We start from the raw sequence: 41633 nt of genomic DNA on the forward strand, positions 1-41633 counted from the left end.
CACTTGAACGCCGAAAGTAGTTGGGGGCTTCCCCCTGTGAGGATAGGACGTTGCCAGGCACTTGACCGATCTGCAGATTGCAGGTCGGTCTTTTTGTGTAATCATTTTAGAGGAAAAGGAGTTTTTTCATGAAACACGAACTTCCTATTGTACATGCACTTCAACGTCATTTAGATCGATCGCCCATCTCATGGCATGTTCCTGGTCATAAGAATGGGACATTGACGCCTCTTCCTGACTTCTTTAAATGGGACGTCACAGAATTACCTGGTCTAGATGATTTTCATCATCCGGAAGAGGCTATTGCTGACGCGATAGCTTTGTTGCAAAAAGTCTACGGTGCAAAAGCGAGTCATTTCCTTGTGAATGGTTCGACCGTTGGAAACTGGGCGATGCTTGCCGCTACAGCAGCAAGAGGAGAGCGTGTTTATGTACAGCGTAATTCGCATAAATCCGTGTTTAATGCACTAGAATGGTTAGGAATCGAACCGATCTTTCTTGAACCAGACATCCATAAGGAAACGGGAATCAGTGGACATGTTTCACGTGAAACATTAAAGGAAGCGTTTACGAAATATCCAGGAGGAGTCGGCGTGTTTATCACTTCACCGACCTATTACGGGGAAGCAGCTGATATCACGTCACTCGTTCAGCTCACAGCGTCGCACGAACTCCCTTTATTAGTGGATGAAGCACATGGCGCACACTTCGGTGAAGCATTTGGTGTACGCTCTGCATTTGAATTAGGAGCAACCGCTGTTGTTCAGTCTGCCCATAAAACACTTCCAGCACTGACAATGGGAGCATGGATGCATGAGCGATTTTCAGAAAAGATGAGAAGGAAGTTACAGCGAGCGCTTCAAGCGTTTCAGACTTCGAGTCCTTCATATTTACTCCTGGCTTCATTAGATTACGCCCGTTCCTATCGTGAACAATGGACAGTTAGAGGTATGTCAGAAGTGCAAGCTAGTCATGATGCATTCATCGAAGCACTTCAACGGTTCGATCATATGACGGTTCTGCGATTCGATGATTGGTCGCGGATGACATTAACGTATGAGGGATATTCAGGAGATGCGTTGCTACACGCGTTACGAGCTGTTCAACTCGATGCGGAATTTGCTCTAGGAGATCACGTCGTCTGTATTTTGCCACTTCGTCCGCTCACAAAGTCTGAGCAGAATGACTGGGTCCACCGTGTCGAACGAGCCATTCAAATGATGAAATCAGAAGGAATTCCTTTGAAAAGGTATATCGAGCAACCAATTATGGGTAAAATACAGGTATCTGCTTTAGCTTGTTCTTATGAACAGTTAGAACAAGCAACAGGTATGTTCCGTCAGCTGGATGAGTGTATCGGTCATGTTTCACTCGAAACGATTATTCCATACCCGCCAGGCATTCCGTTGATCGTCAGAGGCGAACGCATTACGGCGGAACAGGTACTACGTTTACGATATTATCAAACCGTAGCCGTTCATTTGCAAGGAGGCGAACAATTGCAACGAGGAGCGTTACGCGTCATAGAGGAAGGGTTTGAAGAATGAAAGGTACGTTCATTACTGTCGAAGGACCGGATGGTGCCGGTAAAACGACACAACTACAATTGCTTAGTGATGTGTTAAAAGAAAAAGGTTATAACGTCATGACGACCCGCGAGCCAGGTGGCACACGCGTTGGGAACAAAATTCGTTCGTTGATTTTGAATCCTGATTTTGAAGAGATGAAAGAGATGACAGAAATTCTGTTGTATGCAGCGTCTCGTGCCCAGCATGTCGAGGAATTGATTCGACCGGCGTTAGAGGCAGGCACAATCGTCTTATGTGACCGATTCGTTGATGCGTCACTTGCGTATCAAGGATATGGTCTTGGACATCCGATTGATCTCGTGCGTCAAATCAATGATTCTGCAACAGGTGGGTTGGCGCCAGACCGAACGTATTTATTTGATTTAACGGTAACGGATTCTAAAAAACGAATGATGGACCGGGGAGCACTTGATCGAATCGAGCAGCGAGATGATGCGTTTCGTGCCCGCGTCTATGAAGGTTTCCAACAGATTGCAGTATCGGATCCGGAACGGGTGCAGATCGTACAAGCCAATCGATCGATTGAAGCGATTCATCAGGACTTAGTGGAAGATGTCATTACCTATTTAGAAGAAAAGGAGAGATTCTCATGAAAATGGTCATTACGATCGTTCAAGATAAAGATAGCTTACGTTTGGCGGAAGCACTTGTCGAGCATGATTTCCGAGCAACGAAACTAGCAACGACAGGTGGTTTTCTTAAAGAAGGAAACACGACGTTCATGATTGGTGTACAGAGTGAGCGTCTCGATGATTTGTTGCGATTGATCAAAAAGAACTGTTCAAGCCGCGAACAGATGGTTTCTCCAATCTCACCAATGGGTGGTCATGCCGATTCGTATATCCCGTACCCTGTTGAAGTCCAGGTAGGCGGGGCAACGGTCTTCGTCTTACCAATCGAAGGGTTTCATCAATTCTGATGCAGACGTTTCATGAATTGGAACAGACACAATCGGTCATTTCGACGATTCTTCAAAATTCGTTACGAAACGATCGAATCAATCACGCTTATATCTTCACCGGAGACTATGAGCCGCTTCTACTTGAAGCGGCTCACTTGTTCGCGAAAAGCCTTTTTTGTGAGGACCCGGTTGATGTAGAGCCGTGTGGTGTCTGTCGTAGCTGTCGGCGGATGGAAAGTGGCAACTTGGTCGATTATTATGAAATCGAACCAGATGGCGCGACCATCAAAAAAGAACAGATTCAACAATTGATGCATGATCTCTCACTCCGAGGACTTGAAGGTGATCGTCAGATTTATGTCATTACCCAGTCCCATAAGATGACTCCCCAAGCAGCAAACAGTTTGCTGAAGTTCTTTGAGGAACCAGGAGAAGGAAAAGTGGCTTTATTGTTGACGAATCAACCCCAGCTCCTTTTACCGACGATTCGATCGCGGGGACAGTTATTAAGTTTTCGTCCGGCGGATCGTCAAATGATTGGCGAGGTTTTATCTGAAAAAACGGGACGGGACCACGAGTTGACGCAATTGGCAGCGCGTGTCTATCCAAAAGTCGAGGATGCAGAAGAAGCATTACTCGAAGACTGGTTTGTAAATGCGCGAGCGTCAGTGTTACAATTGATGGAGGAATTAGCGAATCGTCCGGCTGATTTACCACTGTTCGTACAAGAGAAATGGATGGGACAATTCAAAAACCGTCAGGATGTCCGAATCGGTCTTGAACTCGTCACTTGTTTCTTCGAGGATGTCTTACGTCTGAAACTGAATCCGGCGTGGGAAGGTATGACCTATACGAATAGTAAACCCCAACTTGAACAGATGGGGTCCAAGAGCCAGACGACGATCACCCGCTGGTTGCAAGCTGTGCTTGCCGCAGTAAGACGGGTCGAAGCGAATGTTAATCCCCAATTAACAGTTGAGCGTCTCATGTTTGACTTACAGAAAGGGTAGAGCGACATGCTAGAAGTAGTAGGCGTTCGCTTTAAAGAAGCGGGCAAAATTTATTATTTTGCACCTGGACAAGAGTCATTATCACGAGGACAAGCAGTCATCGTTGAGACGGTACGGGGCATTGAATATGGCGAAGTGGTCATCGCCGATAAACAAATGGACGAAGAAGATGTGGTGTTGCCACTGAAATCCATTCTTCGGATTGCTGACGATAAGGATGCAATGATCGTCCGCGAAAATAAAGTCGCAGCGCTTGATGCGCATGCGGTATGTGTCGAAAAAATCCGTGAACATAAACTCGATATGAAATTGGTCGATGTCGAGTACACGTTTGATCGCAATAAGGTCATCTTCTACTTCACGGCAGAAGGACGTGTTGACTTCCGTGAGCTCGTCAAAGATTTAGCGGCGGTCTTCCGGACGCGTATCGAACTCCGTCAAATCGGTGTTCGGGATGAAGCGAAGTTACTAGGAGGCATCGGTCCGTGTGGTCGTGTCTTATGTTGTTCATCTTTCCTCGGTGAGTTCGAACCGGTTTCGATCAAGATGGCAAAAGATCAAAACCTGTCGTTGAATCCGACGAAGATTTCAGGAGTATGTGGTCGTTTGATGTGCTGCCTGAAATACGAGAACGATACGTATGAAGAAATGCGCCGTGATTTGCCGGACTACGGAAAACGTTTGACAGTACCTGAAGGCGAAGGACGCGTCGTTGGTTTGAACATCCTCGATCAAGTCGTTCAAATCGAACTGAAGGATCGTTCCCGCGTCTTGACGTATTCAATGGAAGAACTATTATCCGTTGGTGCCGTAAAACCAAAACGACCAAAAGAATAACGGGGTGCATACGCGTGGAGAGAGTCGATAAAAAAGAAATCATTACGCGTGTCGATGCGATTGAGCAACAGATTCATTTGCTGACTGAGCATCTGAGCGTGTTAAAGGATCAGCTGGCTTACATGATGGAAGAGAACCAACATCTGTACCTGGAGAATCATCATCTTCGAGAAAAAGTCGAACGCGATGAACAACAGCCGGTCACGGAAGCGGAAGAAGCGGAAGCAGGCGTCGGTGCGGGCTACGATAATCTCGGGCGATTGTACCAGGAAGGGTTCCACATCTGTAACTTGCATTATGGACAAGTACGAAAAGACGGCGATTGTCTCTTTTGCTTATCCATGTTAACGAAACATTGAGAGGCTGACTTCTACATGAGTCAGTCTTTTTTTCGGAAAGGAAGGCACGACATGTTTGAACTATTACCAGACGAACGACTTGATTATCTCTTAGGACAGGAAGGGAAAATCATTCAAAGTCCATCCGTCTTCTCGTATTCACTTGACGCGGCACTGCTCGCACGATTTGCGTGGGTCCCGATTCAACAGGGACGGATTGCCGATCTCTGTTCAGGAAACGGTGCAATTCCACTCTTTTTATCCTACCGGACGAAAGGGCAGATCACGGGTCTTGAAATCCAGCCACGACTAGCGGAGATGGCACGACGGAGCGTCACCTTGAATGAACTGAACGACCGGATTGAGATGATTGAAGGGGACGTCAAAGAGGCGGGAGCGCGTCTTGGATACGGCATCTATGATGCTGTCACCTGCAATCCGCCATATTTTTTAGCAAATGAGACATCGAACCAAAACCAAAGTGAACATTATACGATTGCAAGGCACGAAGTCCTCTGTACCCTTGAAGACTGTATTCGAGGTGCATCTGATTTGTTGAAACAAGGCGGAAAAGCAGCGTTCGTTCATCGACCGGAACGACTGCTCGATATCGTCACCTTGATGCGGACGTATCGCTTGGAACCGAAACGGATGCAGCTGATTTATCCGAAAGCAGGGAAGGAAGCAAACATGCTGTTGATCGAGGGGATCAAGGATGCAAAACCTGGACTGAAGGTGCTTCCCCCATTCATCGTCTATGAAGCGGACAACTCGTATGCGGCTCAGATGAAAGAACTGTTCGATGTCTGAGCATGCAGTCTATATCGTTCGGTGCCAAGATGATACGTATTATACGGGTTACGCCGTAGACGTCACACAACGCATTGCGACACATAACGCAGGTAAGGGTGCGAAGTATACACGTGCCCGTCTGCCGGTCGTCCTCGTTCATCAGGAAGTTTTCGCGACGAAGTCAGAGGCAATGAAGCGGGAATATGCGATTAAACAATTAACCCGTTCACAAAAAGAACGGTTGATTCAAGGAGGAACCTCATGAAAGCGACGAGTAGCTATCAACAGCAAGGAGCCGGTCTCTATATCGTCCCGACACCAATCGGCAATTTAGAAGACATGACGTATCGGGCCGTACGGATTTTACAGGAATCCGATATCGTCGCAGCAGAAGATACGCGGCAGACGATGAAACTGTTTCGACACTTTTCGATTGAGTCGAAGCTTGTCAGTTACCATGAACACAATAAACAAACAAGCGGCGAACGACTCCTCGCTGATTTAGAGGCAGGAAAACAAATTGCCCTCGTCTCTGACGCCGGTATGCCTGGCATCTCGGACCCGGGAAGCGACTTGATCCGCCAAGCGATTGTAGCAGACATCCCTGTCATCGTTCTTCCGGGTGCGAACGCTGCGTTGACCGCTCTTGTCGCGTCCGGATTATCGACGGAACGCTTTTTATATTACGGCTTTTTGCCACGGAAGAAAAAAGAACGTCGCGAAGCGTTGGAGCAATTGAAATACGAAACCGGAACGCTCGTCTTTTATGAAGCACCACATCGTTTGAAAGAGATGTTGCAAGGGATCGAGGAAGTACTCGGTGATCGCCAGGTGACGTTAGCCCGGGAATTAACGAAACGGTACGAGGAGTACATTCGGGGAAGCGTGAGTGAATTACGTGCTTGGGCAGCAGAAGACGTTCGAGGTGAGTTCGTCGTTCTTGTCGAAGGGTCAAATGAAGAACGACCTGATGCGGTCATTCAAGACAGTGATCCACTCGAGCAAATCCGTCGGTATATCGAAGAAGGAGAAAAGCCGAATGCAGCGTTGAAGCGTGTCGCCAAGGAACGGGGACTGGATCGTCAGGAGCTGTATCTTGCGTTTCACGAAGCAGATTAAAAAAAGGAAGCCCCGTCAGGAGCTTCCTTTTTTGTTTACTCGTTGCTTGCGTAATGACGATCGAGGAAATCTTTTAATTCAACGAGAACGCGTTGTGCGCCATCTGGTGAAAGAATCAATTTACCATCAGCCAATTTGAAGTTATCTTCTGATACTTCTCCTGTTACTTGGCAAGTCATGTTTGGTTTATATTTTTTAAGGATGATCTGTTCGTTGTCGACATAGATCTCGAGGGCATCCTTTTCTGCAATTTGAAGTGTACGGCGTAATTCGATTGGAATTACGACACGACCGAGCTCGTCTACCTTACGTACAATACCTGTTGATTTCATTTTGTTGTTCCTCCTTTGATGTCATGAATCTCTTTTTCTTTTGAAAAATCGTCAAAATTCGACATCGTTTCTATAGAATGTAGAATACTAGACTTTCCAAAAGTAGTCAACCAATCTGAATAGCTTGAAATCAAAATGTCATTTATTTCTCAAAAACACCATATTTGAAACGATTTATTAATACTTTTTCCCTTTTTAAAGGAAATGAAACTATAGAGTGTGTTTTTTTGTAATTTGATGTCTGATGTCAAAAAATGTTTTGATTCGACAAAAAGTGAGTTTCGACATCAGTCCCGTAACAGCGTATAATAGCCTATAATGAAGATGGAAATTAGAGAACGGAGGAATAACATGGCAAAGACATTTTATATCACGACCCCGATTTATTATCCAAGTGCAAAACTACATATCGGTCACGCGTACACGACGGTGGCTGGAGATGCGATGGCACGATACAAACGACTTCAAGGATTTGATGTCCGGTATTTGACAGGTAGCGATGAGCACGGTCAAAAGATCCAGGAAAAAGCAGCAGAAGCAGGGATTTCGGAACAGGCATTCGTCGACGGTGTCGTCGAACAGATTAAAGTCTTATGGGATCGTCTCGACATTTCGTACGACGATTATATCCGGACGACAGAACCACGTCACAAGAAAGTCGTCGAAAAAGTGTTCGAGACACTTCTTGAATCAGGCGATATCTATTTAGGTGAATACGAAGGTTGGTATTCGATTCCGGATGAGACGTACTACACGGAATCACAACTCGTCGACGGGAAGAGCCCTGACAGTGGACACCCGGTCGAACTCGTTCGCGAAGAATGTTACTTCTTCCGGATCAGCAAGTACGCGGACCGTCTGCTTGAGTACTTTGAAGCGAATCCGTCATTCATCTTGCCAGAATCACGTAAACACGAAATGATCAATAACTTCATTAAACCAGGTCTTCAAGACTTAGCGGTCTCACGGACGACATTCAACTGGGGTGTACAAGTCCCGTCGAATCCAAAACACGTCGTCTACGTCTGGATCGATGCGTTGACGAACTACATCTCGTCACTCGGTTACGGTACGGACGATCACGGTAACTTCGATAAGTACTGGCCAGCAGATGTCCATCTCGTCGGAAAAGAAATCGTTCGTTTCCACACGATCATTTGGCCGGCACTCTTGATGGCGCTTGACCTCCCATTACCGAAGAAAGTCTTCGCACATGGTTGGTTGTTGATGAAAGACGGAAAAATGTCGAAATCAAAAGGAAACGTCGTCGATCCGATTCCATTGACGGATCGCTACGGTCTCGACGCTCTTCGTTATTACCTCTTACGGGAAGTGCCATTCGGTTCGGACGGTATGTTCACACCTGAAGCATTCGTTGAGCGGATGAACTATGATTTAGCGAACGATCTCGGGAACTTACTCAACCGGACGATCGCGATGGTCACGAAATACTTTGATGGTGAGATCCCAGCCTATACAGGTAACGTGACACCGTTTGATGCGACATTGTCGGATCTTGCAAAAGAAACGGTCACGAAAGTCGAAGCATCGATGGAACACATGGAATTCTCTGTCGTACTGTCGAATATTTGGCAATTGATCAGCCGTGCCAATAAATACATTGATGAGACACAACCATGGGTGCTTGCAAAAGACGAATCCAAAACGGCGGAACTCGGTTCTGTCATGGTGCACCTCGTTGGCGTCTTGCGTCACGTGGCGATCATGTTGCAACCGTTCATGACGCGTTCACCAAAAGAGATCTTCGCGCAACTGGGTCTCTCTGGACAAGCGATGGACTGGGCAGCGCTCGAGAAATTCGCAGACATCGCACCAGGAACGAAAGTCGGTACAGCGACACCAATCTTCCCACGTCTCGACGTCAAAGAAGAAGTCGAAGCAATCGTCGACATGATGCGCCAAGCTTCTGCAGCACGTGTTGAGGAAGAGGAAGTTGAAGAAGAAGACGAAGATATTCGTCCAGAAACGACAATCGATGTCTTTGACCAAATCGAACTCCGTGTCGGTGAAGTCGTGACGGCTGAAAAGATCAAAAAGGCGAAAAAACTATTGAAGTTACAAGTCGATATGGGCAAAGAAACACGCCAAATCGTCTCTGGTATCGCTCAGTGGTATGAGCCGGAAGATTTAGTCGGACGAAAAGTCATCGTCGTGGCGAACTTGAAACCGGTCACGTTACGTGGCGAACTCTCACAAGGAATGGTCCTTGCTGCTGAAAAAGCAGGAAAACTTGAACTGGCGACGGTTCCGTCAACGATGGCGAACGGCGCAAGCGTAAAATAAAACCGATGCCTGTGGACTCCATGTCACAGGCATTTTTTTAAAGAAGGAGTCGAACAGCTATGTTAATCGATACACACACTCACTTAAATGCAGACCAATTCGCGGACGACGTCCACGAGACGATTGAGCGGGCACGCGCGAACGGTGTCTCACCGATGATCGTCGTCGGATTTGATCATAAGACGATTGATCGTGCGATGGAACTCGTCGAAGCGTACGATGATCTTTATGCGGTCATCGGGTGGCATCCCGTCGACTCGATTGATTTTGATGAGGAGGCGTACCAAAAGGTCGAACGGTTGATGGATCACGAAAAAGTCGTTGCGCTTGGAGAAATTGGGCTCGACTATCACTGGGATACGTCACCGAAAGATGTGCAGCAGGAAGCTTTTCGTAAACAAATCCGGCTTGCGAAGCAGAAAAAGAAGCCGATCGTCATCCATAATCGGGAAGCGACAGAAGATACATTACGGATTCTTGAAGAAGAAGATGCGAAAGAAGTCGGTGGGATTCTGCATAGCTACAGCATGAGTGCGGAATTATTACCACGCTGCCTGGCGATGAACTTCTATATTTCACTCGGAGGTCCCGTCACGTTCAAGAATGCGAAGATGCCGAAGCGTGTTGCGCAGGAAGTCCCGCTCGATCGTCTACTCGTCGAGACGGATTGTCCGTATCTGACACCGACGCCACACCGCGGGAAACGCAACGAACCCGCTTACGTCCGGTTCGTCGCTGAAGAGATTGCGCAGCTCCGTGGCATGATGTATGCCGACGTCGAAGCAGCAACGACCGAAAATGCCAAACGGGTCTTCCGCTTGCCATGATGCGTTCGTTGACATTTACTACGATTGGATTCAGTCTTTTACTTGTTGCTGCACTCATCTATGGAATGATGGATCATCCGCAAACCGTGACCGTCTTGATTGATGGACAAGAGCAGCAAATTGAAACGACAGCCGATTCCGTTTATGGCGTACTTAAAGAAGCAGGCATCACGACGCGAACGAATGACATCATCGAACCAGCGCTCAGTGCTGATTTACCAGAAAAACGGTTGATCGTCATTCAGCGTGCGAAAGAGATCACACTGATCATGGGCTATGGTGAATCCCGTCGTGTTCGGACGCAGGCGCGCCAAGTGAAGGATTTGCTGGCAGAACGTGGTATCAAGAAAGCGGAGACGGATGATATCTATCCGTCCTCTGACGCTGTTCTGAAGAGTGGCATGACGGTGCGATACCGAGAAGCTTTTCCTGTTGATCTTGTCGTCGGTGGAAAAGCCCGACAACTCTACACATATGAGACGTCGGTCCGGGAATTGTTAGCGCGAGAAGGAATTCGCTTGCAAAAAGAAGATCGGGTCGCTCCAGATCCCGACACCCGCGTGACGGAAGGGACGTTGATTACGGTCAACACGACACGTCGTGCAACGTTGACGCAGGAACAGCTCGTTCCGTTTGAAATCGAAGAAGTCGAGGACCCAACTTTACCGGAAGGCGAACAACTCGTGACGGCATCTGGTCGTCCAGGTGTCCGAACGAAAAAGTATCAATTGACGCTTGCTAACGGTTTGAGCAAAGAGAAAAAACTGATTGGTGATCAAGTGACGCAGACACCCGTCAAACAAGTCGTCAAAGTCGGAACCAAACCGGTCGAGACACCCGTCGAAGCGCCTGTCTTCAACGAAGAACAGGCGACGAATCCGTTAGCTGAAACACCGAAGGCCGATACGGATCTTGATTTTGCGAGTGCGAAGAGCTTGATGGTCGAAGCGACAGCGTATACGAACGATCCAGCTTCAAACGGCAGTCGTTTGTATAACGGTCGCGCCTTGACCGCGACCGGGTATGACGTGACAGATACGATCACCTATCAAGGGATGCCGATTATCGCGGTTGATCCGAAGGTCATTCCGCTTGGTACGAAGGTCTACGTCGAAGGAGTGGGGCTTGCGATCGCCCTCGATACCGGTGGCGCCATCAAAGGCAATAAGATTGATGTCTTGGTCGACGGAGAACAAACAGCGAAGACGTTCGGTCGAAAACAACTGCAAGTCTGGGTCATTCCTAGTGCAACGGAAGCGGACACGTGACGCTTCCTTGTTTTTTTCGTGGAAACAGGTACAATTACGAGAGTGTTTGAAGAAGGTGGAGAGATCATGCGGAAACGCTTAAAAGAAGTCATCGTCGTCGAAGGACGGGATGATACGACACGATTACAAGAAGTCTTTGATGTCGATACAATTGAAACGAACGGCTCAGCCGTCAACGAACAAACGATGCAACGCATCGAGAAGGCGCTGGAACGGCGCGGTGTCATCATTTTCACGGATCCTGATTTTCCAGGAGATCGTATCCGTGCTCGAATCAATGAACGCGTACCAGGCTGTAAACATGCTTATCTTCCGCGTGCTCAAGCAAAAGACAAGCGAGGCAAAATCGGTGTGGAGCATGCCTCACCTGCCGCAATCGAAGAAGCGCTCGCTGCTGTCTATGAGACGGAAGAAGCACCGGTTGCTGAAGTGACACGTGAGATGATTCTGGCAGCTGATTTGATTGGTGGACCAGCAGCCTCGATCCGCCGTCGTCGTCTCGGTCAGATTCTTGCGATTGGTGAACCGAATGCCAAACAACTCGTCAAACGCGTCGCATCAATCCGGATCACGCGGGCAGAATGGGAAGCGGCTTTGAAACAATTAGAGGAGGAAGAAGTTTGAAAGACATTGCTACATTGCATCGGACGAAAGAAATTTTAGCGAAACATGGCTTTTCGTTTAAAAAATCGTTGGGACAAAACTTTTTAATCGATTTAAACGTATTAGGAAACATCGTCGGGGCAGCTGGATTAACGCCTGAGAGCGGCGTACTCGAGATCGGACCAGGAATCGGCTCATTGACGGAACAATCGGCGAAACAGGCGAAAAAAGTCGTCGCTCTTGAAATCGATCAGCGGTTGCTACCGATTCTTGACGATACACTTTCACCGTATCCTCATACGAAGGTCATTCACGGCGATGCTCTTGAACTTGATCTTTCGACGATCGTCGCAGAAGAGTTCACGCAAGAAGGCATCACTGACATTGCCGTCGTCGCGAACCTCCCGTATTACGTCACGACACCGATCATCATGCGGATTCTCGAAGCGAAAGCACCGTTTCGGACGCTCGTCATGATGATTCAAAAGGAAGTCGCTGAACGAATCGGTGCAAAACCGGGCACGAAAGCATACGGTTCTCTATCGATCGCGATTCAGTATTATGCGGAAGCTGAAGTCTGCTTCACGGTTCCAAAACAAGTCTTCATTCCGGCACCAAATGTCGATTCAGCAGTCATCCGTTTGAACATTCGAAAAGAGCCGGCGGTACAGACACAGGATGAGGCATTATTCTTCGAAATCGTCCGAGCAAGTTTTGCACAACGCCGGAAAACGATTTTGAACAACTTGACGACACACTTCGGGAAGACGGAAAAGGCGGCGGTCGAAGCGGCATTGTTGGAAGCTGGAATCGAACCACGTCGTCGCGGAGAAACGCTCAGCCTGCAGGAATTCGCACAGTTAGCGGATGCACTTTTGCCAATTAAAAAACGTTGACGGATACGATTAGAACAGATATAATATTTCCCCTTTCTAATATTTATTTAATATGCTATAATAAATATTAGTGAGGTGAAGCGTATGCCAAAGACGTTGAACGAAATCAGACATGTTTTCGAAACACATGTTGGTGAAAGACTGACGCTAAAAGCAAGCGGCGGTCGTAAAAAGGTCGTAACCCGAATCGGAACGCTCGTTGAGACGTATCCTTCGGTGTTTGTAGTCAAGCTAGACGCAGAGCGCCACAATGTCGAGCGAGTTTCTTATAGCTACGCCGACGTGCTAACAGACTCCGTACAAATCGAATTTGCGAATTCGTAAACTTACCTTCCGAAGCGGACAAAATGTTCGCTTCTTTTTTTGTGGAAAGGTTGATACAATTCCTACAGGAAACGAACTAGAGGAGGAACGGCACGATGACGATTATTGTAAAGGCTCCGGCCAAGATCAACCTAGTCCTGGATGCGACGGCAAAGCGCCCGGACGGCTATCACGATGTACATATGGTGATGACGACAGTCGATTTGGCAGACCGTCTAGAATTGACGGAGCTGCCGTCAGGAGAAATTCGCATGAATGCCCAGCATGCTTACGTTCCAAACGACGAACGTAATCTTGCGTATAAAGCAGCAGCGATCTTAAAAGAAAAATACGACGTCAAGACGGGGGTCGAAATCTTTTTAGAGAAACACATCCCGGTCGCAGCGGGACTTGCTGGTGGTTCCAGTGACGCGGCAGCGACGTTACGCGGTTTGAATGAGTTATGGCAACTCGACTTGACGCTTGAAGAGTTGGCGGAAGTTGGCGCAGCGGTTGGATCTGATGTTCCGTTTTGTGTCATGGGTGGAACAGCGATTGCAACAGGTCGCGGAGAGAAGCTAGAAAAACTTGTCTCACCACCACCATGCTGGGTCGTTCTTGCCAAACCGACGATTGGTGTCTCGACGGCTGACGTCTATGGTGCCCTCGACTTGAACACGGCAAAACGTCCGAACGTCGAAGCGATGATCGATGCGGTGAAGGCGCAAGATTTCCAAGGCATTTGCCAGTCACTCGGGAACGTTCTCGAATCGGTCACGTTGCCGATGCACCCGGAAGTCGAGCAGATCAAGGAATTCATGGCGAGTTGTGGCGCAGAAGGCGTCTTGATGAGCGGAAGTGGTCCGACAGTCTTTGCGTTGACGGAACACGAGAATCGGGCACAACGTCTCTATAATGGATTACGTGGCTTTTGTAACGAAGTCTACGTCGTTCGTCTTTTAGGCGAAAACCATTGATAATATCCGTATGAAAATGATATATTCACTATTGAATATTCGGAATTACGGAGAGGTGGAACAAAACAAATGAAAATTCGGAGAAGTGGTCGATTGGTCGACATGACGCGGTACTTGCTTGACCATCCCCATCATCTCGTCTCATTGACGATTTTTGCAGAACGCTACAAATCGGCGAAATCGTCGATCAGTGAAGATTTAGATATCGTCAGCGAGATGTTAGAACATGAGGGAACGGGTCGTCTCGTCACGGTACCAGGTGCTGCGGGTGGCGTCATGTTCATCCCGACGTGGAGCAGTAAGAAGGCGTTACCGTTCATCGATGATCTATGTGAACGTGTCGCACGTCCAGATCGACTGTTACCGGGGGGATATCTCTATTTGACGGACTTACTCGGGGATCCGAAGATGGTCAAACAAATGGGGCAAGTGTTTGCATCTGTCTTTAGCCAAAAGAAAGTTGATGTCGTCATGACGATCGCGACGAAAGGGATTCCGCTTGCTTATGCGGTCGCTGAGCAACTGGGTGTGCCGTTCGTCATCGTGCGTTCAGATAGTCGTGTCACGGAAGGATCTACGGTCAGCATCAACTATGTTTCAGGGTCTTCAAAAGCGATCCGGACGATGGCACTTGCGCGTCGGAGCTTGCCACGTGGAGCGAACGTCTTATTGATCGATGACTTCATGAAAGCTGGCGGAACGATTCGTGGAATGATGAGTCTCTTGAGCGAGTTCGAAGCAAAGGTTGCAGGTGTTGGGGTCTTGATCGAGGCAGAGGGTGCTGAGAAGAAGATGGTCAACGAATACGTCAGCTTAATGAAATTAGCGGACGTCGACGTCGATCTCGGTCAAATCCAAGTCAAGCGTGGAAACGTCGATCACTATTTCTCGGAAGCCGAGACTACCTGAAATTGACAGCCGCATGGATTGTAACTATACTGTAATTATCAAACTTTTGGAAATTATGCGTAAAAAGATTGGGAAAGACTAAACCTTTATTTGTTTTAAGCCGTAAGTAGAAGTAGACAACGAAGAGTTGTGACAACGGTTAAAGGGGTGCGGACAAAATGAACGTTACGGACGTTAAAATTCGTCGCGTCGTGGCAGAGGGTCGAATGAAAGCACTTGCCTCTATTACGCTCGACCACGAATTCGTGGTACATGATTTGCGTGTCATCGAAGGGAATAGTGGTCTCTTCGTCGCCATGCCAAGCAAACGAACGCAAGAAGGTATCTTCCGGGATGTCGCTCATCCAATCAATGCATTAATGCGAAAAAAGGTCGAAGATTCAGTACTCGAAGCTTATGCGGCACGTGAGGAACAAGAAGAAGGCATCGGTTACGAAGTCGCTTCTGTTCAAACGACAGATCAAGTATAAGGAAAAAGACAGCTTTTCTCTTCTTGGGAAAAGCTGTCTTTTTTCTCGTTTTTTCCTCGATTCCGCTTCGTCCCATCATTGAATAACGGTGCCGTTTTCGTTATAGTTGGAACGAGTGTACTATTTCAGAACGAAATCAACACTAATTTACGTGGAGGAGCGACAAGGATGAATCATTTCGCGGTAATTCTAGCAGCGGGTAAAGGAACTCGGATGAAATCGAAGCTTTACAAAGTACTTCACCCAGTCGCTGGGAAACCTATGGTACAGCACGTCGTCGATCAATTAGCGACGCTCGGCGTCAAGCGACAGGTCGTCATCGTCGGTCACGGTGCGGAATCCGTCAAAGAAGTGCTTGGCACATCGGTGGAATACGCACTTCAAAGTGAGCAGCTTGGCACAGGACATGCTGTTCAAATGGCAGAACCCGTACTTGGGAACGAACAGGGAGCGACACTCGTCGTCTGCGGCGATACACCGCTCTTGACGAGCGAGACATTAGCTTCATTGTTACAACATCATACGGAGACGAACGCAAAAGTGACTGTCTTGACGGCACTCGCTGACGATCCGACTGGTTACGGACGAATCGTACGCGGTGAAGACGGAAACGTCTCGAAAATCGTCGAGCATAAGGATGCGAATGCAGAAGAACTCGCGATTCGTGAAATCAATACTGGTACGTATGTCTTTGATAATGAGATGTTGTTCGCGACGCTGAAGCAGGTCAAGAACGATAACGCGCAAGGTGAGTATTACTTACCAGACGTGATTGAGATTGCAAAGGCAGCAGGCGAAACAATCGCAGCGTATGCGGCACCTACGTTCGAAGAGACAATTGGTGTCAACGATCGCGTCGCACTTGCGCAAGCGGAAACATCGATGCGCAAGCGGACGAACGAGTACTGGATGCGTCAAGGTGTCACGTTCGTTGATCCGTCTTCGACGTATATCGGACCGGATGTCACGATTGGTTCAGATACTGTTCTTTATCCGGGAACGCAATTACTCGGTCAGACGGTCATTGGTTCAGAATGTACGATTGGTCCGAACTCGGATATCCGTAACAGTGAAGTGGCAGATGGTGCCATTGTTCGTCAATCCGTCGTCACGGACAGCAAAATTGGTCCAGCAGCGCAAGTCGGTCCATTCGCGCATTTACGTCAACAAGCAGTTCTCGGGGCGAACACACGCGTCGGAAACTTCGTTGAGATCAAGAAATCAACATTCGGTGAAGGTAGCAAATCAGCCCACCTGAGCTATGTCGGAGATGCGACGATCGGAGAGAACGTCAATCTCGGTTGTGGATCGATCACGGTCAACTACGATGGAAAAAATAAATTCCAGACGATCATTGAGGACGATGCCTTCATCGGCTGTAACGTCAACTTGATCGCACCGGTCACGGTCGGAAAGAACGCCCTTGTTGCTGCCGGATCAACCGTCACGGATGATGTGCCGGAAAACGGTCTCGCGATCGCACGGGAACGTCAAACGACGAAACCCGATTATCGTTAATTCATTACTTGTCGCTCTACTCGTCTAAACCCAAACAAATGGAGGCCACCTACACATGTCTACTGTCTTAGAACATGAAATTCGTATTTTCGCACTCAACTCGAACAAACCACTGGCAGAGGAAATCGCTAAAGTCATCGGAATCCCGGTCAGCGAAAGTTCAGTCAAACACTTCAGTGATGGCGAAATTTCGATGAACATCGAAGAAAGTGTCCGAGGGGATGATATTTACATCATTCAATCGACAAGCCAACCAGTCAACGAAAACCTGATGGAACTTCTCATCATGATCGATGCACTGAAACGGGCGTCTGCACGGACAATCAACGTCGTCATTCCGTATTACGGTTATGCGCGTCAAGACCGCAAAGCACGTTCACGTGAGCCAATCACGGCGAAACTCGTTGCGAACTTGCTTGAAGTAGCAGGGGCGACACGCGTCGTGACGATGGATCTCCATGCAGCACAAATCCAAGGGTTCTTCGATATTCCAGTAGATCAATTGATGGGTGTACCGCTTCTCGCTTCATACTTCGAGAAAAAGAACATCGATCCAAACGAACTCGTCATCGTTTCTCCAGACCATGGCGGTGTCACACGGGCACGTAAATTAGCAGAACAATTAAAAGCACCGATCGCGATCATCGACAAACGCCGTCCGAAACCGAACGTCGCAGAAGTCATGAACATCGTTGGTCAAGTCGACGGTAAGATTGCCATCATCATTGATGACATCATCGATACAGCGGGTACGATCACACTTGCAGCGAACGCTTTGATCGAAAACGGAGCGAAACAAGTCTATGCATGTTGTACACACCCTGTTCTTTCAGGTCCAGCAATGGAACGGATCGAGAACTCAGCGATCGAAGAACTCGTTGTCTTGAACACAATCGATTTAACACAACGCGAATGTGCAAGCAAAATCAAACAAATCTCTGTGGCACGCTTGCTTGCAGAAGCAATCATCCGTGTACACGAACAGAAATCAATCAGCCCGCTCTTCAGCTGATTGCTTGATGCATACGAACGACGTGGTCCGGTTTATTGAAATCGGACCCTTGTTCGTTTACTTTTTTAAATAGAAATGAGGAATCGATATGAAATGTATCGTCGGATTAGGGAATCCTGGAGCGAAGTATGCGAATACGCGCCACAACATCGGTTTTCTTGCGATTGATGCCTTAGCGGAGAAGCACGGGATCAAGCTTTCAGAATCGAAGTTTAAAGCCCTCTTCGGAACGGGAATGATAAACGGAGAACGTGTCGTGCTCGTCAAGCCATTGACGTATATGAACTTATCAGGTGAAGCGGTGCGACCGTTACTTGATTTCTATAAAATTGCGGTCGAAGATGTGCTCGTCATCTATGACGATCTGGACTTGCCGCTTGAGAAACTACGGTTGCGTTCAAAAGGCAGTGCAGGCGGTCATAACGGCGTCAAGTCGTTGATCCAGCACCTCGGTACGCAGGAGATCAAGCGTCTTAAGCTCGGCGTCGGTCGACCACCGGCACCCATCCAAGTCATTGACTGGGTGTTAATGAATTTTTCGAAGGCAGAACAAGGAAGTTTGCAACACGTACTCAATGCGTCTGTCGATGTAGCGACAGACTTCATAGACACACCGTTTCTCGCTTTGATGAATCGGTATAACTGAACGCAACGCTTTGGGGTTCCAAAGCGTTTTTGCTGTCGTGTTTTAGGAGGAAGAAGATGAAACAATTACAAGAACTCTTACTAGCGATTCCTGAAATCAAGACGGTTCGGGAACGCTTCCGGGACGGTGTCAACGCTCAGTTGATCACCGGTCTGATGAACAGTGGGAAAGCATTGTTCGTCGCCGGGATTTATCAGGAGACGAAACGTCGATTCGTACTCGTGACACATAATATGTTCCAAGCACAAAAACTGTACGATGATTTGATTGAACTTGTACCGGAAGAAGACGTCATGCTCTATCCGGTCGATGAGACGTTAGCAGCAGAACTTTCTTATGGCGCAAGTCCAGAACTGCGGGCGACGCGGATCGAGACCCGTCATCGTTTACTGACGACGGACGACGGAATTTTGATCATTCCGCTCGTCGGTTTACGCCGATATGTTCCGGATGCACAGACGTTCCTGTCACACGTCAAACAAGTGAAGCCGGGCGACATCTTATCGATTCCGGACTTCGTCCAAGATTTAGTCGATGCGGGGTACGAACGGACAGCGACCGTGACGACACCTGGTGAGTTTGCTGTTCGCGGAAGTATCATCGATATTTATCCGCTCACGGTCGAACGCCCATACCGGCTCGATCTATTCGACGAGGAAGTCGACTCGATCTATACATTCGATGCGGAGACACAACGCTCACTCGGTGTCGTCGCAGAAGCATGTTTGATGCCAGCGGCGGAACATTTCGCGACGAAGGATCAGTTGAAGGACGCGGGTGAAAAAGTCCGTCGTCTTTATGAGGCGACGAAAGAGCGCGTCCAAAGTACGGAAGTCCTCGCGGCACTTGAAGAGGGAATTGCTTATGACGTCGAGTTGCTAGAAAACGGCGATCGTCCGAAACAGTTCGCGAAGTATGCACCGATCCTCTACACGTCGACGTTACGTCAAGACGTGACGGGAAGCGTCTTGATCGTCGATGAAGTCGCACGGGTCGAAGAAGCGGCGGAAGTCCAGGATGCAGAGGAAGCAGAATGGATGGCGTCTCTCATTGAACGCGGACAAAGCGTCAGTGATTACGTCCTGTCCGTTCCGATGGCACATGTCTTTGAAGGACAACCATTGTTGTATCTCTCGCTCCTACCGACTCGTCGGAGCGGGGTACCGGAAAGTGCGGCAATCCATTTCAGCATCAAACCGATTGCACCGTTCCATGGTCAGATGGAACGCCTGAAGCAAGAAGTCGAGCGATATCGTCGCGCTGACATGTGGATGGTTTTCTTAGCGAGTAACAGAGAACGTGCCGAGCGGATGCGTCAGACGTTATCTGACTATGGGGTCGAAGCCTCGATCGTAACGAAAGAAGGCATCACTCGTGGTCAACCAGCAATCCTGATTGGCGGAATTCATGGTGGATTCGAGATGACGAATGCGCGTCTCGTCGTCATCACGGAAGAAGAAGTCTTCAAGCAACCAGCGCGTCGCCGGAAGCAAACGACGAAGCTGACGAACGCTGAACGGATTAAGAGCTACCAAGAATTGAAGACAGGCGATTACGTCGTTCATATTCATCATGGGATTGGTCGGTACCACGGCATCAAGACGATTGATGTAGCCGGTAATCATCAGGACTATCTCCATCTCGTTTACGCGGGAGAGGACTCGTTGTATGTTCCTGTCGATCAGATCGACTTGATTCAAAAGTATGTCGGGGCTGAAGGAAAAGAGCCGAAGATTTATAAACTCGGTGGAACGGAATGGAAAAAGGTCAAAGCGAAGGTTCAAAAATCGGTCGAAGATATTGCTGATGAGTTGATCAAGCTCTATGCGGCTCGCGAGGCTGCCGTCGGTTTTGCGTTCCCAGAGGACGACGATAACATGCAAGCATTCGAGGCTTCGTTCCCGTATGAGGAAACGGTCGATCAATTACGATCGATTGCCGAGATCAAGAAGGATATGGAACGTCCGCGTCCGATGGATCGTCTATTATGTGGCGACGTTGGATACGGGAAAACGGAAGTTGCGATTCGAGCAGCGTTCAAAGCGGTCATGTCTGGAAAACAAGTCGCGTTACTCGTACCAACGACCGTCCTTGCACAACAACACTACGAAACGATGCTTGAGCGATTTAGTGAATGGCCGATTCGTGTGTCGGTCATGAGCCGGTTCCGTTCGCCAGCAGAATTAAAGGCGACGAAACAAGGTCTAAAAGAGGGAACGATCGATGTCGTCGTCGGGACACACCGTGTGCTGTCGAAAGACGTCCAGTTTGCTGATATCGGATTATTGATCATTGATGAAGAGCAACGATTCGGTGTGAAACACAAAGAACGTCTGAAACAGTTGAAGACGAACGTTGACGTCTTGACGTTGACAGCGACACCGATTCCGCGGACATTGCACATGTCGATGATCGGGATCCGTGATCTCTCGGTCCTTGAGACACCGCCGGAAAACCGGTATCCGGTTCAGACATACGTCATGGAATACGACGGAATCGTCATGCGCGAAGCGCTCGAACGAGAACTCGGCCGTGGTGGACAAGCGTTCTTCCTGTATAACCGGGTCGAAGGTATCGAGCGAAAGGCAGAAGAAATTCGCGCGCTCGTACCGGAAGCGAGGATCGTCACGGCGCACGGTCGGATGACGGAAACCGAACTCGAAAGTCAGTTGATCGCGTTCTTCGAAGGGGATGCAGATGTTCTTGTGAGTACGACGATCATCGAGACAGGAATCGATATTCCAAATGTCAATACGTTGATCGTTCATGACGCGGATCAAATGGGACTATCCCAACTGTATCAATTGCGCGGTCGTGTCGGTCGTTCAAGTCGCGTCGCCTATTCGTACTTTACGTACCGTCCGCAAAAACGATTGACGGAAGTTGCAGAAAGTCGACTGCAAGCGATCAAGGAATTCACGGAGCTCGGTAGCGGCTTTAAAATTGCGATGCGTGACTTATCGATTCGTGGCGCCGGGAACTTACTCGGTTCCCAACAATCGGGCTTCATCGACTCTGTTGGTTTCGATCTTTATTCGCAGATGCTGGCAGAAGCGGTTGAAGAACGCAAAGAACGGATGAAGGGCAAAAAACGCGTCCAGAAATTCGTACCTGAGTTCACGTTCAGTCTTGATGCGTATATTCCATCGCACTACATGACGGACTCCGAGCTGAAAATCGAATTTTATAAACGCTTGAAATATGTCGATACCGTCGATAGTCTCGAACAACTTGAAACAGAGATGCTCGAACGATTCGGTGAGTTCCCGGATGAGGTTGCTCGTTTGATCCAATTGACACGGATGCGGATTTTTGCTGAACGAGCGCGTGTCGAGCGCGTCAAACAAACCGATCCGAAAATCGAGATCGTCTTGTCACTTCAATCAACACAGCAGCTGGATGTGGCGGATTTCGTCAAATGGACCGTTCCGCTTGGACGTGGTCTAGGGATGGGGCAACAAGAACAGAAACTCGTCTTGACGCTCAACCGCAACAAGCAGTCGACGCAACAGATGACGATGCAAGCAGAACAGTTGCTAGCAGAGCTTGATCGTCGGCTCGTCGCACGATGAATAGACGAACGATTGCGCAAGGCGCAGCACTGCTTGCGATCTCTAGTTATATCTCGAAACTGCTCAGCTTCTTTTACCGGATTCCGTATCAGAACCTTGCAGGTGACTTCGGACTGTACGTCTATCAGACGGTCTATCCCTTATTCGCGATAGCGGCAGCGCTAGGTATTTATGCGCTGCCCGTCATCGTGGCGAAGTTGACGCTCCATCATCCAGATGAAAAACGAGAAGTTTTATGGTCGATTTTGTACGTCTTACTTGCGATGACGGTCTTCTTTGGTCTGTTCGGATGGTGGATTGCCCCGACACTGGCGGGTTGGTTTGGAGACGATAAACTCGTTGTTCCGTTGCGAGCCGTCACGTGTACGTTTTATTTACTACCTGTGATTGCCGTTCTTAGAGGCATGTTTCAAGCAGATCTCGAGATGCGACCGACGGCTGTATCCCAAGTCTCTGAAAATGCCGTCCGTGTCGGACTCTTGTTGCTCGTGACCTATATCGGCGTCTCGATGCAGGCGGACCCTTACTGGATTGGTGCCAGTGCCCATCTGACAGCGATTGGCGGCAGCATCGTTTCGTTATTCGTCCTGTTGCGTTTTGCGAAAGGGAAGATTGGTCGTCCTGTGTTTTCAGGTATTCATGTACGGCGGGTCGGGAAGGTGCTCGTGACAAGCGGGGTGGCGGTCAGTATCGCCTCACTTGCCTTGTTACTGATGCAATTGATCGATGGATTGACGTTCGTCAATCTACTTGGCAATACGACAGAGACGAAAATTGAAAAAGGGGTGCTCGACCGTGGGTATCCGTTACTGCAATTCGCGATTCTCTTTGCGACGTCGATGAGTCTTGCGAGTGTTCCATCCTTATCAACCGCATATCGAAAGCATGATCCGCAGATGATGCGTCAACAACTCGAGACATTACTCCGTTCCGGTCTATTGATTGCCGCTGCAGCGACAATCGGACTAATGGGTGTGATGCGTCCGCTCAATATTGCGTTGTATCAAGATGACCAGGGAACAACAGGGTTGATTTGGCTCGCGGCGACGGCATTTGCCGCTTCGATTGCGATGATGATCATCTCTTGTCTCCAGTCGGTCGATGCTGAAAAATATGCGCTCGTTGGTGTTCTTGTCGGATTAGGGGCGAAGCTCGTTCTGAATCTCTATTTCATTCCCCGATATGGTATGATCGGGGCGGGTATGGCGACATTTAGCGGTTTTGCCGTCATGGCGACAGCACAATGGATTTTATTGAACCGGAAGTTCGGTCGCGTATCGGCAGGAAACGCGTTCTACCGACGACTGGTCTTACCTGTGCTCGCCATGAGTGTGTTTCTGTACCTGATCGAAACGTTCTTCCGGCTGTTTGAGCTTGAGACACGAATCGGTGCGGCACTCGAAGTCGGCGTCCTTGTCGTCGGTGGTGCCATCATTTATGGCAGTATGGCATTACGCGTTCGTGCATTAACAGCACAAGAGTGGGCGCTATTGCCTTTAGGAGATAAGTTATATCAGATGTACCAACGTAGGAGGAGTATATGACACACCGAATCACGATCGTCGGCCTTGGCGTCGGCGAACTCGAACAATTGCCGTTTGGCATCTATCGATTATTAAAAAACACGACACAGCCTGTCTATTTACGGACAATGGATCATCCAGTCGTTTCAGAACTCGCAGCAGAGGGAATGAACTTTACATCATTTGACTCGGTTTACGAACGACATAGTCGGTTTGAAGACGTATACACAGAAATCGTTGAGGAATTGCTTCGCCTCTCAAAGACGACGGACATCATCTATGCCGTCCCAGGTCATCCACTGGTCGCTGAGAGTACCGTCCAGCAGTTATTAGAGCGGACGGACGCGGTCGACGTTGTAGGCGGACAAAGTTTTCTTGATCCGATGTTCGCCGCGCTTGGCGTGGATCCGATTGAAGGATTTCAGTTGCTTGATGCGACGGCGTTTGCCGTCGATGAAGCGCAGATCCGTCAACATTTGCTGATTGGACAAGTCTATGATGCGCTCGTCGCCGGTGATTTAAAGGTTCAGCTGATGGAACGTTATCCGGACGAACATCTCGTCACTCTGGTCACAGCAGCGGGTACAAGCAAACAAACTGTCCAAAGCGTGCCGTTGTATGAACTCGATCATGTGACGACGCTCAGTAACTTGACGACAGTCTACGTACCACCTGTTACGGATGAGCAGTCGCTGAACCGTGACTTCGCGACATTAAAAGAGATTGTCGCACGGTTACGTGGTGAAGGCGGTTGCCCATGGGATCAAGAGCAGACACATGAGTCCTTAAAACGTCATTTAATCGAAGAATCTTACGAATTACTGGAAGCAATCGACCTTCAGGACGATAACTTAATGATAGAAGAGCTAGGAGACGTCCTTTTACAGGTCATGCTCCACGCACAAATTGGTCTAGATGAAGGGTATTTCGACATTCGAGATGTCATCGGAAGCGTCAGTGATAAGATGATTCGTCGTCATCCACACGTCTTCGGAGAAACGATTGTCGATTCTTCAGCAGACGTCGTTTCGAACTGGCAAGACATTAAAGCACAAGAAAAACCGGAGCGAACTTCCTTGCTCGATGGCGTAACAAAAGGGGCACCTGCCTTGATGCGCGCAGAAGATATTCAAAAGAAAGTGGCGAAAGTCGGTTTTGAATGGAGTGACGTCGAGGGTGCACTTGAAAAAGTAATCGAAGAGTTACGTGAATTGAAGGAAGCCGCACCAGAAGAACGACTAGGTGAATTCGGAGACGTTCTGTTTTCGATAACACTCGTTGGGAAATACCTTGGTCTCTCGGCAGAAGAGGGGCTACAACAGACGAACGATAAATTCATCCGTCGCTTTACGCGAATGGAACAGCTAGCGGATCGACCGCTCGTTGAGATGACGCTTGAAGAGCAAGATTCACTCTGGCATCAAGCGAAGCAGGAGGAACAGTCATGAGACTTGATAAATTTTTAAAAGTATCGCGTCTGATCAAACGACGGACGCTTGCGAAAGAAGTAGCCGATCAAGGTCGGATTACAATCAATGGTAATGTGGCGAAAGCAAGTAGCACGGTAGCAGCAGGTGATGAGATGACGATTCGGTTCGGAAACAAGATCGTCACGGTTGCGATTTCGAGCATTAAAGAACATGCCAAAAAAGAAGAAGCATCTGATATGTATGAGATCATCCGTGAAGAAAAGGTGAATTCCGAAGAATCAATGTAATTTACCGGAAAAAGGAAGTATACTAAAGAGTGTCAGGGGTGACCACTCAGAAAGAGGAGGGATGATATGCCAACACCGCTCGAATCAGGGCGTCCTGCGCCAAAGATCAAGCCGCTCAATGACCGTAAAAAGCAGTTGAGTCAGAATGCCATCGAAAACCGTCGACGTCTCAAAAATCGCTTTTTCCTGTGTCTGACCGTCTTTTTACTCATCTTTTCCCTCATGGGGTGGTCATACATGGAGAAACGGCAATTGATCGCTGAACAAAAGCAGTCGTTTCAAGTCGCCGAACAAGAGCAGACGAAAGCAAAAAAAGAGACCGCCCGTCTGAAGGAAGAAATCAACCGTCTCAATGATAAAGAGTATGTAGCGAACTTAGCTCGAAGCGAGTTGCTCTATTCGAAAAAAGGGGAAACGATCTTCTACTTTTCACCGGAAGACTAATTGAAGGTTGCCGATTGATTGAAAAAAGAATGAATCACTCGTATAATAAGAAACGAATCAACTAAAAAGGAGCAATACAATTTATGTCGATTGAAGTAGGCAGCAAAGTGCAAGGGAAAGTAACAGGCATCACGAATTTCGGAGCGTTCGTTGAGTTACCAACAGGGAAAACTGGTCTTGTTCACATCAGTGAAGTGGCAGATTCTTACGTTAAAGACATCAATGATGTGTTGACGGTTGGTCAAGAAATCACCGTCAAAGTCTTAAGTGTTGAAAACGATGGTAAGATCGGTCTTTCCATCAAAAAAGCCGTCGATCGTCCAGAAGGCGAACGTCCTCGTCCTGCACGTCAGTTCGACCGTGGACCACGTCCAGCAGGGCAAGATCGTGGACCACGTTCGTTCGATAACAAAGGACCACGTGGAGGCGGTAACCGTGGAGGCTTCAACAAAGGCGGCCGTGGTACACCACCACCGCGCAAAGAACAATCGTTCGATACGCTGATGTCTAGTTTCCTGAAAGATAGTGAAGATCGTCTTGCTACATTGAAACGTCAAACGGATTCAAAACGTGGCGGACGCGGCGCAAAACGTCAATAACTTGCTGACCTGTTCTTTATAAGAATAGAGATGGAATGACGCCGTTCATTCCATCTTTTATTTTTTTGAAATTATTTTTAGAAAAAGCGTTGACTTTCATTTGACCTGCCCGTATTATAGAAAATGTGCTTAAGACGCACGAGTTAAAAATATGGCGGTGTAGCTCAGCTGGCTAGAGCGTACGGTTCATACCCGTGAGGTCGTGGGTTCGACTCCCTCCGCCGCTACCATATTTTTTTGGCCCGTTGGTCAAGCGGTTAAGACACCGCCCTTTCACGGCGGTAACACGGGTTCGAATCCCGTACGGGTCATTCTCAAAAGCTATCTCTATTATATAGAGATAGCTTTTTTTAGGTTTTAACGGAAAGGGGAAATCGTTATGGAAGGTGTGCCGTTCGAACCACTTTTAGTAGGTGTTTCGGGAGGTTGTGATTCGATGGTACTCGTCGATCGGTTGTACAAAGAGGGCTACGATATCGCGATTGCGCATGTGCATCATGGATTACGAGAAGCGTCCGACGAAGAAGCACTTTTTATTAAGGAGTGGGCAACATCCCGAAAGATATCCTTTTTCATGACGCGTTTAGAATGGACAGGACGTAAAAGCTCTCAAGCAGCTTGTCGTGAAGAACGGTATGCGTTTTTTGAACGGATCATGGAAGAGACCGGGCGCTCGCGTCTGATTCTCGCTCATCATCAAGACGATCAAATCGAGACGCTGCTCATTCAGCTCATTCGTGGAGAAGCGCAAGTTGATGGGATTCCGACGGTTCGTCCGTTTGGTAACGGCTGGTTGCATCGACCGTTGCTACACGAATCGAAGCAAACATTGCTTGAATATGCGTTACAACATGAAGTTCCATGGCGAGAAGATGCGTCAAATGCAGAAACTACTTATTTGCGCAATCAAATCCGGCATACGATTGTTCCATCACTCCGAGACATGCGTCCTGAGTTTGAACAGGCAACGGCAGCAGCAGCACATGCACGACAGCAAATTATCCGTGAACAGGCGGCATTCGTCGCGACCTATCTCGAACGGTGTAAGGAAGCGAACGGAATTCCGGTCGCACGTATTTTAGAATTACCGACGGATTTACAGCGGCTTGTTTTGCCGACATTAACGGGAGAAATGTTTTCTTCGGATGTGATTCGTCACTTTGTTACATGGCTTCGGGTGGATAAGGGCTCAGACGAAGTGTATTATGGAAACTGGAGGATGCGACGTGCATATGGCTTTTTGATGCAGGATCGTGTGATACGGTCAATGAATGACGATTTATCGTTTCAAGTAGGGGAGAATTTGGGAACGTATCATTATGGTAAACAAATGGTTCGCTTCTCAATCGGAAATCAAGGTATCCCGCTGGATGCGATTGCGTTCCCATTGACGGTACGTCCGCCACGTCCAGGAGATCGGATTCAGCTTGCTGTGGGTTCGAAAAAAGTCAGTCGAATTCTGATTGATGCTAAGGTTCCGCGTTATCTCCGGGAACAGGTTCCGGTCGTCGTCGATGCAAATGGAGTGATTTTAGCCGTCATTGGACATCGAATTGCAATATTCGGGTCATTTGAACTCCTCGCAAAATCTTATTTAATGATAGAATGGTAATGTAGTGTTTATTATGGAGGAGGAATACCTAGCATGACCTTGATGAACGATATGGAAAAAGTACTGATTTCAGAAGAAGAGATCCAAAATAAAGTGGGCGAACTTGCCGGCGAATTGACAGCGGATTATCACGATCGTTTTCCGTTGCTTGTGTGCGTCTTAAAAGGCGCAATGCCGTTCATGTCTGATCTTGTGAAAAAGATGGATATGCACCTTGAAATGGACTTCATGGACGTTTCAACGTATCACGGTGGGACAACATCAACAGGTGAAGTCAAGATTGAAAAAGATTTGAACACATCGGTAGAAGGACGCGACATCTTGATTGTCGAAGATATTATCGACAGCGGATTGACGCTTGGTTACCTTGTCGATCTCTTCAAGTACCGGAAAGCGAAGTCCGTTAAGATCGTGACGTTGCTCGACAAACCAACAGGACGGAAGAATGACTTGCACGCAGATTACAGCGGCTTCGTCATTCCACACGAATTCGTCGTCGGTTATGGTCTGGATTACGAAGAGAAGTATCGTAACCTTCCATACGTAGGTGTCTTGAAACCTGCAGTCTACGGTGGCTAATTATTTTTAATCTCGTCTGTCCCATGATAAGATGAAACCAATTACAAAGCGCGCCCTGTCGCGCCAGGATTCGTATTCATCCACTAGAAAAACGAGATGGATGCGGAGAGGAGGCATAAGATGAACCGAGCAGTGAAGAATACCCTCGTGTTTGGGGTCATTTTTCTAGCTTTGATCTTGTTTCTGCAATACTTGCAGAGTCCAGTGAACAAAAGCAAAGAAATCAATTACACACAGTTTGTCGAGTCTGTTGAAAAAGGTGAAATCAAGACGGCTACCTTCCAATACGAAGGGCAGACGTATAATGTGACAGGAGATTTGCGTGAAAAAGATTCAACGTATGAGACGGTCGTACCGGCTGTTGATACGGAACTAACGGATCTTTATACGCAATTGAAAAGCCAAGGAGTCAAATTGGACTTTAAGGCAGCAGAAACGAATGGTGGTTGGATCGCGTTACTGACGACGATCGTTCCATTCATCATCATCTTCATCCTCTTCTTCTTCTTGATTAATCAAGCACAAGGTGGCGGTGGTGGCGGTCGCGTCATGAACTTCGGGAAATCGAAGGCACGCCTCTATGACACAGAGAAGAAAAAGATTACGTTTGATGATGTAGCCGGCGCAGACGAAGAGAAACAAGAACTCGTCGAAGTCGTCGAATTCTTGAAAGATCCGCGTAAATTCGCGAAACTCGGTGCCCGTATTCCGAAAGGGGTCCTCCTCGTAGGTCCTCCAGGTACAGGTAAGACGTTGCTCGCGCGTGCCGCAGCTGGTGAAGCTGGCGTACCATTCTTCTCGATTTCAGGTTCTGACTTCGTTGAGATGTTCGTCGGTGTCGGGGCATCACGTGTCCGTGACTTGTTCGAAAACGCGAAGAAAAATGCACCATGTATCATCTTCATCGATGAAATCGATGCTGTCGGTCGTCAACGGGGCGCAGGTCTCGGTGGTGGACACGATGAGCGTGAGCAGACATTGAACCAACTTCTCGTTGAGATGGATGGATTCAGTGAAAACGAAGGTATCATCATGATCGCAGCAACGAACCGTGCTGATATTCTTGACCCAGCCTTACTCCGTCCAGGTCGTTTTGACCGTCAAATCACGGTTGACCGTCCAGATGTCATCGGTCGTGAAGCAGTCTTGAAAGTTCACGCGCGGAATAAACCGCTCGATTCAACGGTTGATTTAAAAGCGATCGCACAACGAACACCTGGATTCTCAGGTGCGGATCTTGAAAACCTTCTAAACGAAGCAGCACTTGTTGCCGCTCGGGCAGACCGTGATAAAGTCTCGATCGTTGACCTCGAAGAAGCGATTGACCGCGTCATCGCTGGACCAGCGAAGAAGAGCCGAATCATCTCGCCGAAAGAGAAAAAGATCGTCGCATGGCACGAAGCTGGACATACAATCATCGGTGTCACGCTCGACGATGCGGATGAAGTACACAAGGTAACGATCGTTCCTCGCGGAAACGCGGGCGGATATGTTGTCATGTTGCCAAAAGAAGATCGTTACTTCATGACGAAGCCGGAACTCGAAGATAAGATTACTGGATTGCTCGGTGGTCGTGTCGCAGAGGATATCGTCTTCGGAGAAGTCTCGACTGGGGCAAGCAATGACTTCCAGCGTGCGACAGGTCTTGCACGGAAAATGGTCATGGAGTTCGGGATGAGTGAAAAACTCGGACCGCTTCAATTCGGATCAGGTCAAAGCGGTAACGTCTTCCTCGGCCGTGATTTCCAAAACGAACAGAACTACTCGGATGCAATCGCACACGAGATCGATACGGAAATCCAAGCGATCATCAACCGCTGTTACCAAAAAGCGAAAGATATCCTGACTGAGAAGCGCGATCAGCTCGACTTGATTGCAACGACATTGCTTGAAGTCGAAACACTCGATCAAAAACAAATTCACCATCTCCTAGAGACGGGCGAATACAAAAAACATGAACCAGAAGCAACGACTCCAAAAGCAGAAGAGAAAGCACCGGAATCGACAGATGCAACTGTTGATCAACCGACGCAGTCTCCAACGCAAATGGGTTCAGTCGTTGACGAAGGGAAAAATGTAGATACGGATACACCAGATACGCCGCGTCGCGATGATCAAGTGTAAACGGATGGAACGGATTCGATTGATATCGAATCCGTTCTTTTTTGTGGCAGACCGAGCGAATACACATCGGTAGGTGTGACTATACGAGCATGGTATAATCACAACGTATATAGTTCCGATCGTAAAACAACGGAATACAATCGAAGCATGAAAATTGAGAAGAAGCGGGGAAATAAGCAAATGATTTTAGTCATCGATGTCGGAAATACGAATATCGTCTTAGGTGTCTATCAAGGACAAGAGTTGATTGAGCATTGGCGGATTGCGACAGACCGAACACGGACGACGGACGAATACGGTATGCTCGTCAAAGCGTTGTTCCGTGACGCAGAGCTAAACGTGGAAGAAATCGAGGGAATCGTGTTATCATCTGTCGTACCCCCCGTCGTGTTTCCGCTAGAAAATATGTGTGTGCGTTACTTTAAACGCCGTCCGTTCTTGATTGGACCAGGAATCAAGACAGGACTGGATTTAAAAGTCGATAATCCACGGGAAGTGGGAGCCGATCGAATCGTCAACGCAGTAGCGGCGACGGCGAAATACGAGGGACCGATGATCATCGTCGATTTCGGAACAGCGACGACGTATTGTTACATCGATGCACAAAAACGGTATTACGGCGGCATCATCTCACCCGGTGTGATGGTTGCAACCGAGGCACTCTATAATAAGGCAGCAAAATTGCCACGAATTGAAATCGCGAAACCGCAGTCAGCCATCGGACGGAATACGATCCATGCGATGCAGTCGGGGACCTATTTCGGATATGTGGCACAGGTGGACGGACTCGTTCACCGGATGAAAGAAGAAATGGGAGAAGCGAAGGTCATTGCGACCGGCGGCTTAGCCCGATTAATCAGCGAGGAATCCACGATGATTGAGATCGTCGATCCATTCTTGACGTTAGATGGATTACGGATTATCTACGAACGAAATAAGTGAGGGAATCAAGATGAAACGTGAAGAATTATTAGCACAATTAAAAGATGACTATTTAGTACGGGCGTTAGGCTTCAATGGAGAAGTCCGTGCGTTTGCAATCCGTTCGACGAAGACGGTCTATGAAGCACAACTGCGCCACCAGACGACACCTGTCGTCACAGCAGCGCTCGGTCGGACACTGACGATCGGTGCAATGATGGGTACGATGCAAAAAGGCGATACACGTGTCACATTAAAAGTCGAAGGCGATGGACCGATTGGGAAAATCATCGTCGATGCCGACGCAAAAGGTGTCGTACGTGGATATGTGAGTCGTCCCCGTGTCGAGATGGATACGTATGTCAATGCAGATGGTCTGACGAAACTAAAAGTCGGTGAAGCGGTCGGTCGCGGAAACATCTCTGTCATCAAAGACCTCGGGTTGCGTGACTTCGTCGGTGGTCAATCGCCGATTCAAACAGGTGAGATCAGCGAAGACTTCACGTATTACTTTGCTGTATCGGAACAAAGCCCATCGGTCGTTGGGGCTGGCGTTCTCGTTTATCCAGAAGACGAATCAGTCATCGCAGCAGGTGGCTTGATCGTTCAATTGATGCCAGGTGCGTCGGAAGAAACGATTGCAGCACTCGAAAAACGTGTTGGAGCCCTTAAACCGATCTCGATTCTCGTCGGTGAGGAAAAAACACCAGAAGAAATGTTAGAACTCGTTCTCGGTGACTACGAACATCTTGATACGATTCCAGTATCATTCGAATGTACGTGTGACCGTGACAAATTAGCGACAGCAATCATTGCCCTTGGACCAGATGAGATTCAAGCGATGATTGATGAAGATGGTGGTGCGGAAGCTGTTTGTCACTTCTGTTCAGAGCATTATCACTATGATGTTCCAGAATTAGAGGAACTTCGCGAAAAATCACTCGAAAGAGCATAAGAGGGATCGAATATGGGGAATGTACAACCTAAGTACTTGTGGATGTTGATCTTCATCTTAATGTTGACGAATTTCATGACCGGTGCTTACGCCTTCATGGGTGAGCTCCCAAAGGTCGATTCTCCTAAAATCGTTCAAGACAGCATCGGTGGTCCGCTCGAGGATGTCGTCGCCGAAGTCGGTGATGAGAAAATCACGCGCGCGATGGTCTATCAGACGATGCGAACGGAACAGGAAAAACAGACGATTGATCGTTTGATTCAAGAAGCGGTCGAACGCCAGACGAAGGATGGAAAAAAGCCGGAAGTCAAACGCTTTGATTGACAGATTTCATCCAGTCCGCTGATAATTAGTTTATCGGATTACTTGGAATTCAAGCGGTTCACTAATGAGGAGGAATGGTCATGCGTATTGCGAATTCAGTATTAGATTTAGTCGGTCGCACCCCGATCGTCAAGTTACATCATCTAACGGGTCCTGAGGATGCAGATGTGTATCTGAAATTGGAGTACATGAACCCTGGATCAAGCGTAAAAGACCGGATCGCGTTATCTATGATTGAGGCCGCAGAAGAAGCGGGTCAACTCAAAGAAGGAGACACGATCATCGAGCCGACGAGTGGGAACACAGGAATCGGACTCGCGATGGTCGCTTCGGCGAAAGGGTACCGCGCCATCCTCGTCATGCCGGAAACGATGAGCATGGAGCGCCGGACGTTGCTTCGCGCCTATGGTGCGGAATTGATTCTGACTCCGGGTCCTGAAGGGATGAAGGGTGCGATCGCTCGCGCGACAGCGGAAGCAGAAGAACACGGTTACTTCATGCCGCAACAATTCAATAACGGTGCTAATCCAGTCGTCCATGAAAAAACGACAGGTCCTGAAATCGTCGAAGCGTTCGAAGGCATGCAACTCGATGCGTTCATCGCGGGAATTGGAACGGGCGGAACGATCACCGGTGCTGGTAAAGTGTTACGCGATGCTTTCCAAGGTATTGAAATCATTGCCGTCGAACCAACGGATTCACCGGTCTTATCAGGTGGTAAACCGGGACCACACAAACTGCAAGGAATCGGTGCTGGGTTCGTGCCGTCGATTCTCGATACAGAGATTTATGATGGTGTTGAGCAAATCACGACGGAAGAAGCATTCGATCACGCACGCCGAGCAGCGAAGACGAATGGTGTCTTAGGTGGTATCTCGTCAGGTGCTGCGATTGCAGCGGCGCTCAAGACAGCGAAACGTCTCGGTAAAGGGAAAAACGTTCTTGCGATCATTCCTTCGAATGGGGAGCGGTACTTAAGTACACCGCTGTATCAAATCGAGGAAGAAGCAGACCAATCGAAGTAATCAACTGGACGTACACGGAAGTCATTCGGCTTCCGTGTACTTTTTTGCGTATAATGAGAGCAGAATAGTGTGAAGTGGGGGACGCGTATGCGACAGACGAAATACAAAGCAGTACCATGGACGAAAGAACAATTTTACAATCGATATGTTGAACAGACGAATGGCACAACGGGACACGTCTGGCTCGAAAGCGGTCGAATCGGCCGATACACGATGGCGGCGACTCGTCCTGTCGGATACGTTCGGACAAAGGACGGAACGACGACGATTGAGACAGATGGAAAAGTCGAGACATCGACGGCGAATCCGTTTGATGTACTCGAACAGCTCCGCGTCGACCGTGAATCGATCCGACCGGATGGAATGCCACCGTTCTTTGGTGGGTTTGCCGGATACGTCAGTTATGATGCCGTCCGTTATTTAGAAAAGCTACCTGAACGAGCGATGGATGATTTGCAAACACCCGATCTATCATTTTACTGGTACGATGAAGTCGCCGTGTTTGATGAAGAAACGAAGCAATTGTTCATTGCCGTGACACGAGACACAGCAGAAGAAGCAGAGCGAGTTCTTGAAACGGAAGTCGCGCGTTGGTGCATCGAGACGGATGCACCTCAATTTACACCGACTGGTTTATCAGGTGAGCGAGAACGGGCTTTCGGGCAGGAAGCGTTCATGACAGCGGCACACCGGATTAAATCCTATATTGAGGACGGTGACGTTTTCCAAGTTAATTTGTCCGTCCGTCAACAGGAACCGCTTGGGACGACAGCGGAACATTTGTATGATGTATTACGACAAGTCAATCCTTCTCCATACATGGGTTACTTTGCGGATGAAGATTTAACACTCGTGTCCGCCTCACCCGAGTTGCTCGTCGAAAAAATCGGTGATGCGTTAGCGACACGTCCGATTGCCGGAACACGGCCGCGCGGGAAGGATGAAGCGGAGGATTTACGACTTGCGAAAACCTTACTCGATAATGAAAAAGAACGGGCAGAGCATGTGATGCTTGTTGATTTAGAGCGGAATGATTTAGGACGCGTCAGTCGTTATGGTACGGTTCATGTCGATGAGCTGATGGTGATCGAGAAATACTCGCACGTACAACACATCGTCTCAAACGTCAGAGGGGAAGTAGCTCCGGAACACTCTGGGAGTCAGGTGCTCGCTGCGATGTTCCCAGGTGGTACGATCACTGGCGCACCAAAAATCCGGACGATGGAAATCATTGAAGAACTGGAACCGGTCCGGCGCGGTATCTATACTGGGTCGCTTGGCTTCATCAGTTGGGCGGATGATGTCATTTTCAATATCTTGATCCGGACACTCGTCGCAAAAGACGGGATGGCATATGTTCAAGCAGGTGCTGGAGTCGTCACAGATTCGGACGCAGCACGTGAATACGAAGAGTCACTTAGTAAAGCCAAAGCGTTATGGGTGACAAAAGAAACAGCGGAGGGAACGCAATGATTGTATTGATTGATAACTATGATTCCTTTACGTACAACTTAGTCCAGTATTTCGGCGAACTTGGGCAAGACATCCGGGTATTTCGCAACGACGCGATCACCCTTGCGGAAATCGAAGCGTTGCAACCGGATCATCTGGTCATCTCACCGGGCCCCTGTACACCGAATGAAGCGGGGATCAGTCTAGAAGCGATTGCTTATTTTGCTGGGAAGGTGCCGATACTAGGGGTCTGCTTAGGTCATCAAGCGATTGGACAAGTATTCGGTGGTAAAGTCGTCCGCGCGAAGGAATTGATGCACGGAAAAGTCTCGCCACTGACGCATGACGGACAAGGCATCTTTGAACGAATCCCACAAGCGACGCCGGTGACACGTTATCACTCGCTCGTCGTTGAACGCGAGACATTCCCGGAAGTGCTCGAAGTGACGGCGGAATCCGGTGGGGAGATCATGGCACTCCGTCACCGGACGTTGCCGATTCTCGGTGTCCAGTTCCATCCGGAAGCGATTTTGACGCGAGACGGGAAGCAGATGTTAAAAAATTTCTTGGAGTTGACGCATTATGTATCTCTGGCATGACGGAACCATTAAACGAGAAGAAGAAGTACGCATCTCCCCGCTCGATCACGGATTCGTCTACGGGATGGGTGTATTCGAGACGTTTCGGACCTATAACGGACATCCGTTTTTGTTCGATGATCATATTGAACGCTTACGGATGAGTTGTGTCGCACTCGGAATCCAGCTAGCATATGATCGGGAAGCCTTACGGCAAGCGATCCAAGATTTATATGCGGCATATGGGGCGAACGATTTATACATTCGGTTGAACGTCTCTGCCGGTCCACGTGAGATCGGTTTATCAATCGATCCTTACGACACGCCGACCGTGTTGATCTATGTGAAACCAATCGCTCCGCGAAAACGGGCGGAACGTGCACTCGAGACGATTCGTTTACCGCGCAGTACACCGGAGACGACTTACCGCTTGAAGTCACATCATTACATGAACAATCTAGTGGCGAAACGCCAATTGTTCAATCCGGAAGCAGAAGGGTTGTTTTTGACGAAGGAAGGTCATGTCTGTGAGGGCATTACGTCAAACATCTTTTGGCGTTACGGAAGTACATGGTATACGTCACCGCTTGAAACCGGTGCACTGAACGGGATTACCCGTCAGTTCCTCATGCAATATGTACCGGTCGAAGAACGCTTGGCTTATTTACCGCAGCTCGAAGAAGCAGATGAGATCATCTATACGAATTCCGTTCAGGAAGCGGTCGCTATTTCGTCACTTGACGGACGCCCTTTCCCTGGAATCAACGGAACAGGATATGCACAAATCATGACGCTGTTCGATCAATCCGTCGAACAGGTGACGACAAGGAGAGAACAACGATGACTTACATCATGGGTATCTTGAACGTGACACCGGACTCCTTTTCGGACGGTGGACAATATGTCGATGTCGAGCAAGCGATGCGGCAAGCGCGTCAGCTCGTCGCGGATGGAGCAGATGCAATCGATGTCGGTGGAGAATCGACACGACCGGGTGCAGCATTCGTATCAGTCGAAGAAGAACTCACCCGTGTTTTACCGATCATCAAGCGCATCAAACGAGAGCTGAACGTCCTCGTATCGATCGATACGTACAAACCGGTCGTCGCAGAGGCTGCTATTGAAGCAGGAGCAGATATCATCAACGATGTTTGGGGCTCGAAGTGGGGCGATCGTTCGATGGTCAACGTTGCTGCGCAGTATAAAGTACCCATCATTTTGATGCATAACCGGGAGACGGCGCATGGGACAGATATGCTGGCAGAAGTCCGGGCTGACCTTGAGGAATCGATTCGGTTAGCAAAACAGGCAGGCGTAGCGGAAGAGCATATTTGGCTCGACCCTGGGATTGGATTCATGAAGACGCATGAAGAGAACTTGTACCTGATGCGTCATCTATCGATCGTAACGGACTTCGGGTATCCGGTTTTACTCGGAACGTCCCGTAAATCGATGATCGGACTTGCGCTCGGATTATCGACAGAAGAACGACTCGAAGGAACGATTGCGACGGTGTGTTACGGAATTCAACAAGGATGTGACTGGATGCGTGTGCATGACGTCAAAGAAGTCAAACGGGCAGCGCAGATGATGGACATCATGTTGGCTGCGACGAAGGGGGAATAACGGTGGATCGAATTCATGTAACAGGAATGCGTTTTTATGGGTACCACGGTGTATTCGCAGAAGAGACGAAACTCGGTCAACGCTTCAATGTCGACTTATCGATCGGACTTGCATTGGCAGAAGCCGGTCGGACGGATGATTTGACGAAAAGTGTCAATTACGCCGAATTGTATGAAGCGACGAAACGTGTCGTCGAAGGAGAACCGCTCCAACTCGTCGAAGCCTTGGCGGACCGTATTGCAAAAGCAGTATTTGCGTTAGACGAACGAATTCAAGAAGCGTCGATCAAGGTCATCAAACCGGATCCGCCGATTGCCGGTCATTATGAACATGTGGCGGTCGAGATCAATCGCCTTCGGGAGGACTATGCATGAAGGAAGCTTACATTGCACTCGGCTCGAACATCGGCGATAAAGCGGCTCACTTAAGAGCAGCGATTGCTCGCCTGAGAGCATTACCGTCCGTTCATGACGTAAAGACCTCTTCCATTTATGAGACGGTACCTGTCGGGTATCTCGAGCAGGATTTATTCTATAATATGGTCGTCGCGATTCAAACGACGGATGAGGCATCTGTCTTACTTGGGCGACTGCAGGAAATTGAACAGCTAGAAGGACGCGAGCGTCTGTTCAAAAATGGACCACGAACGCTTGACTTAGATATTTTGCTATATGAGGAAGAACGCATTGACCTCGAAGGATTAACCGTTCCGCATCCGCGGATGCAAGAGCGGGCATTCGTCCTCGCACCATTACGTGAACTCGCAGCAACATGCGTCATACCCGGTCTTGAGCAAAGTGTCGAGCAGTTGTATCAGCAGTTACCAGAGACAGAACGAAACGGTGTACGACGGTTAGGTGGGCTTTTAGAAGCGGAGGAACAATAATGGAATTTAACATTGGTGATGTCAAACTGAAGAATCAAGTCATCTTGGCACCGATGGCAGGCGTCTGTAATCCGGCGTTTCGGTTAATCGCAAAGGAGTTTGGTGCAGGACTCGTCTGTGCGGAGATGGTCAGCGATAAAGGGATCTTGTACGAAAACGAACGGACGCTTCAGATGCTGTACGTGGATGAGCGGGAAAAACCGCTCAGTCTTCAAATCTATGGCGGTTCAAAAGAGACACTCGTTCAAGCGGCACGATATGTCGAAGCGAACACGAATGCCGACATCATTGACATCAACATGGGCTGTCCCGTCCCGAAAGTCACGAAAAACGATGCTGGAGCGAAATGGTTGCTTGATCCGGATAAGGTATATGAGATGGTTCATGCGGTGACGCAAGCGATCGATAAACCCGTTACTGTTAAGATGCGGACCGGCTGGGACAGCCATCACATCTATTGTGTCGATAATGTCAAAGCAGCAGAAGCGGGTGGGGCGAAAGCCGTTGCCATCCACGGGCGGACACGTTCGCAAAAGTATGAAGGGGTCGCAGACTGGAACATCATTGGCGAAGCGAAAAAAGCGGTCAACATCCCAATCATCGGAAATGGAGATGTTCAGACTCCGCAAGATGCAAAACGGATGATTGATGAGATCGGCGTCGACGGTGTCATGATCGGACGGGCCGCTCTCGGGAATCCATGGATGTTGTATCAGACGATCCAGTACCTCGAATCAGGAACGCTTCCAGCAGAACCGACGGCGCGTGAGAAGATTGATATTTGTCTCTTGCATGCCACACGACTAGTCGCGCTAAAGGGAGAAGAACTCGCCGTACGCGAAATGCGGACACATGTCGCCTGGTATTTGAAAGGAATGAAGGGGAACGGTCGCGTTCGCAATGCGTTATTCAATATCGACACACACGCAGGACTCGTCGAACTGTTACAGCAGTACTTGCAGACACTCGAAGAAGACGTAGCATATGCCTAACAGGTAAAGTATAGTCGGACAGCGTCGTTTTGTGGTACGCTAGTTGCATTGAAGATGAGCGTATCGGTTTTCTAAAGGGCTGTCGGTCATTCCGGCAGCTTTTTATTCGAGAGAATCGTCGTGAACCATTATTAAAAGGAGTGAAGAGAGTGAGTCAGGATATGGAAATGAACGATCAAATGCAGGTGCGTCTCGGTAAGATGAACGCCATGCGTGAACAAGGTCTCGATCCATTCGGCGCACGTTTTGAACGTTCGACGGATACCGCGAGCATTCGTGCATCGTTTGGTGAACATACAAAAGAAGAGTTGGCTGAACTGAAACCGGAAGTTGCCATCGCGGGTCGTGTCATGACGACACGTCGTAAAGGGAAGGTTGGCTTTACGAACGTTCAGGATGTACAAGGTCAAATTCAGTTGTATGTCCGTAAAGATGATGTCGGTGAAGAGGCGTATGAGATTTATAAGACATGTGACTTAGGTGACATCGTTGGGATCCAAGGATACGTGTTCAAAACGAATGTTGGTGAACTGTCTGTTCACGTCACAGCATTTACGTTATTAACAAAAGCATTACGTCCGCTTCCGGATAAATATCACGGATTAAAAGATATCGAGCAACGCTATCGTCAGCGTTACCTCGACCTCATTACGAACCAAGAATCACGTGAGACATTCATCGCGCGGAGTAAAGTCATTCGTGGAATTCGTCAATATCTCGATAACCTCGGATACTTGGAAGTCGAAACACCAATGTTGCATACGATTGCGGGTGGAGCATCGGCTCGTCCGTTCATCACGCATCATAATGCACTCGACATGACGCTTTACATGCGGATTGCGATCGAGCTCCATTTGAAACGTTTGATCGTCGGTGGACTTGAGAAAGTCTACGAAATCGGTCGTGTGTTCCGTAATGAAGGAATCTCAACACGCCATAACCCAGAGTTTACGATGATCGAACTCTATGAAGCGTATGCGGATTATAAAGACATCATGAACTTAACAGAGAACCTGATCGCTCACGTCGCACAAGAAGTACTCGGTACGACACAAGTCACTTACGGAGAAGACGTCATCGACCTATCTGTCGGTTGGAAACGAGCACACATGGTCGATCTTGTTAAAGAAGCGACAGGTGTCGACTTCTTTGAACAGATTTCAAACGAACGTGCTCTCGAACTAGCGCATGAACACGGTGTTGAAGTCCAGTCGCACATGACGACGGGACATATCTTGAATGAGTTCTTTGAACAAAAAGTAGAAGAGACACTCGTTCAACCAACATTCGTCTATGGTCATCCTGTTGAAGTATCGCCACTTGCGAAGAAAAATCCAGAGGATCCACGCTTTACGGATCGCTTTGAATTATTCATCGTCCGTCGTGAACATGCGAATGCCTTCACGGAATTGAACGATCCAATCGATCAACGTGAACGTTTCGAAGCACAACTCGTCGAAAAAGAAGCAGGAAACGACGAAGCACATGAAATGGATACAGACTTCATTGAAGCACTCGAGTACGGTATGCCGCCAACGGGTGGTCTTGGCATCGGGATCGATCGTCTCGTCATGTTGTTGACGAATGCGCCATCGATTCGTGATGTATTACTCTTCCCAACGATGCGTCACCAACAAAATTAATGAGTAGAGCTCCGTTTCTTCTATAGCTTATAGAAGGAACGGAGCGTTCTTTTTGAAGTCAATGTAGGGATAAACGAGTCAAAAAACGGGTAAATAAAAGTTTTTAAATGTTTTTCTAATAAAATGCTTGTACGATTCGAAAAGCCATGGTATATTACTTCTTGTGCCGCGAATGGTCGTGACACACAAAAATAAATATCAAAAAAGTTGTTGACAATCGGGTTGATAACTTGTTAAGATATTAAAGTCGCTGAAAACGACACGACGAACTTTGAAAACTGAACGATGAGGCAAAAATCGTATTCTACGGAATACAAACATGAATGAAGCGCAAGCTTCGTCAATCGTGACTTCGGTCACACAACGAGCAAGTCAAACACTTCATGGAGAGTTTGATCCTGGCTCAGGAC

At 48.4% G+C, this 41633-nt stretch carries 43 protein-coding genes and 2 tRNA genes; 44 read left to right on the forward strand and 1 reads right to left on the reverse strand.

Translation table 11 applies throughout. The features are described from left to right. The first annotated feature begins 128 nt into the window (after nucleotides 1-128). From KNQ12_RS16445 to rsmI, 9 genes are read left to right on the forward strand one after another with little or no spacing between them, the layout of a single operon-like run. On the forward strand, nucleotides 129-1547 hold the full coding sequence (locus KNQ12_RS16445; protein ID WP_214749838.1) for an aminotransferase class I/II-fold pyridoxal phosphate-dependent enzyme: 1419 nt from the start codon (nucleotides 129-131) through the stop codon (nucleotides 1545-1547). Next, nucleotides 1544-2182, forward strand: a complete 639-nt coding sequence (tmk, locus tag KNQ12_RS16450; protein ID WP_214749841.1) for a dTMP kinase — start codon at nucleotides 1544-1546, stop codon at nucleotides 2180-2182. The genes KNQ12_RS16445 and tmk overlap by 4 nt, the downstream gene beginning before the upstream one ends. Beyond that, nucleotides 2179-2508, forward strand: coding sequence for a cyclic-di-AMP receptor (locus KNQ12_RS16455; RefSeq protein WP_023466519.1), 330 nt, complete (start codon nucleotides 2179-2181; stop codon nucleotides 2506-2508). The genes tmk and KNQ12_RS16455 overlap by 4 nt, the downstream gene beginning before the upstream one ends. Then, the gene (locus tag KNQ12_RS16460; protein WP_023466521.1) at nucleotides 2508-3500 is read left to right on the forward strand and encodes a DNA-directed DNA polymerase; all 993 of its coding nucleotides are present in this window, start codon (nucleotides 2508-2510) and stop codon (nucleotides 3498-3500) included. The genes KNQ12_RS16455 and KNQ12_RS16460 overlap by 1 nt, the downstream gene beginning before the upstream one ends. Before the next feature lie 6 nt (nucleotides 3501-3506). Further along, a complete protein-coding gene (locus KNQ12_RS16465; RefSeq protein WP_029343044.1) occupies nucleotides 3507-4337 on the forward strand; it encodes a PSP1 domain-containing protein in 831 nt (276 codons plus the stop codon). A gap of 8 nt (nucleotides 4338-4345) precedes the next feature. Then, on the forward strand, nucleotides 4346-4696 hold the full coding sequence (yabA, locus tag KNQ12_RS16470; protein WP_119182633.1) for a DNA replication initiation control protein YabA: 351 nt from the start codon (nucleotides 4346-4348) through the stop codon (nucleotides 4694-4696). Between the two features lie 51 nt (nucleotides 4697-4747). Then, the gene (locus tag KNQ12_RS16475; protein ID WP_023466526.1) at nucleotides 4748-5485 is read left to right on the forward strand and encodes a tRNA1(Val) (adenine(37)-N6)-methyltransferase; all 738 of its coding nucleotides are present in this window, start codon (nucleotides 4748-4750) and stop codon (nucleotides 5483-5485) included. Next, nucleotides 5478-5732 (forward strand): GIY-YIG nuclease family protein, encoded by a 255-nt coding sequence (locus tag KNQ12_RS16480; protein WP_023466528.1) that lies wholly within the window; start codon nucleotides 5478-5480, stop codon nucleotides 5730-5732. The genes KNQ12_RS16475 and KNQ12_RS16480 overlap by 8 nt, the downstream gene beginning before the upstream one ends. Then, on the forward strand, nucleotides 5729-6586 hold the full coding sequence (gene rsmI, locus KNQ12_RS16485) for a 16S rRNA (cytidine(1402)-2'-O)-methyltransferase (RefSeq protein ID WP_214749844.1): 858 nt from the start codon (nucleotides 5729-5731) through the stop codon (nucleotides 6584-6586). Before KNQ12_RS16480 ends, rsmI begins: the two co-directional genes overlap by 4 nt. A gap of 35 nt (nucleotides 6587-6621) precedes the next feature. Here rsmI and KNQ12_RS16490 read toward each other — a convergent pair whose 3' ends face one another. Next, complete coding sequence (locus KNQ12_RS16490) at nucleotides 6622-6918, reverse strand: transition state genes transcriptional regulator AbrB (RefSeq protein WP_023466531.1); 297 nt, start codon at nucleotides 6916-6918, stop codon at nucleotides 6622-6624. A 324-nt stretch (nucleotides 6919-7242) separates the two neighbouring features. On the opposite strand from KNQ12_RS16490, the gene metG reads away from it, so the two are divergent. From metG to lysS, 35 genes are all read left to right on the forward strand, one after another. After that, on the forward strand, nucleotides 7243-9222 hold the full coding sequence (metG, locus tag KNQ12_RS16495) for a methionine--tRNA ligase (RefSeq protein ID WP_255343760.1): 1980 nt from the start codon (nucleotides 7243-7245) through the stop codon (nucleotides 9220-9222). A 59-nt stretch (nucleotides 9223-9281) separates the two neighbouring features. Then, nucleotides 9282-10049 (forward strand): TatD family hydrolase, encoded by a 768-nt coding sequence (locus KNQ12_RS16500; protein WP_023466535.1) that lies wholly within the window; start codon nucleotides 9282-9284, stop codon nucleotides 10047-10049. Continuing rightward, nucleotides 10046-11317, forward strand: a complete 1272-nt coding sequence (locus tag KNQ12_RS17180; RefSeq protein WP_214749847.1) for a ubiquitin-like domain-containing protein — start codon at nucleotides 10046-10048, stop codon at nucleotides 11315-11317. Before KNQ12_RS16500 ends, KNQ12_RS17180 begins: the two co-directional genes overlap by 4 nt. 66 nt (nucleotides 11318-11383) lie before the next feature. Beyond that, nucleotides 11384-11941 carry a ribonuclease M5 gene (gene rnmV, locus KNQ12_RS16510; protein ID WP_023466539.1) on the forward strand — a complete coding sequence of 186 codons (558 nt, stop codon included), beginning with the start codon at nucleotides 11384-11386 and terminating at the stop codon, nucleotides 11939-11941. Further along, nucleotides 11938-12816, forward strand: a complete 879-nt coding sequence (rsmA, locus tag KNQ12_RS16515) for a 16S rRNA (adenine(1518)-N(6)/adenine(1519)-N(6))-dimethyltransferase RsmA (RefSeq protein WP_023466540.1) — start codon at nucleotides 11938-11940, stop codon at nucleotides 12814-12816. The genes rnmV and rsmA overlap by 4 nt, the downstream gene beginning before the upstream one ends. Nucleotides 12817-12900: 84 nt before the next feature. Further along, a complete protein-coding gene (locus tag KNQ12_RS16520; RefSeq protein ID WP_012368950.1) occupies nucleotides 12901-13140 on the forward strand; it encodes a Veg family protein in 240 nt (79 codons plus the stop codon). A gap of 95 nt (nucleotides 13141-13235) precedes the next feature. After that, complete coding sequence (gene ispE / locus KNQ12_RS16525) at nucleotides 13236-14096, forward strand: 4-(cytidine 5'-diphospho)-2-C-methyl-D-erythritol kinase (protein WP_214749850.1); 861 nt, start codon at nucleotides 13236-13238, stop codon at nucleotides 14094-14096. Between the two features lie 69 nt (nucleotides 14097-14165). Then, the gene (gene purR / locus KNQ12_RS16530; RefSeq protein ID WP_023466544.1) at nucleotides 14166-15005 is read left to right on the forward strand and encodes a pur operon repressor; all 840 of its coding nucleotides are present in this window, start codon (nucleotides 14166-14168) and stop codon (nucleotides 15003-15005) included. Nucleotides 15006-15163: 158 nt separating this feature from the next. Next, entirely contained in the window at nucleotides 15164-15475 is a 312-nt protein-coding gene (spoVG, locus tag KNQ12_RS16535; protein ID WP_023466546.1) for a septation regulator SpoVG, read from the forward strand. Nucleotides 15476-15643: 168 nt separating this feature from the next. After that, nucleotides 15644-16993, forward strand: a complete 1350-nt coding sequence (glmU, locus tag KNQ12_RS16540) for a bifunctional UDP-N-acetylglucosamine diphosphorylase/glucosamine-1-phosphate N-acetyltransferase GlmU (protein WP_023466548.1) — start codon at nucleotides 15644-15646, stop codon at nucleotides 16991-16993. A gap of 55 nt (nucleotides 16994-17048) precedes the next feature. Further along, on the forward strand, nucleotides 17049-18005 hold the full coding sequence (locus KNQ12_RS16545; RefSeq protein ID WP_012368955.1) for a ribose-phosphate diphosphokinase: 957 nt from the start codon (nucleotides 17049-17051) through the stop codon (nucleotides 18003-18005). 88 nt (nucleotides 18006-18093) lie between these two features. After that, nucleotides 18094-18651 carry an aminoacyl-tRNA hydrolase gene (gene pth / locus KNQ12_RS16550; RefSeq protein WP_023466549.1) on the forward strand — a complete coding sequence of 186 codons (558 nt, stop codon included), beginning with the start codon at nucleotides 18094-18096 and terminating at the stop codon, nucleotides 18649-18651. 56 nt (nucleotides 18652-18707) lie between these two features. Continuing rightward, the gene (gene mfd, locus KNQ12_RS16555) at nucleotides 18708-22223 is read left to right on the forward strand and encodes a transcription-repair coupling factor (RefSeq protein WP_023466550.1); all 3516 of its coding nucleotides are present in this window, start codon (nucleotides 18708-18710) and stop codon (nucleotides 22221-22223) included. Continuing rightward, the gene (locus tag KNQ12_RS16560; RefSeq protein ID WP_214749853.1) at nucleotides 22220-23767 is read left to right on the forward strand and encodes a putative polysaccharide biosynthesis protein; all 1548 of its coding nucleotides are present in this window, start codon (nucleotides 22220-22222) and stop codon (nucleotides 23765-23767) included. Before mfd ends, KNQ12_RS16560 begins: the two co-directional genes overlap by 4 nt. Further along, a complete protein-coding gene (gene yabN, locus KNQ12_RS16565) occupies nucleotides 23764-25194 on the forward strand; it encodes a bifunctional methyltransferase/pyrophosphohydrolase YabN (protein WP_214749856.1) in 1431 nt (476 codons plus the stop codon). The genes KNQ12_RS16560 and yabN overlap by 4 nt, the downstream gene beginning before the upstream one ends. Further along, nucleotides 25191-25463, forward strand: a complete 273-nt coding sequence (locus tag KNQ12_RS16570) for an RNA-binding S4 domain-containing protein (protein WP_023466556.1) — start codon at nucleotides 25191-25193, stop codon at nucleotides 25461-25463. Before yabN ends, KNQ12_RS16570 begins: the two co-directional genes overlap by 4 nt. A 66-nt stretch (nucleotides 25464-25529) precedes the next feature. Then, nucleotides 25530-25907: an FtsB family cell division protein gene (locus KNQ12_RS16575; protein WP_023466557.1), complete on the forward strand. Its 378-nt coding sequence runs from the start codon at nucleotides 25530-25532 to the stop codon at nucleotides 25905-25907. 83 nt (nucleotides 25908-25990) lie between these two features. Next, the gene (locus KNQ12_RS16580; RefSeq protein WP_023466558.1) at nucleotides 25991-26506 is read left to right on the forward strand and encodes a S1 domain-containing RNA-binding protein; all 516 of its coding nucleotides are present in this window, start codon (nucleotides 25991-25993) and stop codon (nucleotides 26504-26506) included. 153 nt (nucleotides 26507-26659) lie between these two features. Beyond that, a tRNA-Met gene (locus tag KNQ12_RS16585) sits at nucleotides 26660-26736 on the forward strand. Between the two features lie 9 nt (nucleotides 26737-26745). Continuing rightward, nucleotides 26746-26817 (forward strand) — tRNA-Glu (locus KNQ12_RS16590). 68 nt (nucleotides 26818-26885) lie between these two features. After that, nucleotides 26886-28118 carry a tRNA lysidine(34) synthetase TilS gene (tilS, locus tag KNQ12_RS16595; protein ID WP_214749859.1) on the forward strand — a complete coding sequence of 411 codons (1233 nt, stop codon included), beginning with the start codon at nucleotides 26886-26888 and terminating at the stop codon, nucleotides 28116-28118. A gap of 33 nt (nucleotides 28119-28151) precedes the next feature. Next, complete coding sequence (gene hpt / locus KNQ12_RS16600) at nucleotides 28152-28697, forward strand: hypoxanthine phosphoribosyltransferase (protein WP_023466560.1); 546 nt, start codon at nucleotides 28152-28154, stop codon at nucleotides 28695-28697. A 120-nt stretch (nucleotides 28698-28817) separates the two neighbouring features. Next, nucleotides 28818-30821: an ATP-dependent zinc metalloprotease FtsH gene (gene ftsH, locus KNQ12_RS16605; protein WP_023466561.1), complete on the forward strand. Its 2004-nt coding sequence runs from the start codon at nucleotides 28818-28820 to the stop codon at nucleotides 30819-30821. 180 nt (nucleotides 30822-31001) lie between these two features. Then, entirely contained in the window at nucleotides 31002-31763 is a 762-nt protein-coding gene (locus KNQ12_RS16610) for a type III pantothenate kinase (protein WP_035399500.1), read from the forward strand. Between the two features lie 10 nt (nucleotides 31764-31773). Further along, complete coding sequence (gene hslO / locus KNQ12_RS16615) at nucleotides 31774-32697, forward strand: Hsp33 family molecular chaperone HslO (protein ID WP_023466563.1); 924 nt, start codon at nucleotides 31774-31776, stop codon at nucleotides 32695-32697. 12 nt (nucleotides 32698-32709) lie between these two features. Then, on the forward strand, nucleotides 32710-33021 hold the full coding sequence (locus KNQ12_RS16620; protein ID WP_023466564.1) for a SurA N-terminal domain-containing protein: 312 nt from the start codon (nucleotides 32710-32712) through the stop codon (nucleotides 33019-33021). A gap of 80 nt (nucleotides 33022-33101) precedes the next feature. Then, nucleotides 33102-34046 (forward strand): cysteine synthase A, encoded by a 945-nt coding sequence (gene cysK, locus KNQ12_RS16625; protein WP_023466565.1) that lies wholly within the window; start codon nucleotides 33102-33104, stop codon nucleotides 34044-34046. 87 nt (nucleotides 34047-34133) lie between these two features. Next, nucleotides 34134-35519, forward strand: coding sequence for an anthranilate synthase component I family protein (locus tag KNQ12_RS16630; RefSeq protein ID WP_023466566.1), 1386 nt, complete (start codon nucleotides 34134-34136; stop codon nucleotides 35517-35519). After that, complete coding sequence (locus KNQ12_RS16635) at nucleotides 35516-36097, forward strand: anthranilate synthase component II (RefSeq protein WP_023466567.1); 582 nt, start codon at nucleotides 35516-35518, stop codon at nucleotides 36095-36097. Before KNQ12_RS16630 ends, KNQ12_RS16635 begins: the two co-directional genes overlap by 4 nt. Beyond that, nucleotides 36081-36920 carry an aminotransferase class IV gene (locus KNQ12_RS16640; protein WP_214749861.1) on the forward strand — a complete coding sequence of 280 codons (840 nt, stop codon included), beginning with the start codon at nucleotides 36081-36083 and terminating at the stop codon, nucleotides 36918-36920. The genes KNQ12_RS16635 and KNQ12_RS16640 overlap by 17 nt, the downstream gene beginning before the upstream one ends. Beyond that, the gene (folP, locus tag KNQ12_RS16645) at nucleotides 36917-37702 is read left to right on the forward strand and encodes a dihydropteroate synthase (RefSeq protein WP_214749864.1); all 786 of its coding nucleotides are present in this window, start codon (nucleotides 36917-36919) and stop codon (nucleotides 37700-37702) included. The genes KNQ12_RS16640 and folP overlap by 4 nt, the downstream gene beginning before the upstream one ends. A gap of 2 nt (nucleotides 37703-37704) precedes the next feature. Continuing rightward, the gene (gene folB, locus KNQ12_RS16650; protein WP_023466572.1) at nucleotides 37705-38076 is read left to right on the forward strand and encodes a dihydroneopterin aldolase; all 372 of its coding nucleotides are present in this window, start codon (nucleotides 37705-37707) and stop codon (nucleotides 38074-38076) included. After that, nucleotides 38073-38588 carry a 2-amino-4-hydroxy-6-hydroxymethyldihydropteridine diphosphokinase gene (folK, locus tag KNQ12_RS16655; RefSeq protein ID WP_023466573.1) on the forward strand — a complete coding sequence of 172 codons (516 nt, stop codon included), beginning with the start codon at nucleotides 38073-38075 and terminating at the stop codon, nucleotides 38586-38588. The genes folB and folK overlap by 4 nt, the downstream gene beginning before the upstream one ends. Continuing rightward, complete coding sequence (dusB, locus tag KNQ12_RS16660; RefSeq protein ID WP_214749867.1) at nucleotides 38588-39580, forward strand: tRNA dihydrouridine synthase DusB; 993 nt, start codon at nucleotides 38588-38590, stop codon at nucleotides 39578-39580. The genes folK and dusB overlap by 1 nt, the downstream gene beginning before the upstream one ends. A 161-nt stretch (nucleotides 39581-39741) precedes the next feature. Further along, the gene (lysS, locus tag KNQ12_RS16665; protein WP_087682563.1) at nucleotides 39742-41223 is read left to right on the forward strand and encodes a lysine--tRNA ligase; all 1482 of its coding nucleotides are present in this window, start codon (nucleotides 39742-39744) and stop codon (nucleotides 41221-41223) included. Nucleotides 41224-41633 lie beyond the last annotated feature (410 nt).

It is taken from the genome of Exiguobacterium sp. s11 (assembly GCF_018619015.1).
Classification (GTDB): Bacteria; Bacillota; Bacilli; order Exiguobacteriales; family Exiguobacteriaceae; genus Exiguobacterium_A; species Exiguobacterium_A indicum.

Coding starts and splice junctions, on each gene's coding strand:
- KNQ12_RS16445 (WP_214749838.1), top strand. CDS start 129: ATGAAACACGAACTTCCTATTGTACATGCACTTCAACGTCATTTAGAT.
- tmk (WP_214749841.1), top strand. CDS start 1,544: ATGAAAGGTACGTTCATTACTGTCGAAGGACCGGATGGTGCCGGTAAA.
- KNQ12_RS16455 (WP_023466519.1), top strand. CDS start 2,179: ATGAAAATGGTCATTACGATCGTTCAAGATAAAGATAGCTTACGTTTG.
- KNQ12_RS16460 (WP_023466521.1), top strand. CDS start 2,508: ATGCAGACGTTTCATGAATTGGAACAGACACAATCGGTCATTTCGACG.
- KNQ12_RS16465 (WP_029343044.1), top strand. CDS start 3,507: ATGCTAGAAGTAGTAGGCGTTCGCTTTAAAGAAGCGGGCAAAATTTAT.
- KNQ12_RS16475 (WP_023466526.1), top strand. CDS start 4,748: ATGTTTGAACTATTACCAGACGAACGACTTGATTATCTCTTAGGACAG.
- KNQ12_RS16480 (WP_023466528.1), top strand. CDS start 5,478: ATGTCTGAGCATGCAGTCTATATCGTTCGGTGCCAAGATGATACGTAT.
- rsmI (WP_214749844.1), top strand. CDS start 5,729: ATGAAAGCGACGAGTAGCTATCAACAGCAAGGAGCCGGTCTCTATATC.
- KNQ12_RS16490 (WP_023466531.1), bottom strand. CDS start 6,918: ATGAAATCAACAGGTATTGTACGTAAGGTAGACGAGCTCGGTCGTGTC.
- metG (WP_255343760.1), top strand. CDS start 7,243: ATGGAAATTAGAGAACGGAGGAATAACATGGCAAAGACATTTTATATC.
- KNQ12_RS16500 (WP_023466535.1), top strand. CDS start 9,282: ATGTTAATCGATACACACACTCACTTAAATGCAGACCAATTCGCGGAC.
- KNQ12_RS17180 (WP_214749847.1), top strand. CDS start 10,046: ATGATGCGTTCGTTGACATTTACTACGATTGGATTCAGTCTTTTACTT.
- rnmV (WP_023466539.1), top strand. CDS start 11,384: ATGCGGAAACGCTTAAAAGAAGTCATCGTCGTCGAAGGACGGGATGAT.
- KNQ12_RS16520 (WP_012368950.1), top strand. CDS start 12,901: ATGCCAAAGACGTTGAACGAAATCAGACATGTTTTCGAAACACATGTT.
- ispE (WP_214749850.1), top strand. CDS start 13,236: ATGACGATTATTGTAAAGGCTCCGGCCAAGATCAACCTAGTCCTGGAT.
- purR (WP_023466544.1), top strand. CDS start 14,166: ATGAAAATTCGGAGAAGTGGTCGATTGGTCGACATGACGCGGTACTTG.
- spoVG (WP_023466546.1), top strand. CDS start 15,164: ATGAACGTTACGGACGTTAAAATTCGTCGCGTCGTGGCAGAGGGTCGA.
- glmU (WP_023466548.1), top strand. CDS start 15,644: ATGAATCATTTCGCGGTAATTCTAGCAGCGGGTAAAGGAACTCGGATG.
- KNQ12_RS16545 (WP_012368955.1), top strand. CDS start 17,049: ATGTCTACTGTCTTAGAACATGAAATTCGTATTTTCGCACTCAACTCG.
- pth (WP_023466549.1), top strand. CDS start 18,094: ATGAAATGTATCGTCGGATTAGGGAATCCTGGAGCGAAGTATGCGAAT.
- mfd (WP_023466550.1), top strand. CDS start 18,708: ATGAAACAATTACAAGAACTCTTACTAGCGATTCCTGAAATCAAGACG.
- KNQ12_RS16560 (WP_214749853.1), top strand. CDS start 22,220: ATGAATAGACGAACGATTGCGCAAGGCGCAGCACTGCTTGCGATCTCT.
- yabN (WP_214749856.1), top strand. CDS start 23,764: ATGACACACCGAATCACGATCGTCGGCCTTGGCGTCGGCGAACTCGAA.
- KNQ12_RS16570 (WP_023466556.1), top strand. CDS start 25,191: ATGAGACTTGATAAATTTTTAAAAGTATCGCGTCTGATCAAACGACGG.
- KNQ12_RS16575 (WP_023466557.1), top strand. CDS start 25,530: ATGCCAACACCGCTCGAATCAGGGCGTCCTGCGCCAAAGATCAAGCCG.
- KNQ12_RS16580 (WP_023466558.1), top strand. CDS start 25,991: ATGTCGATTGAAGTAGGCAGCAAAGTGCAAGGGAAAGTAACAGGCATC.
- tilS (WP_214749859.1), top strand. CDS start 26,886: ATGGAAGGTGTGCCGTTCGAACCACTTTTAGTAGGTGTTTCGGGAGGT.
- hpt (WP_023466560.1), top strand. CDS start 28,152: ATGACCTTGATGAACGATATGGAAAAAGTACTGATTTCAGAAGAAGAG.
- ftsH (WP_023466561.1), top strand. CDS start 28,818: ATGAACCGAGCAGTGAAGAATACCCTCGTGTTTGGGGTCATTTTTCTA.
- KNQ12_RS16610 (WP_035399500.1), top strand. CDS start 31,002: ATGATTTTAGTCATCGATGTCGGAAATACGAATATCGTCTTAGGTGTC.
- hslO (WP_023466563.1), top strand. CDS start 31,774: ATGAAACGTGAAGAATTATTAGCACAATTAAAAGATGACTATTTAGTA.
- KNQ12_RS16620 (WP_023466564.1), top strand. CDS start 32,710: ATGGGGAATGTACAACCTAAGTACTTGTGGATGTTGATCTTCATCTTA.
- cysK (WP_023466565.1), top strand. CDS start 33,102: ATGCGTATTGCGAATTCAGTATTAGATTTAGTCGGTCGCACCCCGATC.
- KNQ12_RS16630 (WP_023466566.1), top strand. CDS start 34,134: ATGCGACAGACGAAATACAAAGCAGTACCATGGACGAAAGAACAATTT.
- KNQ12_RS16635 (WP_023466567.1), top strand. CDS start 35,516: ATGATTGTATTGATTGATAACTATGATTCCTTTACGTACAACTTAGTC.
- KNQ12_RS16640 (WP_214749861.1), top strand. CDS start 36,081: ATGTATCTCTGGCATGACGGAACCATTAAACGAGAAGAAGAAGTACGC.
- folP (WP_214749864.1), top strand. CDS start 36,917: ATGACTTACATCATGGGTATCTTGAACGTGACACCGGACTCCTTTTCG.
- folK (WP_023466573.1), top strand. CDS start 38,073: ATGAAGGAAGCTTACATTGCACTCGGCTCGAACATCGGCGATAAAGCG.
- dusB (WP_214749867.1), top strand. CDS start 38,588: ATGGAATTTAACATTGGTGATGTCAAACTGAAGAATCAAGTCATCTTG.
- lysS (WP_087682563.1), top strand. CDS start 39,742: ATGGAAATGAACGATCAAATGCAGGTGCGTCTCGGTAAGATGAACGCC.